Annotated in this window: 53 protein-coding genes, 1 tRNA gene and 1 pseudogene (2 of these 55 cut by a window edge); 24 read left to right on the top strand and 31 right to left on the bottom strand. The window is 73.4% G+C overall.

Annotated features, from left to right (window positions below; all coding sequences use genetic code 11):
- Positions 1 to 1,774 carry the 3' portion of an MDR family MFS transporter gene (locus QRT04_RS06470; protein WP_289454343.1) on the top strand. The gene continues 398 nt to the left of window position 1, outside the view, so only the last 1,774 of its 2,172 coding nucleotides appear in the window; its start codon lies beyond the left edge, outside the window; it ends in the stop codon at positions 1,772 to 1,774.
- Between the two features lie 10 nt (positions 1,775 to 1,784).
- On the opposite strand, the gene QRT04_RS06465 is transcribed toward QRT04_RS06470, so the two are convergent.
- Positions 1,785 to 2,621 carry an aldo/keto reductase gene (locus QRT04_RS06465; RefSeq protein WP_289454342.1) on the bottom strand — a complete coding sequence of 279 codons (837 nt, stop codon included), beginning with the start codon at positions 2,619 to 2,621 and terminating at the stop codon, positions 1,785 to 1,787.
- Positions 2,622 to 2,747: 126 nt separating this feature from the next.
- Between QRT04_RS06465 and QRT04_RS06460 the strand changes: the two genes are divergently transcribed.
- Genes QRT04_RS06460 through QRT04_RS06450 form a run of 3 tightly spaced genes read left to right on the top strand, consistent with a single transcriptional unit; the run spans position 2,748 to position 5,025 of the window.
- The gene (locus tag QRT04_RS06460) at positions 2,748 to 3,137 is read left to right on the top strand and encodes a GntR family transcriptional regulator (RefSeq protein ID WP_289454341.1); all 390 of its coding nucleotides are present in this window, start codon (positions 2,748 to 2,750) and stop codon (positions 3,135 to 3,137) included.
- Complete coding sequence (locus QRT04_RS06455) at positions 3,134 to 4,024, top strand: ABC transporter ATP-binding protein (protein WP_289454340.1); 891 nt, start codon at positions 3,134 to 3,136, stop codon at positions 4,022 to 4,024. Before QRT04_RS06460 ends, QRT04_RS06455 begins: the two co-directional genes overlap by 4 nt.
- Complete coding sequence (locus tag QRT04_RS06450; protein WP_289454339.1) at positions 4,021 to 5,025, top strand: ABC transporter permease subunit; 1,005 nt, start codon at positions 4,021 to 4,023, stop codon at positions 5,023 to 5,025. Before QRT04_RS06455 ends, QRT04_RS06450 begins: the two co-directional genes overlap by 4 nt.
- A 16-nt stretch (positions 5,026 to 5,041) precedes the next feature.
- On the opposite strand, the gene QRT04_RS06445 is transcribed toward QRT04_RS06450, so the two are convergent.
- The 6 genes from QRT04_RS06445 to QRT04_RS06420 form a co-directional block, all read right to left on the bottom strand.
- Positions 5,042 to 5,203, bottom strand: a complete 162-nt coding sequence (locus QRT04_RS06445) for a hypothetical protein (protein ID WP_289454338.1) — start codon at positions 5,201 to 5,203, stop codon at positions 5,042 to 5,044.
- Between the two features lie 58 nt (positions 5,204 to 5,261).
- Positions 5,262 to 5,720 carry an NAD(+)--rifampin ADP-ribosyltransferase gene (arr, locus tag QRT04_RS06440; RefSeq protein ID WP_289454337.1) on the bottom strand — a complete coding sequence of 153 codons (459 nt, stop codon included), beginning with the start codon at positions 5,718 to 5,720 and terminating at the stop codon, positions 5,262 to 5,264.
- Between the two features lie 64 nt (positions 5,721 to 5,784).
- A complete protein-coding gene (locus QRT04_RS06435) occupies positions 5,785 to 6,615 on the bottom strand; it encodes an excalibur calcium-binding domain-containing protein (protein ID WP_289454336.1) in 831 nt (276 codons plus the stop codon).
- A gap of 83 nt (positions 6,616 to 6,698) precedes the next feature.
- Positions 6,699 to 7,706 carry a nucleoside hydrolase gene (locus QRT04_RS06430; RefSeq protein WP_289454335.1) on the bottom strand — a complete coding sequence of 336 codons (1,008 nt, stop codon included), beginning with the start codon at positions 7,704 to 7,706 and terminating at the stop codon, positions 6,699 to 6,701.
- A gap of 91 nt (positions 7,707 to 7,797) precedes the next feature.
- On the bottom strand, positions 7,798 to 9,201 hold the full coding sequence (locus QRT04_RS06425; protein WP_289454334.1) for a pyridoxal phosphate-dependent decarboxylase family protein: 1,404 nt from the start codon (positions 9,199 to 9,201) through the stop codon (positions 7,798 to 7,800).
- A gap of 110 nt (positions 9,202 to 9,311) precedes the next feature.
- Positions 9,312 to 9,779 (bottom strand): winged helix-turn-helix transcriptional regulator, encoded by a 468-nt coding sequence (locus QRT04_RS06420; protein WP_289454333.1) that lies wholly within the window; start codon positions 9,777 to 9,779, stop codon positions 9,312 to 9,314.
- Positions 9,780 to 9,867: 88 nt separating this feature from the next.
- On the opposite strand from QRT04_RS06420, the gene QRT04_RS06415 reads away from it, so the two are divergent.
- Entirely contained in the window at positions 9,868 to 10,395 is a 528-nt protein-coding gene (locus QRT04_RS06415) for an SRPBCC family protein (RefSeq protein WP_289454332.1), read from the top strand.
- A 122-nt stretch (positions 10,396 to 10,517) separates the two neighbouring features.
- On the opposite strand, the gene QRT04_RS06410 is transcribed toward QRT04_RS06415, so the two are convergent.
- Both QRT04_RS06410 and QRT04_RS06405 read right to left on the bottom strand, forming a co-directional pair.
- Entirely contained in the window at positions 10,518 to 11,963 is a 1,446-nt protein-coding gene (locus tag QRT04_RS06410) for a non-reducing end alpha-L-arabinofuranosidase family hydrolase (RefSeq protein ID WP_289454331.1), read from the bottom strand.
- 17 nt (positions 11,964 to 11,980) lie between these two features.
- Positions 11,981 to 13,444, bottom strand: coding sequence for an endo-1,4-beta-xylanase (locus QRT04_RS06405; protein WP_289454330.1), 1,464 nt, complete (start codon positions 13,442 to 13,444; stop codon positions 11,981 to 11,983).
- A gap of 301 nt (positions 13,445 to 13,745) precedes the next feature.
- Between QRT04_RS06405 and QRT04_RS06400 the strand changes: the two genes are divergently transcribed.
- Complete coding sequence (locus tag QRT04_RS06400) at positions 13,746 to 14,129, top strand: VOC family protein (RefSeq protein WP_289454329.1); 384 nt, start codon at positions 13,746 to 13,748, stop codon at positions 14,127 to 14,129.
- 28 nt (positions 14,130 to 14,157) lie between these two features.
- Here the strand turns inward: QRT04_RS06400 and QRT04_RS06395 are convergent.
- Positions 14,158 to 14,230 (bottom strand) — tRNA-Lys (locus QRT04_RS06395).
- A gap of 382 nt (positions 14,231 to 14,612) precedes the next feature.
- Here QRT04_RS06395 and QRT04_RS06390 point away from each other — a divergent pair.
- The gene (locus QRT04_RS06390; protein ID WP_289454328.1) at positions 14,613 to 14,939 is read left to right on the top strand and encodes a hypothetical protein; all 327 of its coding nucleotides are present in this window, start codon (positions 14,613 to 14,615) and stop codon (positions 14,937 to 14,939) included.
- Positions 14,940 to 15,088: 149 nt separating this feature from the next.
- Positions 15,089 to 16,495, top strand: a complete 1,407-nt coding sequence (locus tag QRT04_RS06385) for an outer membrane protein assembly factor BamB family protein (protein WP_289454327.1) — start codon at positions 15,089 to 15,091, stop codon at positions 16,493 to 16,495.
- 82 nt (positions 16,496 to 16,577) lie between these two features.
- Here QRT04_RS06385 and QRT04_RS06380 read toward each other — a convergent pair whose 3' ends face one another.
- Both QRT04_RS06380 and QRT04_RS06375 read right to left on the bottom strand, forming a co-directional pair.
- Complete coding sequence (locus QRT04_RS06380; RefSeq protein WP_289454326.1) at positions 16,578 to 16,943, bottom strand: cupin domain-containing protein; 366 nt, start codon at positions 16,941 to 16,943, stop codon at positions 16,578 to 16,580.
- Between the two features lie 196 nt (positions 16,944 to 17,139).
- Positions 17,140 to 20,391, bottom strand: a complete 3,252-nt coding sequence (locus tag QRT04_RS06375; protein WP_289454325.1) for an ATP-binding protein — start codon at positions 20,389 to 20,391, stop codon at positions 17,140 to 17,142.
- Positions 20,392 to 20,715: 324 nt separating this feature from the next.
- Here QRT04_RS06375 and QRT04_RS06370 point away from each other — a divergent pair, with 324 nt between their 5' ends.
- Entirely contained in the window at positions 20,716 to 21,435 is a 720-nt protein-coding gene (locus tag QRT04_RS06370; protein ID WP_289454324.1) for an alpha/beta fold hydrolase, read from the top strand.
- Between the two features lie 215 nt (positions 21,436 to 21,650).
- Positions 21,651 to 22,025, top strand: coding sequence for a hypothetical protein (locus QRT04_RS06365; RefSeq protein WP_289454323.1), 375 nt, complete (start codon positions 21,651 to 21,653; stop codon positions 22,023 to 22,025).
- A gap of 23 nt (positions 22,026 to 22,048) precedes the next feature.
- Here the strand turns inward: QRT04_RS06365 and QRT04_RS06360 are convergent, their stop codons facing one another.
- Together QRT04_RS06360 and QRT04_RS06355 are read right to left on the bottom strand one after the other, a co-directional pair.
- Positions 22,049 to 22,477: a hypothetical protein gene (locus tag QRT04_RS06360; protein ID WP_289454322.1), complete on the bottom strand. Its 429-nt coding sequence runs from the start codon at positions 22,475 to 22,477 to the stop codon at positions 22,049 to 22,051.
- 65 nt (positions 22,478 to 22,542) lie between these two features.
- The gene (locus QRT04_RS06355; protein WP_289454321.1) at positions 22,543 to 22,938 is read right to left on the bottom strand and encodes a winged helix-turn-helix transcriptional regulator; all 396 of its coding nucleotides are present in this window, start codon (positions 22,936 to 22,938) and stop codon (positions 22,543 to 22,545) included.
- Positions 22,939 to 23,077: 139 nt separating this feature from the next.
- On the opposite strand from QRT04_RS06355, the gene QRT04_RS06350 reads away from it, so the two are divergent.
- Complete coding sequence (locus QRT04_RS06350) at positions 23,078 to 24,010, top strand: zinc-binding dehydrogenase (RefSeq protein ID WP_289454320.1); 933 nt, start codon at positions 23,078 to 23,080, stop codon at positions 24,008 to 24,010.
- 105 nt (positions 24,011 to 24,115) lie between these two features.
- On the opposite strand, the gene QRT04_RS06345 is transcribed toward QRT04_RS06350, so the two are convergent.
- From QRT04_RS06345 to QRT04_RS06335, 3 genes are read right to left on the bottom strand one after another with little or no spacing between them, the layout of a single operon-like run.
- Positions 24,116 to 26,581 carry a flotillin family protein gene (locus tag QRT04_RS06345; RefSeq protein WP_289454319.1) on the bottom strand — a complete coding sequence of 822 codons (2,466 nt, stop codon included), beginning with the start codon at positions 26,579 to 26,581 and terminating at the stop codon, positions 24,116 to 24,118.
- Positions 26,578 to 28,527 carry a caspase family protein gene (locus QRT04_RS06340; RefSeq protein WP_289454318.1) on the bottom strand — a complete coding sequence of 650 codons (1,950 nt, stop codon included), beginning with the start codon at positions 28,525 to 28,527 and terminating at the stop codon, positions 26,578 to 26,580. Before QRT04_RS06340 ends, QRT04_RS06345 begins: the two co-directional genes overlap by 4 nt.
- 15 nt (positions 28,528 to 28,542) lie before the next feature.
- On the bottom strand, positions 28,543 to 28,968 hold the full coding sequence (locus tag QRT04_RS06335; protein WP_289454317.1) for a hypothetical protein: 426 nt from the start codon (positions 28,966 to 28,968) through the stop codon (positions 28,543 to 28,545).
- Positions 28,969 to 29,177: 209 nt separating this feature from the next.
- On the opposite strand from QRT04_RS06335, the gene QRT04_RS06330 reads away from it, so the two are divergent.
- The 3 genes from QRT04_RS06330 (at position 29,178) to QRT04_RS06320 (ending at position 30,958) form a co-directional block, all read left to right on the top strand.
- The gene (locus tag QRT04_RS06330) at positions 29,178 to 29,651 is read left to right on the top strand and encodes a hypothetical protein (protein ID WP_289454316.1); all 474 of its coding nucleotides are present in this window, start codon (positions 29,178 to 29,180) and stop codon (positions 29,649 to 29,651) included.
- Positions 29,652 to 29,661: 10 nt separating this feature from the next.
- The gene (locus QRT04_RS06325; RefSeq protein ID WP_289454315.1) at positions 29,662 to 30,441 is read left to right on the top strand and encodes an alpha/beta fold hydrolase; all 780 of its coding nucleotides are present in this window, start codon (positions 29,662 to 29,664) and stop codon (positions 30,439 to 30,441) included.
- Positions 30,442 to 30,502: 61 nt separating this feature from the next.
- Positions 30,503 to 30,958, top strand: a complete 456-nt coding sequence (locus tag QRT04_RS06320; RefSeq protein WP_289454314.1) for a GatB/YqeY domain-containing protein — start codon at positions 30,503 to 30,505, stop codon at positions 30,956 to 30,958.
- A 17-nt stretch (positions 30,959 to 30,975) separates the two neighbouring features.
- Here the strand turns inward: QRT04_RS06320 and QRT04_RS06315 are convergent, their stop codons facing one another.
- From QRT04_RS06315 to QRT04_RS06305, 3 genes are all read right to left on the bottom strand, one after another.
- The gene (locus tag QRT04_RS06315; protein ID WP_289454313.1) at positions 30,976 to 31,716 is read right to left on the bottom strand and encodes a class I SAM-dependent DNA methyltransferase; all 741 of its coding nucleotides are present in this window, start codon (positions 31,714 to 31,716) and stop codon (positions 30,976 to 30,978) included.
- 42 nt (positions 31,717 to 31,758) lie between these two features.
- Positions 31,759 to 32,937 (bottom strand): MFS transporter, encoded by a 1,179-nt coding sequence (locus QRT04_RS06310; protein WP_289454312.1) that lies wholly within the window; start codon positions 32,935 to 32,937, stop codon positions 31,759 to 31,761.
- A gap of 83 nt (positions 32,938 to 33,020) precedes the next feature.
- A complete protein-coding gene (locus tag QRT04_RS06305; RefSeq protein WP_289454311.1) occupies positions 33,021 to 33,983 on the bottom strand; it encodes a prohibitin family protein in 963 nt (320 codons plus the stop codon).
- Positions 33,984 to 34,217: 234 nt separating this feature from the next.
- Here QRT04_RS06305 and QRT04_RS06300 point away from each other — a divergent pair, with 234 nt between their 5' ends.
- The 3 genes from QRT04_RS06300 (at position 34,218) to QRT04_RS06290 (ending at position 37,722) form a co-directional block, all read left to right on the top strand.
- Complete coding sequence (locus QRT04_RS06300) at positions 34,218 to 34,934, top strand: hypothetical protein (protein WP_289454310.1); 717 nt, start codon at positions 34,218 to 34,220, stop codon at positions 34,932 to 34,934.
- A gap of 68 nt (positions 34,935 to 35,002) precedes the next feature.
- Entirely contained in the window at positions 35,003 to 37,063 is a 2,061-nt protein-coding gene (locus QRT04_RS06295; RefSeq protein WP_289454309.1) for a sensor histidine kinase, read from the top strand.
- A complete protein-coding gene (locus tag QRT04_RS06290; RefSeq protein WP_289454308.1) occupies positions 37,060 to 37,722 on the top strand; it encodes a response regulator transcription factor in 663 nt (220 codons plus the stop codon). Before QRT04_RS06295 ends, QRT04_RS06290 begins: the two co-directional genes overlap by 4 nt.
- 9 nt (positions 37,723 to 37,731) lie before the next feature.
- Here QRT04_RS06290 and QRT04_RS06285 read toward each other — a convergent pair whose 3' ends face one another.
- From QRT04_RS06285 to QRT04_RS06250, 8 genes are all read right to left on the bottom strand, one after another.
- Positions 37,732 to 38,871, bottom strand: coding sequence for a TRAP transporter substrate-binding protein (locus QRT04_RS06285; protein WP_289454307.1), 1,140 nt, complete (start codon positions 38,869 to 38,871; stop codon positions 37,732 to 37,734).
- Positions 38,790 to 39,395 (bottom strand): VOC family protein, encoded by a 606-nt coding sequence (locus tag QRT04_RS17180; protein ID WP_326522453.1) that lies wholly within the window; start codon positions 39,393 to 39,395, stop codon positions 38,790 to 38,792. Before QRT04_RS17180 ends, QRT04_RS06285 begins: the two co-directional genes overlap by 82 nt.
- Positions 39,392 to 39,676: an ArsR/SmtB family transcription factor gene (locus QRT04_RS06275; protein ID WP_289454306.1), complete on the bottom strand. Its 285-nt coding sequence runs from the start codon at positions 39,674 to 39,676 to the stop codon at positions 39,392 to 39,394. Before QRT04_RS06275 ends, QRT04_RS17180 begins: the two co-directional genes overlap by 4 nt.
- Positions 39,677 to 39,725: 49 nt before the next feature.
- Positions 39,726 to 40,340 (bottom strand): GyrI-like domain-containing protein, encoded by a 615-nt coding sequence (locus tag QRT04_RS06270; RefSeq protein WP_289454305.1) that lies wholly within the window; start codon positions 40,338 to 40,340, stop codon positions 39,726 to 39,728.
- 31 nt (positions 40,341 to 40,371) lie between these two features.
- On the bottom strand, positions 40,372 to 40,824 hold the full coding sequence (locus QRT04_RS06265; RefSeq protein WP_289454304.1) for a hypothetical protein: 453 nt from the start codon (positions 40,822 to 40,824) through the stop codon (positions 40,372 to 40,374).
- Positions 40,821 to 41,360 carry a hypothetical protein gene (locus QRT04_RS06260; protein WP_289454303.1) on the bottom strand — a complete coding sequence of 180 codons (540 nt, stop codon included), beginning with the start codon at positions 41,358 to 41,360 and terminating at the stop codon, positions 40,821 to 40,823. The genes QRT04_RS06265 and QRT04_RS06260 overlap by 4 nt, the downstream gene beginning before the upstream one ends.
- Positions 41,361 to 41,435: 75 nt before the next feature.
- On the bottom strand, positions 41,436 to 41,942 hold the full coding sequence (locus QRT04_RS06255) for a hypothetical protein (protein WP_289454302.1): 507 nt from the start codon (positions 41,940 to 41,942) through the stop codon (positions 41,436 to 41,438).
- Entirely contained in the window at positions 41,939 to 42,517 is a 579-nt protein-coding gene (locus QRT04_RS06250; protein ID WP_289454301.1) for a hypothetical protein, read from the bottom strand. Before QRT04_RS06250 ends, QRT04_RS06255 begins: the two co-directional genes overlap by 4 nt.
- Positions 42,518 to 42,654: 137 nt before the next feature.
- Here QRT04_RS06250 and QRT04_RS06245 point away from each other — a divergent pair, with 137 nt between their 5' ends.
- Positions 42,655 to 43,542: a phenylalanine 4-monooxygenase gene (locus QRT04_RS06245; protein WP_289454300.1), complete on the top strand. Its 888-nt coding sequence runs from the start codon at positions 42,655 to 42,657 to the stop codon at positions 43,540 to 43,542.
- Between the two features lie 9 nt (positions 43,543 to 43,551).
- Here the strand turns inward: QRT04_RS06245 and QRT04_RS06240 are convergent, their stop codons facing one another.
- The gene (locus QRT04_RS06240) at positions 43,552 to 45,459 is read right to left on the bottom strand and encodes an FAD-binding monooxygenase (RefSeq protein WP_289454299.1); all 1,908 of its coding nucleotides are present in this window, start codon (positions 45,457 to 45,459) and stop codon (positions 43,552 to 43,554) included.
- A gap of 121 nt (positions 45,460 to 45,580) precedes the next feature.
- On the opposite strand from QRT04_RS06240, the gene QRT04_RS06235 reads away from it, so the two are divergent.
- The 4 genes and pseudogenes from QRT04_RS06235 to hpaD all read left to right on the top strand — a co-directional run bounded on the left by QRT04_RS06235 (position 45,581) and on the right by hpaD (position 50,822).
- Positions 45,581 to 47,242: a thiamine pyrophosphate-binding protein gene (locus QRT04_RS06235; protein WP_289454298.1), complete on the top strand. Its 1,662-nt coding sequence runs from the start codon at positions 45,581 to 45,583 to the stop codon at positions 47,240 to 47,242.
- Positions 47,235 to 48,017 (top strand): annotated as a pseudogene (locus tag QRT04_RS06230) (fumarylacetoacetate hydrolase family protein); the annotation flags it as partial. The gene QRT04_RS06235 and the pseudogene QRT04_RS06230, both read left to right, overlap by 8 nt.
- Before the next feature lie 47 nt (positions 48,018 to 48,064).
- Positions 48,065 to 49,624, top strand: coding sequence for a 5-carboxymethyl-2-hydroxymuconate semialdehyde dehydrogenase (hpaE, locus tag QRT04_RS06225; RefSeq protein ID WP_289454297.1), 1,560 nt, complete (start codon positions 48,065 to 48,067; stop codon positions 49,622 to 49,624).
- A gap of 94 nt (positions 49,625 to 49,718) precedes the next feature.
- Positions 49,719 to 50,822, top strand: coding sequence for a 3,4-dihydroxyphenylacetate 2,3-dioxygenase (hpaD, locus tag QRT04_RS06220; RefSeq protein ID WP_407653605.1), 1,104 nt, complete (start codon positions 49,719 to 49,721; stop codon positions 50,820 to 50,822).
- Positions 50,823 to 50,865: 43 nt separating this feature from the next.
- Here hpaD and QRT04_RS06215 read toward each other — a convergent pair whose 3' ends face one another.
- Positions 50,866 to 51,324 (bottom strand): hypothetical protein, encoded by a 459-nt coding sequence (locus QRT04_RS06215; RefSeq protein WP_289454295.1) that lies wholly within the window; start codon positions 51,322 to 51,324, stop codon positions 50,866 to 50,868.
- A gap of 206 nt (positions 51,325 to 51,530) precedes the next feature.
- Between QRT04_RS06215 and QRT04_RS06210 the strand changes: the two genes are divergently transcribed.
- Positions 51,531 to 53,372 (top strand): bifunctional metallophosphatase/5'-nucleotidase, encoded by a 1,842-nt coding sequence (locus tag QRT04_RS06210; protein WP_289454294.1) that lies wholly within the window; start codon positions 51,531 to 51,533, stop codon positions 53,370 to 53,372.
- Between the two features lie 56 nt (positions 53,373 to 53,428).
- Here QRT04_RS06210 and QRT04_RS06205 read toward each other — a convergent pair whose 3' ends face one another.
- On the bottom strand, positions 53,429 to 54,007 hold the full coding sequence (locus QRT04_RS06205) for a DoxX family protein (protein WP_289454293.1): 579 nt from the start codon (positions 54,005 to 54,007) through the stop codon (positions 53,429 to 53,431).
- Between the two features lie 234 nt (positions 54,008 to 54,241).
- On the opposite strand from QRT04_RS06205, the gene QRT04_RS06200 reads away from it, so the two are divergent.
- Positions 54,242 to 54,829, top strand: partial view of a phosphatase PAP2 family protein gene (locus tag QRT04_RS06200; RefSeq protein ID WP_289454292.1) — the 5' portion only. 147 nt of this gene lie beyond the right edge of the window; the window shows 588 of its 735 coding nt (coding positions 1–588); it begins with the start codon at positions 54,242 to 54,244; its stop codon lies beyond the right edge, outside the window.

Here is a 54,829-nt window from a genome sequence, read left to right as displayed (position 1 = left end):
GTTCGGGCGGAAGCCGCTCTTCCTCGCGTGCATCGTGATCTTCCTGGCCGGCTCCGCCCTCGCCGGGACGTCGCAGACGATGGCCCAGCTGATCGCGTGGCGCGCGCTGCAGGGCGTCGGCGGCGGCGGGCTCATGGTGCTGTCGCAGGCGATCATCGGCGACGTCGTGCCGCCGCGGGACCGCGGCCGCTACCAGGGCGCGTTCGGTGCGGTGTTCGGGCTGTCGAGCGTCGCCGGTCCGCTGCTCGGCGGGTTCTTCGTCGACCACCTCAGCTGGCGCTGGGTGTTCTACGTGAACCTGCCGATCGGCGCCGTCGCGCTCGTGGTGGTCGCCGCCGTGCTGCCCGCGACGCGGTCCGGGCGTTCGCCGCGCATCGACTACGCCGGCATCACGCTGCTCGCGACGATCGCGACCTGCATCGTGCTCGTCACGAGCCTCGGCGGGTCCACGTGGGAGTGGGGGTCCGCGCAGGTCATCGGGCTGTGCCTGCTGGCGGTCGGGGCGATCGTGGCGTTCGCTCTCGTCGAGGCGCGCGTGCCCGAGCCCGTCATGCCGCTGCGGCTGTTCCGCAACCGGGTGTTCGTCACGACGGCGATCGTCGGGTTCGTGGTCGGCTTCGCGATGTTCGGGTCGATCACGTACCTGCCGCTGTACCTGCAGCAGGTGCAGGGGGCGAGCCCCACGGGCTCCGGCCTGCAGATGATCCCGATGATGGTCGGACTGCTGCTGACGTCCATCGCGAGCGGGCAGATCATCAGCCGCACGGGTCGGTACAAGGTGTTCCCGATCGTCGGCTCGGCGGTCTTCACCGTCGGGCTCTACCTGCTGTCGCTGATGGGCCGCGACACCACGTCGCTCCAGGCGGGCCTCTCGATGTTCGTGCTGGGTCTCGGGCTCGGCATGGTCATGCAGGTGCTCGTCCTGGCGGTGCAGAACGCGGTCGAGTACCGCGACCTCGGCACCGGCACGAGCGGCGCGACGTTCTTCCGCACCATCGGCAGCTGCGTCGGCGTCGCGGTGTTCGGGTCGCTCTTCTCGTCGCACCTGACGAGTGCGCTGGCCGCGGCGCCGCCCGCCGGCGCGACCGGAGCGTGTGCGCCCGAGGCGCTCAGCGCGTCGTCCCAGGCGCTGGCGGCGTGCCCGCCCGCGGTCCAGGACTGGTTCCTCGACGGCTACTCGGACGCGATCCACACGATCTTCCTGTACGCGGTGCCGGTCGGGGCGCTCGCGTTCGTGCTCGCGTGGTTCATCCCCGAGGTGCGGCTGCGGACCGCCGCGGACCACCCCGGCGCGGGCACGGCGTACGCGCTGCCGAGCAGCCGCACGTCGTACGAGGAGCTGCGCCTGCTGCTGTGGCAGGAGGTCGGCCGCGAGGACCCGATGCGCGCCTACGGGGTGCTGACCCGGAACCTCGACACCGGGCTGACGCCGGGCCAGTGCTGGATGCTCAGCCGGGTGAGCGCCGAGCGCTCGCGGTCGGTCGACGCCATGACCGAGGCGTCGGCGCTGCCGCGCGAGCGGGTCGAGGCGGCCGCGGAGCACCTCGCGGAGCGCGGGCTCGTCGCCCTCGCACCCGGCGGCGTGGTGACCCCGACGGCCGCGGGCGACGAGGTCGCGCACGCCATGTGGGACAACGAGCGTCGGCTGCTGCGCGAGATCGTCGACCAGTGGCGGGGCGACGAGCCCGCGCTCGAGGAACTCGTCGAGGAGGTGTCGTCGAGGCTGTGGGCGGCCGACCCGCCGCGCCACAGCCTCGACGCGTCACCCGTCTGACGCCGGAGGGTCAGCGCGGCACGTACGCGAACGTGTCCGGGTCCGGCCCGGTGCGCTCGTCGCGGTTCAGCGCGTCGATCGAGGCCATGTCGGTCTCCGAGAGCTCGAAGTCGAACAGCGCGAAGTTCTCCTCGACGCGGCTGCGCGTCACCGACTTGGGGAACACGATGTCGCCGCGCTGCACGTGCCAGCGGAGCACCACCTGGGCGGGCGTGCGGTCGAGCGACTCCGCGACGCGCGCGATCACCGGGTCGTCGAGCACCTTGCCCTGCGCGATCGGCGACCACGCCTCGGTCGCGATGCCGTGCTCGGCGTCGAACGCGCGGATCTCGTCCTGCCGCAGGTAGGGGTGCACCTCGACCTGGTTGACGGCCGGGGTCACGGTCGTCTCGGCGGCGAGGCGGCGCAGGTGGGACGGCTGGAAGTTCGAGACGCCGACGGACCGCGCGCGGCCCGAGGCGTAGATCTCCTCCATCGTGCGCCAGCGGTCCACGTAGTCCGCGACGGTGGGCAGCGGCCAGTGGATCAGGAACAGGTCGACGTGATCGGAGCCGAGCGCCTCGAGCGTGCGGTCGAACGCGTCGAGCGCGCTCTGCCGGTCGAGGAAGCCGTTGTTGAGCTTGCTCGTGACGAAGACCTCGTCGCGGGCGAGTCCCGACTCGGCGAGGGCGTCGCCGACGCCCTTCTCGTTGCCGTACATCTGCGCCGTGTCGATGTGCCGGTAGCCCACCTCGAGCGCGGTGAGCGTGGCCTCCTTCGTCTCCGGCGGCGGGACCTGGAAGACGCCGAAGCCGAGCTGGGGGATCTCGACGCCGTTGTTCAGCGTGACGGTGGGGACGGTGGGCACGGTGCCTCCTCGGATCGATTCGGGATCGTGTCCCAGTCTCGGCCGCGCTCGCCGATCTCGCAGCAGGGGTTGACGCGGCGCGATCGGAGTATCAATCTACTAGTGACCTAGTGAAATGAGACTCCGATGATCGAGTTCCACCTCGACGCCCGCTCGGGCGTGAGTCCCTACCTCCAGCTCGTGCAGCAGGTGCGCCACGCGCTGCGCCTCGGGATCCTCGCCGTCGGCGACCAGCTCCCGACGGTCAAGGACGTGGTGGCGACCCTCGCGATCAACCCGAACACGGTCTCGAAGGCGTACCGCGAGCTCGAGTACGAGGGGCTGGTCGAGGCGCGGCAGGGCGTCGGCACGTTCGTCGTCCGCACCTTCGGGGAGTCCACCCTCGCCGCGCAGGGCCCGCTGCGCGACGAGCTCGCCGCCTGGCTCGACCGCGCCCGCGAGGCCGGCCTGGACGAGGAGGGCATCGAGGCGCTGTTTCGCGACACGGTCCGGGCCGCCGTCGGGAGGACGTCATGACGACCGCGATCCGGACTGACGCGCTGACCAAGCGCTACGGGCGGCGCACCGCGCTCGACGCGTGCACGCTCGACATCCCTGCGGGCCGCGTGGTCGGGCTCGTCGGACCCAACGGCGCCGGCAAGTCGACGCTGCTGCAGCTGCTCGCCGGGCTGCTCGAGCCGACGAGCGGGACCGCCACCGTGCTCGGCGGCCGGCCGTCGTCGGGCCCCGAGCAGCTCGCGCGCGTCGGGTTCGTCGCCCAGGACACGCCGACGTACTCCGGGCTGACGATCCGCGACCACCTGCGGCTCGGCGCGCACCTCAACGCCCGCTGGGACGCGGGCCTCGCAGAGGCGCGCGTCGCACGGCTCGGGCTCGACCCCGACCAGAAGGCCGGCCGCCTGTCCGGCGGTCAGCGCGCGCAGCTCGCCCTGACGCTCGCGATGGGCAAGCGTCCCGAGCTGCTGCTGCTCGACGAGCCGGTCGCCAGCCTCGACCCCCTCGCGCGCCGCGAGTTCCTCGGCGGCCTCATGGAGTTCGTGGCCGAGCAGGGCGCGACGGTCGTGCTGTCCTCGCACCTCGTCACCGACCTCGAGCGCGTGTGCGACCACCTCGTGCTGCTCGCCGCCTCGCACGTCCAGGTCAGCGGCGAGGTCGACGAGCTGCTCGCGACGCACCAGCGCGTGACGGGCCGCCGCCGCCCGCACGACGAGGCGCCCGCCGGGACGTCGGTCGTCCGGTCGGGCCACACGGACCGGCAGAGCACGTTCGTCGTCCGGTCGTCCGTCCCCGTGCTCGACCCCGAGTGGGCCGTCGAGCCGCTCGACCTCGAAGAGCTCGTCCTCGCCTACATGACGCAGGACGTCGTCGACGCGCACGACCTGACCGTGGAGGTGTCCCGATGACCTGGCTGACCTGGCGCCAGTTCCGCACGCAGGCGTGGATCACGCTCGGGATCCTCGTCGCGCTCGCCGTCGCGCTCGCCTTCGCGGGTGCGCACATCGCCTCGCTCTACCGCGCGTCCGGCCTCGCGACCTGCACCGGCGCCACCTGCTCCGACCTCACCGACGCGTTCCTCGCGCAGGCGCGGGCGGGGTTCACGGGTCCCGTGCGTGTGCTGGCGGTGGGCGTCGCCTACCTCGCGCCGGCGCTGATCGGCGCGTTCTGGGGCGCGCCGCTCGTCGGGCGTGAGCTCGAGACGGGCACGTTCCGGCTCGTGTGGACCCAGAGCGTGTCCCGCGCGCGCTGGCTCTCGGTCAAGCTCGCGCTGCTCGGCGCCGCGACCGCGCTCGCGGCCGGCGTCGTCGCGCTCGTCGTCACGTGGTCGTCGGCGCGCGTCGACGGCGTCTCCGGGCGCATGGAGCCGCTGATGTTCGGCTCGCGCGGCGTCGTGCCGGTCGCTGACGCGCTGCTCGCGTTCGCGGTCGGCGTGCTGGCGGGCATCCTGCTGCGGCGGACCGTGCCGGCCATGGCGGTGACCCTCGCAGCGGTGGCGGCCGTGCAGATGGCGATGCCCACCTGGATCCGCGCGCACCTGGTGACGCCGCTGAGCCGGAGCGTCCCGCTCGATCCCACCAAGGGCGCGGGCATCGGCCTGCAGAGCGACGGTCACATCCGCGTCTGGATCGAGCCGCACATCCCGGGCGCGTGGATCCTCGGCAGCACGACCACGCTGCCGTCCGGCAAGGCGTTCGACGGGATCGCCGACCCGACGTACTGCAGCCGGTCCCAGTCGCCGGAGAAGTGCCTCGACTGGGTCGCCGGCAAGAACCTGCACTCGGTCGTCACCTACCAGCCGGGGAGCCGGTTCTGGACGCTGCAGTGGATCGAGGCCGGGATCGTCGTCGCGCTCGCCGCGGTCGCCGTCGCGCTCTGCTTCTGGGCCCTCCGTCGCCGCGCCGCGTGACGGGCCGCCCGCGGTCCTAGGGGACGAGGCCGGCTGGAGCGGGTGGCGGCGGCCCCCACAGGAGCGCGAGCACCACGAGCGCCAGCACCGCTACGACGGCCCACAGGGCGACGTCGAGCGCGAGCCGGCGACCGACCTTCCGGCTCGACCAGTGGCTCCGCGGAGCGCCGCGGTTCACGAGGGCGACGCTAGGAACCGGCGCCGCAGCCGGTAAGTACACGTCCGGGTGAGGCGGCTCAGTCCTCGATCACGTCGAGGCCCTGCTCGCGCAGCTGCGCGAGGTGATCGAGCATGCTCTGCAGCACGGCGGGGTCGTGCCCGGGCCAGTCGTCGACCTCGCCGACGACGCGCAGCGGGTCGCGCGTGCGGTACGACTGCGTCGGGTTGCCCGGGAAGCGCTTGTCGGTGACGTTCGGGTCGTCCTCGAACGGGCCCAGTGGCGCGACGACGTACACGTGGCCCCGGCCCTCGCTCCCGGCGAGCGCGCTCGCGAGCTCCGCACCCCACGCAGCGGTCTCGACGAGAGCCGCGAAGTACAGGTGGTTCGAGACGCGACCGGCTTGGTAGTTGGAGCCACGACCCGGCACGAGCTCCTCGCCGACGCCCAGCGTGAACCGGGTGCCGTGGAAGAAGGGGCCCACGACGCTCGCGCAGGTCTCGTAGGTCACCGGCGTGCGGGGCGTGCTCTCGGTCATCGGCGTCCTCCCGTCGCCACCATCGTGCGGTGCGGGACGGGAGCGCGCGACCAGGTGGTCGGGACTACTCGCAGACGACGCCGTCATGGTCGCGGTCGATGTACCAGGCGTACTCCGGGTCCCGGCCCTGCACGTACGGGCCGTAGCCGGCGGCCGTCGCGGCGGTGCAGGTGGCGAACCGGGGGTCCAGCCGGGACGGCGGGGCCGTCGAGCTCGTGGCGGCGCGGACGATCGTCGCCTTCGCCGGCTTCGCGACGAGCCGCGAGCTGGTGGAGCAGCCCTTCAGGGTCGCGGTCGCGGCGGCCTTCTCGGCCTTGTCGACGTTCAGCGACCAGCGCCACTTCACCGCGACCCAGCTGCTGACGTAGGCGCAGCGGTACGCCTTGCTCGGCGGCAGCCACCGTGCCGGGTCGCGGTCGGACTTCGAGCGGTTCGACGCCGCCGAGACGGCCACGAGCGAGCTCGCGTAGCCGAGGTCGTTCGCGTACGCCTTGCGCGTGCTCGCGCTCCACGTCTTGGCGCCCGAGCCCCACGCCTCGGCGAGCGGCACCATGTGGTCGATGTCGAGCTTCGACGCGGCGGTGAACGTCTTGCGGTCGTACCCGGAGACCCACCGGCCGGTCTTGACGGTGCGGTGCGTGGACGACGTGAAGGTGACCGTGGAGCGGGACTCGGAGATGAGCACCTCGGCGCGCGTGTCCTGGCCGTCGTGGTTCGCGTCGACCCATCCGCCGAACTTCGTGCGGGCGTAGCCCGAGCTCGACTCGGCGCTCACCTTCAGCTGGTCGAGCAGCGTGAGGGCGGAGACACGCGAGGCGGCTTGGGACGGTGAGGCGACGAGGAGCGTGCCGGCCACGGACAGCGCGACGGCAGCGGCGACGGGACGAAGGCGCACGGGAGCTCCTGAAACTGGACAAGTGTCCAGCAAGTGTGCGTGCGTCCTCGGCGGAGGTCAGGGACCAACGACCCAAGGGGCCCTCAGCTGCGCGGGGCGGCCGCCTGCCACTCCGCGAGGTCGGCGAGCTTCGCGAACAGGTCCTCGAACATCAGCCGCGTCTCGATCCGCGTGTACACCCGGATCGCGGCGCCGTCGGGGTTCGGCACGTACCGGCCGACGGCGTCGAGTCGGGGCCGCGGCATCGTCACGAACGCGTTCGCGGCGTCGTCGCGGTCGAAGTACGACTGGAGCGCGGTGAGCAGCACGAGCGGCGAGTCGCCGAGCGCGTAGGTTTCGGCGAGCAGCTCTCCGTCGCGCCGGCGGGCCTCGACGAGGGCGGCGATCGCATCGTGCAGGAACGCGCCGACCGTGCCCTGTGACCCGACGCGCCGACGCAGCTCGGCGTCCGAGACGAGGCACTGCCGGTACCGGTCGCGCGGCACCTGCCACAGCGGCAGGGCGGAGTCGAACACGACCTGCGCGGCGACCGGGTCGATCGACTGGTTGTACTCGACAGCCGGCGCACCGTGCGGCGCCGCGGCGAGGCCGGGGTGCTCGGCGCCGCCGATCCACACGAGCGTCAGCCGGTCGGCGATCGCCGGCTGGATCAGCAGCGCCGACGCGATCGAGGTGAGCCCCGCGCCGCACGCGACGAACAGCGGCGTGTCGACGTCGTCGCGCATCGCCTCGGCGACGATCCGGCGCGCGCCGTCGGACGGCAGCGGGCTCGTCGCGTCCCGCATCGTCACGGCCGATCCCGTGACGAGCCGGCCGGCGGCCTCGACGCCCATGACGGCCAGCAGCTCGCGGGCGCGCGCGACGGCCGCGGCCGCCTGGTCGGTGCCCTCGTGCTGCGGCTCGGGCGCGGGGCGCGAGCCGATCACCGCGCGGACGTCGACCGACGGCGAGAGCACGTGGTGAGCCAGCTGGACGAGACCGTCGGGGTCGCCCGAGAAGTCGTTGTCGACGATGACGCGCAGGCGCGGCGCGGTCCGGCCGGCCCGCGCGGGGAGCCAGGGGAGCGGGTCGCCGAGCCGCCAGGTCGTCATCCGCCCATCGTGGCCCGAGCAGCGGGTGGGTGGCCGGAGCCGTGGCGGGCGCGGCGGTCCTCAGCCGTCCACGTGGGAGTCGGCGGCGTCGTCAGCCGCCCACGCCCACGTCGCGCGCCGCCCGGCCCACCGCGTCGACGGTCGCCTTGACCGCGGCCTGGTCGGTCGCCCAGTTGCTCACCGAGAACCGCACCACGTCCTGGCCCTGCCAGTGCGACGGGTACGCGTAGGCCTGGCCGTCGTCCCGCAGCCGTTCGGCGACCTGCACGGTCCGGTCGCCGAACGTCGCGCACACCTGCGTGAACACGACGTCGTTGACGACGCGTGCGCCCGGGATGTCGCGCAGCCCGTCGGCGAGCGCGGTCGCCCCGTCGCACAGCCGGTCGATCAGCGCCGCCACGCCGGATCGCCCGAGCCACGCGAGCACCGCCCACACCGGCACGCCCCGCGACCGCCGCGACATCTCGGGGACGGTCTCGTGCGGGTCGGCCGCCCCCTCGGCCGCGACGAGGTAGCTCGCCCGGACGCCGAGGGCGGTGTGCGCCGCGGCCGCGTCCGCGATCACCGCGACGCCGCAGTCGTACGGCACGTTGAGCGTCTTGTGCGCGTCGGTCGCCCACGAGTCCGCCGCCTCGTAGCCCTGGAGCAGGTGGTGCCGACGCGGCGAGGCTGCGGCCCACAGCCCGAACGCGCCGTCCACGTGCACCCACGCGCCGTGCTCGTGCGCGACCGCGATGGCCGCGCCCACGTCGTCGAAAGCCCCGGAGTGCACGTTCCCGGCCTGGAGCGCGACGATCGTCGGCCCGTCGCTCGCGTCGAGCGCGTCGGCGAGCGCGTCGACGTCGATGCGCCCCTGGTCGTCGGCCGGCACGAGCGCCGCGGCCCCGAGCCCGAGGTACCGCGCCGCGAGGTCGACCGACGTGTGCCGCTCGGCGCCCGCGATCCACCGGACGCGCGGGCCGCCGTGGAGCCCGTCGCGGTTGACGTCCCACCCGGCGCGCTGCAGGACGCGCTCGCGGGCGGCCGCGAGGCCGACGAGGTTCGCGGTCGTCGCGCCCGTGGTGAAGCCGACGCCCGCGTGCGCCGGCAGCCCGAGAACGTCCAGCAGCCAGGCGCTCGCCAGGTCCTCGACAGCGGTGGTGCTCGGGCTCGCGTAGCGCATGCCGCCGTTCTGGTCCCACGCGCCGGTGAGCCAGTCGGCCGCGAGGGCCACGGGGTACGTGCCGCCGATCACCCAGCCGTAGAACCGCGGCGACTGGCTGGTCAGCAGCCCGGGCCGCACCGCCCGCGCGAGCCGCTCGACCACCTCGACCGGGTCGGCGCCTCGCTCGGGCAGCTCGCGGCCGAGCGCGTCCTTGACGCTCGTCGCGTCGTCCAGCGGCGGGATCGGGTCCGAGGGCATCGCCTCGAGCCAGGCGGTCGCCTCGCGCTGCGCGAGGCTCAGGAGCTCCGCGTAGCCCGGGCTCGGGACGTCGTCGTCACCGTCCGGGTGCATCTTCCGGAGTGTTCTCCGCGCGCCGCCGGGGCGTCAACGCAGCGCGGGATGCGGGCCGCTGCGCCACGGCACGCACCCACCGTGGCGCAGCGGCCCGCGACGGCAACGGGTCAGCCGCGCCGTCCCCGTCGGTCCGCGAGGTACTCCGCGGGCATCCCGGGCCCGACGCGCGCGACCACGTCGTCGGCCGGGACAGGGCCGTGCAGGTCGCACGCCGCTCCGACGTGCACGGCGCCGCCGCACCCGGCGTGCGCGTACAGGATCGGCGGCTCGGCGTCCGTGGCCCACGCGTCGCCCCACTCCGTGAGCGCCATGAGTGCGACCGCGAGCGCGCGACCCTTCTCCGTCAGCACGTAGTCGGCGTCGTCGGCGCGCTCCATCACGCCGCTCGCGACGAACGACTCCAGCCGCGAGGCGAGCACGTTCGACGCGATGCCGAGGTTGTGCTGGAAGTCGGCGAAGCGCGTGACGCCCGCGAACAGCGCGTCACGGACGATGAGCAGGCTCCAGCGCTCGCCGACGAGCTCGAGCGACCGGGCGATCGAGCAGACCTGCGTGTCGTACGTCTTGCCGAGCATGCCGCCGACCTTACCCCTTGCGTGATGCAAGTCATGGTCGCTACCGTCGCTTGCATCACGCAAGTTGGCTACGAGCAGGGAGCGCGCCATGTCCGCCGACTTCACCACCACCATCACCGTCGACGCCTCGCCGCAGGCCGCGTACGACGCCGTCAACGACGTCAGCGGCTGGTGGGGCCGCATCACCGGCACCACGACGGCGGTCGGGGACGAGTTCGTCTACCTCGTGCCGGGCCTCCACTACAGCGGCCAGCGCGTCACCGCCCTCGAGCCGGGCCGTCTCGTCGAGTGGCTCGTCACCGGCGGCTACCTCGCGTTCGTCAGCGACAGGCAGGAGTGGGTCGGCACGACCATCCGGTTCGACATCGCGGCCGACGACGCGGGCACGCACGTCACGTTCACGCACGCCGGTCTCGACCCGGACGTCGAGTGCTACGACGCGTGCTCGAACGCGTGGAGCACCTACGTCCGCACGAGCCTGAAGGCGTTCATCGAGACCGGCGTCGGGACGCCGAACCTGTTCAAGGGCGACGAGGAGCTCGACGCCGCGGACCACGTCGGCCTGCGGGACCGCATCGAGGGGGCAGGGGCCGCCGCGCGGGCGGCAGTCGGCTGACGCGCCTGCGTCACGCCCGGGACGCGAGGAGCCCCCGACGGCGACGGCCGGGGGCTCCTCGTTTCGAGCGTCCTTCCTGTTCGGTCGCCGCGGCCGTGGTGCGGTCCGCGGCGGCCGACGTGTCAGTGCTGGAGCGTCAGCACGCCCGGCCGCCAGGGCAGCTGGTCGTACGAGCCGCCCGCGTTCGGCGACTTGCCCTGGTAGAGCAGCTGCAGGTTGCACGGGTCGATGGTCATCGTCTGGTCGGGGTTGTTCCGGACGAGGTCACCGTGGCTGATGTCGTTCGTCCAGCTCGCGCCGCTGTTCGCCTTGCCCGCGAACGGGTTGCTCTCGCTGGCCGCCTGCGGGGTCCACGACCCGCTCAGGCTCGACGCCGTGAACGAGCGGAAGTAGCGCCCGTTCGCACCCTGCGCCTCGACGATCATCAGGTACTGGTTCTGGCCCTGGACCTTGTACACCTGCACGGCCTCGAACAGGTTGTTCGTCGAGTCGCTCATGACGGTCGTGTAGGACGAGCCGAAGCTGCCCGGGAAGTTCCCGATCGGCATGCTCGCCCGGTAGATCTTCCCGTTGTCGCCGGCGAAGAAGAGGTACATGTTCTGGCCGTCACCGATCAGCGTCTGGTCGATCGGACCGGTGCTGGACCCCGAGATGCTCCCGGTGAACAGTGCCTGCGGGGACGACCACCCGTTGGGGTTCGTCGGGTCGCTGGACGTCCGGTAGATGAACGGCCACGCGCCCCACTGGTAGGCGAGCACCCAGATGTTCTTCGGCGCGAAGTAGAACAGCGTCGGTGCGACCGCCGCCTGGCTCATGCCGATCTGCTGTGCCGAGCCCATGTCGGACCAGTTGGTGAACGGGGCGAACGCCATCGACCCGTACGACGAGCCGTTCACGTCCGACGCGTAGACCAGGTGCTTGCCGTTGTAGACGACGTTCGTGAAGTCCTTGAGCGACACCCAGCCGTTCGCCGGCTGCGCGAGCGCCCCGGTCGACGACCACCGGTACGACGACGGCAGCGAGCACGTGCCGCCGGTGGGCGGCGGGGTCGTCGTGGGCGGAGGCGTGGTGCCGCCGCCGGACAGGCCCGTCCACTGCTGGTTCGTGCCGCCGTTGCACGTCCAGATCTGGATCGCGCTGCCGTTGGCGGTGGCCTTGTTGGCGACGTCGAGGCAGAGCCCCGACTCGACTCCGACGATCGAGCCGTTGGAGTTGATACGCCACTGCTGGTTGGCGCCGCCGCTGCAGGTCCAGATCTGGACCTTGGTGCCGGCGGCGGTGGCGTGGTTCGGCACGTCGAGGCACTTGTTGCCGTAGACCGTGAGCTGGTTGCTCGACGTCGAGGTCCACTGCTGGTTGGTGCCGTTCCAGCAGTCGTAGAGCTGCAGCGCGGCGCCGTCGCTCTGGCTCGCCCCGGCCACGTCGAGGCAGCGACCGGAGCCGACTCCCTTGATCTGGCCGGTGGACGCGGCCTGCGCGGGGTTCGCGAGGAGCGTGACCGCCAGGGCGACCAGTGCGGCGACGAGCGCCGCCAGCAGGCGTCTGCGGGTGGAACGTGTTCTGGGCATGACGAGCTCCTCTCGGGTCAGCTACGGGACCACTTCTGGTTGGTGCCGCCGTTGCAGGTCCAGATCTGCACGGCGCTGCCGTTGGCGGTGGCCTTGTTCGCGACGTCGAGGCACAGCCCCGACTCGACGCCCACGACCGAGCCGTCGGAGTTCAGGCGCCACTGCTGGTTCGCCCCGCCGCTGCAGGTCCAGATCTGGACCTTGGTGCCGGCCGCGGTGGCGTGGTTCGGCACGTCGAGGCACTTGTTGCCGTAGACCGTCAGCTGGTTGCTCGACGTCGAGGTCCACTGCTGGTTGGTGCCGTTCCAGCAGTCGTACAGCTGCAGGGCCGCGCCGTCGGACTGGCTCGCGCCGACCACGTCGAGGCACCGGTTCGAGCCCAGGCCGCGCAGCGGTCCGGTCGAGCCGGTGCCACCGGTCGGCGGAGGCGTGGTCGCCGGGGGCGTCGTCGGCACGGGCGTGCCGCCGCCGAGGGCGGAGAGCACCGCGTCGTACGCCGACTTCTTGCTGCCGTTCGAGCTGAACAGCAGCGGGTTCTCGCTGCTGCGCCACGAGTCGCTGTCCCGGATGCCCCACACGGTGATGCCGGTGCAGCGCGACACGTTCATGCACGCGCGGACCGTGTTGGAGTAGTTGGTGCTCGACGCCTGCGCGATGTCGAGCTCCGTGAGCTGCACGTCGACGCCGAGCGCGGCGAAGTTCGACAGCGTGGTCTGGAACGTCGACGGCGGGCCGCCCGTGCCGAAGTGCGACTGGAACCCGACGCAGTCGATCGGCACGCCGCGGGACTTGAAGTCCCGGACCATCGAGTAGACGCCCTGCGTCTTCGCGGCGTTCCAGTCCTCGATGTTGTAGTCGTTGTAGCAGAGCTTCGCCGACGGGTCGGCGTTGCGCGCGGTGCGGAACGCCTCCTCGATGAAGCCGTTGCCGAGGACGTTCTGGAAGACGGAGCTGCGGTGCTGCGTCGACCCGTCGGCGAACGCCTCGTTCACGACGTCCCAGGCGTAGATCTTGCCCTTGAAGTGCGACATCACCTGCGTGATGTGGTTGTCCATGACGCTGCGCAGGGTGTTCGCGTCGTTGATCGACGAGACCCAGCTGGGCAGCTGGTTGTGCCACACCAGCGTGTGGCCGCGCATGCGCTGCCCGTGCGACTGGGCGTGCGACACGATCTGGTCGGCCGAACCGAAGCTGAACGAGTTGCGCGACGGCTCCGTGGCGTCCCACTTCATCTCGTTCTCGGGCGTGATCGCGTTGAACTCGCGGTCGAGGATCGACACGTACGTGCTGTCGCCGAGCCGGCCGGCCGCGACGGCCGTGCCGAAGTAGCGGCCGGACGTGGCGGCCTGCGCACCGAGCGTGCTCGCGGCCTGCGCCGGGCCGGCCAGCAGGGTTGCGGTCGCGGTGGCGGCGAGCGTCGCGGCGGCGACGATGCCGACCGCCGACGTGGCGCGCCTGCGCCGGGGGGTGAGTGATCTCATGGCGTTCCTTCGAGTGGCTGGGGCTGGTGTGCCGGACGGCTGGACCCGCCCCGCGGACGCCGGCGATGCGCGGGGTGAGCCAGGCGGATCGCCCCGATGGGGACGCTCCTCGTCGAACCGACCACGGCGTCGGTGCGGCGCTGTTAGCGCTAACAAGTCGTGCCGTTCACACCCCGGAATGTGTGGGGATGTGGCCGCGAACGTATGGGACCGGTGTGACGCGGGCAACGCGTACGGGGGCGTGTGAATCGATACACATCGCCCTCCCGCCGGCCCGGATCGTGCCGGTATGGTCGCCGCCATGCATCGCAGCCGCCTGGTCGGGATCCTCTTCGACACGCCCGCGGAGCACGCGGAGGGCGAGGTCGGGTTCTGGGCCGGTGCGCTCGGCACCTCGACGTACTCGCCTCCGGACGAGACCCAGTTCACCGCCCTCGTCGGCGCGGTTCCCGACTTCTTCACCGTCGTCCAGGCGGTCGGCGACGACGCGCCGCGGTACCACGTCGACATCGAGACCGACGACCTCGCCGCCGAGGTGGCGCGGCTGACGGCGCTCGGTGCCGTGTCGGTCGGGCGGTGGAAGGACGCGTTCACGATGCGCTCGCCCGGTGGGCACCTGCTCTGCGTCGTGCCGGTGCACAGCGACCCGCAGACGTTCGCGCGGGTGGCGCGGGTCTGGGAGTGACCGGACGCCGCGGTCTCGTCGTGCTCGGTGGGCCCCGTGGGGATCGAACCCACAACCCGCGGATTAAAAGTCCGCTGCTCTGCCAGTTGAGCTAGAGGCCCGACGGATGGGGACAATAACCGGGAGAATCCTCGGGACAACTCCCGTGTGATTCGCGCCGGCCGTTGGCCCTCGATCGCGGTGTCGAGGCTACGGCACGACGCGCGAACGTCGAGTAGCAGGCCCTTCTGCCCCGAGCCCAGTCCGCTCTGGCTCGGCAAGCTCCGGCCTCTTCCTCATGGTCGTACGAAGGGCCGGATCGACCCGCGCGACGCCCGGGCGCGGCCGCGCCGCCAGGTCCTCGGAGCCACGTTCCGCGACACACCGGGCGACGCGCGGAGCGTGCTGGGAATCAGCGGGTTCCGACCCCTAATGTTCCGTCCCGCGCCCGCCGATTCGGTGGGGCGAACACCCCAACCCCCCTGCTCCCGAAGGGACACCGCCATGGCTGGCGATTCCAAGACGTCCTCCCGCGCACGCGTGAGCACGAGCTCCTCGAACTCCGCTCAGGGCGTGGGCGTCACCACGTTCCTCATCCCCGCCGGCCAGGGTGCCAACGCGTACGTGCGCGATGCCGCCACGGGCAAGAACCCGAACCTGCGCACCGCGTCGCAGGCGTTCGTCGACGCGATCGCGGCGAACTCCGCGGCCGGTCACGCGAAGCGGATCCGCGCCGAGCTCGAGTCGTTCGCGACCGCGTACCCGACGCACGGCTGGGATGCCACGCTCGCGCGCCTGGAGGCTGCCGGCGCCCTGGACGGGAACGCCTGAGTCGACGCCCCGGCAGAACGACCCCCGGCACCCGCCGGGGGTCGTTCTGCGTCCGGTCCCGGGTGCGTCGAGGCACCTGACGTTCGTGCGCGCGTGGTCCGAGGTCAGAATCGACCACCGCCGATACGTCGCGCGGGCATACTCCGGTGATGGTCTCGATGCGCGAGGTCGAGCTCATCGAGGACGACGAGCCGCACACCACAGGAACTGCGGCCGTACCAGCGGCGCCGCTCCGCGCGGGCCGAGCCCGTCTGAGCCGTCGTTGGCTCCTGGTGCCCGTCGCAGGGCTCGCCGTGCTCGTGGCGCTCCAGCAGGGGCTAGCGTCCGTCGAGCGGCATCGCGAGCACCGTTTCGACGGCTTGCCGGGCTTCGTCACGCCCGTGCATCCGCCGCTACGTGCACTGTGGGAGTCCGACCCGAACCTCCAGATGGACCCGCGACCGGTGGGTCGGGCCGTCCTTGCGGTCGAGAGCGTCGACGTCTTGGCGGTGCGTCTGGTCGACGTCACCACCGGCAAGACGCTGTGGCGCACGCTGCTCACGAATGCCGGCACGATCGCTCGGTGCAGCCCGGAGAACCACACGAGCGGCGCGACACCGACGCGGGTCGTGTGCGTGGTATCCGACTATCCCGAGGGCGGCGGGTCCGTTCCTGGCGAGGTCACCGTGCTGGACGGCGCGACGGGGGATCGAGTGGCCACCTGGCAGGTGTCGGGTGCGACGTCGTTCGATGCCGCCGACGGTCTTGTGGTGTTCGCGAGCGACGAGGGAAAGGGCCGGGGCGAGGCTCACGCCCACCATCTGCTCGACGGGACGCCCGCCTGGACGACCCCCATCGGCGGGAGCCGTGACGACTCCAACCCGTTCGGGGCGGTGTTCATCGCTGCCGGAGAGGTCGTCGTCGTGGACTCGACGGCCAGCCTTCGCCGGCTCAACCTGCTCGACGGGACGGAGCTTGCACCGGCGCAGTCGCTGATGTCCCTGCAACCTGAGCTTGCTGGCCGGGCGGCGCACGTCACCACCGTGTCCGCCGGCGGTCGAGCCACGACGACCGTCATCGCTGGTCCCGGACGCGACGTCGACGTTGCGGGTACGGACCGCAGCCTCGTCGCGGACGACGGCTCGCTGCCCGGAGTCGCGTTCACGCAGGACGAGAACCTCGCCGCGTACGACGCGCGCACGGGGAAGCTGCGTTGGCAGGCTCCGTATCCGACGCTCGAGGTTCTCGTGCGTGACCACGTCGTGTACGCGTCGTTCGTCACCGGAGTGGTCGCGCTGGATGGGCGCACCGGTCGGCTCCTGTGGCGCACCGACGTGGGCCGTGAGGTGTCCCAGCTGCTGACCGACGGTGTTCACGTGCTCGTGCACGTCTCCGGCGGCGATGGCGAGTCTGAGGGCGACAGTCCGCGACCTGCGACCGGAAAGGTCGTCGCGCTCGGTCCGGGCGACGGAAAGGTCGAGTGGTCAAGCGCGCTGCCGCACGGCGACGACGGCTACCTGGTGTGTACCGACGGCGTGCTCCTGAGCCTGGGTGAGCGGCTGGCACGCATCGGGTAAACGCCTCCGTCCGACACGGGCTCACCGAACGCAGCCACGGGAGCGGCCGTGGGCGGCGCAGCGGGCGAGCGGAAGGCGCCGCTCAGGGCAGCTCGCGCAGGGGCTCCGTCCGGTCGCCGCCGGCGTCGCCGGTGTTAACGGTTCCGCGGGGCTCGACGAGGACGATCGAGACTTCGTCGTCCGCGCGCGGGCAGTGCTCGACGCCCCGGGGGACGACGAACACGTCCGAGGGGCCGAGGACGACGTCGCGGTCGCGGAGCTGGATCGTCAGCGTGCCCTCCACCACGAGGAACAGCTCGTCGGTGTCGGGGTGCGAGTGCCACACGAACTCGCCGTGCAGCTTGGCGACCTTGACGTCGTAGTCGTTGACGCTCGTCAGACGGTGCGGCTGCCAGTGGTGTGCGACGGCGTCGAGCGCCGTCCTGATGTTGCGGACGTCGTCAGTCACCTCCGGCACGCTAGCCGCTCGGCCCGTACCCGGGCCAGGACGGGCGCGTGGGGTCTCGGTCGGCGCGGGCGATCGAGCGCCGAGGTCCGCGTGCCGGTCGGCCGGACGCGCGTCCACCGGGGTGCCGGATCCCCTCGCGGCCGCCAGGTTCAGCCCGTGCTTCCCCGTGCGCCCGGACCGCCGCTCAGACCCGCTCTCAGCCGAGTCGTCCCGCCGTCGCGAGGTCAGCCAGCAACAGGTCGGCACGCCGCGCGAAGAGGTGCGCACCGCGCCGGCGGGAGAGGGCGGCGGCCGACCGGGCCAGGCTCGCAGCAGCGGCGGGATCGGCCGCCGCTCGAGCCAGGTACGCCCTCACCAGGACCACCAGACCCTCGCCGGTCCGCTGCTCATGACGTTCGAGGCACGCGTCGGCGTGATCGAGGGCGGCCGCCGCCGCGTCCAGGTCGCCGGCGGCGATCCGCATCTCGGCGACCAGAGCCCACCACGTGGAGACGCACGAGCGGGTCGGGTTCGACAGATTCGTGCGCACCAGCTCTTCCGCCGCGTCGGAGGCCGAAGCGGGGGCAACGCCGCGCATCGCCAACGCCCAGTGCCTCGCCAGTCTCAGGTAGGTGCCGAGGAAGTCGAAGGAGAAGTGCGGGTCGACCGAGATCCCGCTCTCGGCCGAGGTGAGCGCCCACTCCGGGTCACCGACGACCGCAGCCGTCCGGGCGGCCATCGCGGTCGCCACCGTGAGCGCGTAGGGGTCGTCGCCGGCCGTCTGCTTCAGGCGGTCCAGGATCTCGTGGGCCTGCGCGGTGTCGCCGTGGTAGGCCGAGATCTCCGCGAAGGTTCCCGCGGTGAGGAGCTGCAACGCGTCGTGGACCGGGTCGAGGTCCGGCGCACGGTCCTCCGGTCGGACCGTGATCCTCATCGCGCTCATGCGTCGGTACGACTCGCCGATGGCGCCCAGGTGCCACTGATGGATCCCCCACGCGGCCTCGCCGTACGCGCGGACGAGGGGATCGGACGCGCCGGCACCCTGCTCGAGCAGCCGTCGTGCCAGCGGGCCGCTGCTCCGCAGCTCGAGCCCCTGGGCGTGCGCCGTCCACCGGGAGAAGAGGAACCCGGCCGCTTCGCGCTCGCGGCCGAGATCCCGCGCGACCTGCTCGGCTCTCTCCAGCAGCCGCACCGACGCCGTCCCGTACATCGAGCGCATCCCGACGACGGCGATCAGCTGCGAGAGCGCATCGAGCTCCTGCTCGAGGAGAGACGATCGACGCGCCATTTCGACCGCCGACGCGAGGTGTCGCTCGGCGGCGTCCAACGCCGTCTTCGACCTGGCGCGCGCACCGGCACGCACCAGCGCCGCGACCGTGCGACTCGGATCTGCGACCGGCCCTGACGCCCACAGGTGATGAGCGACGCGCTCCGCGGCCGACTCGTCGCTGAGTCCGACCTCCTCGATGGCGTTCGCGATGCGGCCGTGGAGCGTCCCGGCGCGACCGCGCGGCAGCGCCTCCGAGATGGCCTCGCGAACGAGGTCGTGGGTGAACACGTACGAGAACGGGTCAGCGGCGACCGGTCCCATCAGACCGAGCGCGCGTGCGGGTTCCAGCCGTTCGAGACAGGTCGAGATGTCCAGCGAGGCCGCGCGGGCGAGCAGCTCGAGCTCGACCGTGCGCCCCACCAGCGACGCGAGCCCGAGCAGGTCCTGCGACTCGCGGTCGAGCGTGGCCATTCGGTCGCGCACCACGTCGCGGACCGTCACGGGCACTCCGCCGGTGAGCACGGTCTCCTGGGTGACCGTGCCGCCGGCCATCAGCCATCTCGCCAGCTCCCGGACGAAGAAGGGGTTGCCCGAGGTACGCGCGTGCACCAGTCTCGCCGCCTCGGCCGTGGGCGAGACACCGGTCTCCGCGCCGATCAGCTCGGCCACACCCGCTGGGTCGAGAGGTCCGACACGGACTCTCCGGTGGCCGGCGGCGCGGCTCGCCGCGGCGAGAGCGCGGGACAGCTCCAGGCTCGGGGTCGGGCCGAGGCTGCGGAAGGCTCCGACCACCGCCGTCCGCGGCGGCAGACGGCCGATCACGTCGGCGAGCAGCTGCAAGGAGCTCGGATCGGCCCAGTGCAGGTCGTCGAAGACGACGACCACCGGCCGCGCGGCGGCGGACTCCGCGATCAACGCCACCAGCTCCTCCAGGAGCCGGAACCGGGCCTTGCTGTCCGGGATCGGAGGCGGCGTCGAGGGGTCGCCCTTCGAGCCGAGGAGGTAGCCCAGGTCGCGCGACGACCACTCGGTCCGGCGCTCGGCCGACATCGCTCCGACGAGGCCCGCTGCCGCCTCGACCCACGGCCACATCGTGGGCGCTCCTTCACCGGCGAGACCGTGCCCCCAGACCACGAGAGCGTCCTCGCCCCGAGCATGGTCGGCGGTCGCCTTCAGGAGGCAGCTCTTCCCCACTCCGGGCTCGCCTTCGAGCAGGAGAACGGCCGACCCGTCAGTGAGCGCCGGCGCGATGGCCCGCTGCAGCACGGCGAGCTCCTCGTCCCGGCCGACCAGGCGGTCCGCGGACGGGGCGGCGGGCGAGTCCTGCTCGGTAGCCCGGGAGGGTTCGTTCCGGGCCGCGTGCGGGACGCGCGCAGACAGCGCCGGCGACCGGACGACCTGCAGGTGCGCCTCCTGCAGCGCAGGTCCCGCATCGATCCCCAGGTCGTCGATCAGCCGCCTGCGCACCCTGTCGAACACCGCCAGGGCCTCCGCCTGGTGGCCCGCACGCCCGAGCGACGTCATCAGGCTGGCCTGCACCGGCTCGTGCAGCGGCGCCATCCTGGCGGCGAGGTGCAGCGCCGGGAGCACGCGGTCCGGTCTTCCCACCGACAGGGCGACCTCGGTCGCGTCCACGCAGGTCTGCAGGTACTCGTCGTCCAGGCTGGCGAAGATCGGCGCCGTGGCCATCGTGTGCGTCAGCCCGTCCCCCGCCGGTCCGCTCCAGAGGGTGAGCGCGTCGAGGTACTGGGCGAACGAACCGAGGGCGTCACCGTGCGAACGTGCGGTCCGGGCGCCGTCGACGAGCTGCCGGAACCGCGCCAGGTCGAGAACCTCGGGCGGCGCGGCGCACAGGTAGCCGGCGTTGTGGCCCACCAGGTAGGCGCCGGTCTCGCGGGCGGCGAGGTGCGGCTCGAGGACGCGGCGCAGCAGGCCGACGTACTTGTGAATGACGTTGAGGGCACTGGCGGGCGCTTCGTCGCCCCAGATCGCGTCGATCAGCTCGTTGACCGAGGTCGGCCGCCCCGCGCGCGCCAGCAGCAGGGCCAGGAGGTAGGCCTGCTGGTGCGGTCCGGGGTCGAGCTCGGCGCTGCCGCGCCAGAGGCGCAGCGGACCGAGGAGCTGGATGCGGAGCGCCCCGACGGGCGCGGGTACGCGTCCCCGACGGTGGGAGCTCTGGAGACCGGGCGTTGCTGCCATGTCGACAACCCCTCGCGGGTCCTGACGGACGAGCCCGTGACGCGGGTGGGGATGGTTCGCTGGTGCGGCGGATGCAGCACTCTAGGCGCTCGTCGCGAGCAGCCACCAGGGGGCTGTCGCACTGGTCGCGCGGTCGTGCTCACGGGCGCCGACACGTACCAGCGGCGCGCGTGGGCAACGTGGAGGGCGCCGATGCACTCATCGGTCACTCGTTCTCCACGGCCACTCCCTAGGTTCACGAACGAGGAGCTCGGAAACCCGTCGGCTCCCTTCCCGAGGCAGGGGGCCGAAACGCACCCTGCCGGCGCCGTCGAAGGAGTGAACATGTCAAGCAGGCCCACGGTCGTCATGGTCCACGGCGCGTTCGCGGACGGGGGCAGCTTCGGCCCCGTCACGAGTGCGTTGCTCGACGACGGCGTCCAGGTGGTGGTCGCCGCGGGGCCGAATCGCGGCCTCGTCACCGACGCCGCCTACATCGCCTCGGTCGTCCGCCGGATCGACGGGCCGGTGCTCCTCGTCGCACACTCCTACGGAGGAGCGGTCATCACCGTCGCGGGGGTCGAGGAGAACGTCGTCGGTCTCGTCTACCTCGCCGGCTACGCACTGGACCAGGGCGAGACCATCGCAGAGCTCCAAGGACGGTTCCCGGACTCGCCGCTCGTCGAGGCGCTGGTCTTCGCTCCGTTCGCCCTCGACGGGACCGGCGAGGCCGGCATCGACGTGTCGGTCGACGTGGCCCGGTTCCCGGAGATCTTCGCCCCGGACGTGGACCCCGCCGTGAGCCGCCTCCTGGCGGTGTCGCAACGTCCGCTGGCCCAGGTGGCGTTCGGAGAGCCGGCCGGCGTCGCCGCGTGGAAGTCGAAGCCTGCCTGGGGCGTCGTCTCGTCGTCAGACCACGTGATCAATCCTGACGTCATCCGCTTCGGGTACGAGCGCGCGCACATGAAGGTCACCGAGGTCGACTCCTCACACCTGGTGATGTTCGCGCACCCGGCGGAGGTGGTGGGCGTCATCCGCGAGGCGCTGGCCACGACGACGAGCTGACATCCTGTGGCGCGTGAGGCTCGGGCCGGCCCGCCTCGCTCCACGCGTGCCACCACCGGTTTCCGGTCGCGCGCGCCGGCCCGCGCGATGACGCGATGGCGCACCCCGCGTGCTCACAAGCCCCTCCGGCAGGCTCGCCTCGACGTGGCGCCTCGGTGGGCGGTGCCGATGACCGGCCTTGCCTCGTGGCTCCCAGTCCGAGGACCGTGGGCCAGATGTCGGTGGACACCAACGTGAGCGAGAGCGCCCGGGCGACCGTGCTCCTGCTCGGCCGGACCGAGATCGTCGTGGAAGACGCTGAGCGTCACCTCGACATGAGCGACGTGCGGCTGCTCGGTGGGACCGGGCTCACGGACGTCCGACGCGCCTTCTCGACGGAACCACGCGTCGACCACGTCATCATGGGCGCCGGGCTCGATCTGCAGACCCGGCTCGAAATCGTCCGCGAGGTCTTCGAGCGCAGCGACGTGACGACCGTCCACCTGAAGGACAGGGCCACGGGACCCGAGGGGTTCCTCCCCTTCGTCCGCGCGGTGCTCCGCGGGCTCCGCGACTTCCCGGAGGAGCGCGACGCGACGGCCGGGGGATAGCGGTCGGTGTGCGCTCGCCGCCGTCAGCGGTAGAACACGCGCCCCTGGGCACCGGACGACACCGACCACACCTCGGCGATGCGGCCGCGCTCCACGCGGAGCGCGTCGACACCGCTTCGCGACGTGGGCGTGCCGCCGGTCGGCGTGTGCGTCACGAGGTACGGGCGCGCCACCAAGCCGGTGACGCCTCCGTCGTCCGGGGCCACGTCGACCACGGGCGTCCCCTCCGCCGCGAACTCCAGCGTGCCGCCGCGGCCTGCGTGCCATGCGTCGACGAGCGCCACCAGCTGCGCGGGCGTGCGGACGTCGTCGAACGGCTCGCTCCCGGCCTGCGCGTACCGCAGCGTGAGGTCGGGTGCGAGCAGCTCGTCGGGACTCACCGGCTCCCGGTTCCACAGCGCGGTCCACCGGTCGAACACCTCGGCACCCGCGCGACGTGCGTCGTCGTCCATCGCTGCCCCCTTCGTCGGCAGCCCCCAGCCTCCTCCCGAGCACCGACACGCGAGCCGCCCTCGCGTCAGGCGCGGGTGTCGTAGTCCTCGCGCGCGGCGTCGACCTGGTCCATGTGCGCCTCGGCCCAGACCTTGACCGCATCGACGACGGACGTGAGCGACTGCCCGAGCGGCGTGAGCTCGTAGTCGACGCGCACCGGAACGGACGGCGTGATGGTGCGCTCGACGATCCCGTCGCGCTCGAGGGCCCGCAGCGTCTGCGTGAGCATCTTCTGGCTCACGCCGCGGATGCGCCGTCGCAGTTCGCCGTGCCGCAGGGGCCCCGCGGCGAGCGCGACGAGGACCAGGCAGACCCACTTGTCGGACAGCTCGTCGAGAAGCTGGCGGGTCGGGCAGTTGGGGTCGAACGCGTCGTACACGCCGGAAGCGCTCGGCGCGGGAGCGGTCGCAGTGGTGGTCATACGGGCCCTCCAGCCGGCACCGGTGCGATGCCTGGGAACCGACAGTAGCGCTTGGGCACCAAAAGGTACCTACTTCCCAACAGGAACCATCCTGATCAGGATGGGGGCCGTCACCCGGATCACCCCGAAGGAGAGTCCCATGACCGTCCTCACCATCCCCGCCTGGGGCGTCGCCGAGCTCGTCGAGCGGGAACCGGAGCGCCCGGGACTCGGTCAGGTCCGCGTGCGCGTCGAGGCGGCGCCCGTCCACCCCGCCGACGTCTGGGTCCACGACGGCACGCTCGCCGCGCTGCTCCCGGACGCGCCGTCGTACACCCCGGGCTGGGGCGTCGCCGGCGTGGTCGAGGAGGTCGGGCCCGACGTGGTCGACCTCGCTCCGGGCGACCCGGTGCTCGGCCTGTCCGACTGGTTCGACACCTTCGTCGGCACGCATGCGTCGAGCGTGGTCCTGCCGGCGCGCGCCGTCGGTCGCCGGCCGGGCGGTCTGGCCGCGGCGCAGGCTGCCGCGCTCTCGCTCAACGCGCTGACCGCTCGACAGGCGCTCGATCTCCTGGACCTGCCGACGGGGGCGACCCTCGGCGTCACCGGGGCGGCGGGCGGCGTCGGCGGGTTCGCGCTCGAGCTCGCTCGGCTGCGCGGTCTCGAGGTCGTCGGCGTCGCGCGGGAGACCGACCGAGGGTTCGTCGAGGGCGCGGGCGGCCGCCTCGCCATGCGGCCCGACGATGACGACGCGGACCTCGCCGAGGCGCTCCGCGCGGCGGCCGGCGGCGGGGCGCTCGACGCCGTGCTCGACACGGCCGTGCTCGGCGCCCCCGCGCTGGACGCGGTGCGCGACGGCGGCGTCTTCGTCGCGGTCACGGGGCCCGGCACGCCGGCCTCCGAGCGCGAGATCCGGGTCGACACCGTGCACGTCGTCGGTGACGGGTCGCAGCTCGCGGAGCTGGCACTCCTCGCGACCGACGGTGCGATCACTGCGCGCGTGGCGGCGATGTTCCCGCTGGCCGAGGCGGCGGACGCGTACCGCACGGTCGCGCAGGGCGGCCTGCGTGGGGCGGTCGTGCTGATCCCCTGAGCGTCGCGGCGGCCGGCCCCACCCGCACCGGGCCGGGCCGGCCGGCCGCACCAGATCGGCCGCCCGGACCCCTCGTGGCGGCTCGCCGGCGCGCGAGGCCCGTCCTCAGGCCCGGGCCGCGAGGTAGGCGACCCAGGCCGCCTCGGCCGACGCCGCGCCGGGAAGGTAGGGCAGCGTGGGCAGCTCGTCCCCGGGAGACGGGTCGCCGTCGACGTGGCGGAGCAGGTGCCGGACCAGTCGGAGCAGCTCCGCGTCCTCGCACTGCGCCTCCTGCGACTCCAGCTCCGCCGTGAGCGCCGGCGCATGCTCGACGTCCCGCGCGAGTGCGGCCGTGAGCTCCGTCAGCTGGCGCAGGACGGTGCGCGTGCTCTCGTCGTCCTGGGCGCGCTCGAGGAGGGGCAGCGCGGCCTCGCTCTCCTGGTAGAGGTGCGAGGGGCGGCGCGCGCGACGGACCGACGCCGCGTACCGGTCGGCCCCCGCCGCGCCGTCGGACAGCACGACCTCGATCGCGGCGAGCCTGGACTCGGCGGCGGGGCGCGGGTCGCCGTCGTCGGCCGCGGCGGCGAGCTCACGGGCGCGCTCGCGGTCGACGAGCAGCGCGTACCAGGCGGCGTCCAGCTGGTTGCCGCTGCTCAGCGCCTCCTCCACGAGGTCGCGCAGCTCGCCGGACGCCTCGGCGGGCGAGGCCGCGAGGGCGAGCGACAGCGTCCGGATCTCGTGGGACCACCACTCCTCGAGGTCCATGCGTGGCAGGAGGGCCGCTGCGTCCTGCGGCAGGCCGCGCATCAGCAGGTCGTAGCCCAGGATGGCCGCCGCCCAGCCGGCTCCGGCAACGCCGGGCGCCGTCTTCTCCACCCAGTCACGCAGGTCGTCGGGAAGCACTCCCTGCCAGTTCGCCTCGGTGACGACGCACGTCTGGATCACCCAGTCGTCGTCGGGCCGCAGGTCGAGCCCTCGGCGCGCGGACCACGCGGCCGGGCGACGCAGGTCGGCGTCGGTCAGCGCCCAGGCCAGGTGCGCCCACCGGTACGACGAGGTGGTGTCGAGCATCGCGGCGAGCAGCAGGTGCGGCAGCGGACGCCAGCGGTGGCCGGCGCCCAGGGGCTGCTCGAGTGCGAGCAGGGCGTCGGACCGCGACAGCAGCAGACCCCACAGGAGGCACGCCCGGCCCGCGGTGTCGGGCCCGTGCCGTCCCTCGAGCTCGCCCAGGAGGCCGAGCCCCTCCGCGACGAGGTCACGGCCGCGCTCGGTCTGCCCGTCGAACGACGAGCCCCACAGCGCCTCCGCCAGGTCGAGGCCTGACTCGAGGTCGGGCGCCGGCTCGCGGGCGCGCGCGGCGCGCAGGCACCGGACGGCTGCCGGCATGTCGTTCGCGCGGCGGTAGTCGGCGGCGGCCTCACGCAGCAGCTCCGTCGAGCGCTGCTCGTCGTCGACGGCGCCGGCCCAGAGCTCGCGCAGCCGCCCGTCCTGCGCGTACGTCGTGAGCGTGGTCGCCCGGTAGCGCTCGGCCCAGCCGCGGAGCTCGTCCGGGCGGCCCCGTGCGGCGGCGACCTCCGCCCGGAAGTACGTGTACCGGTCGTCGTCGCGCGCCCTGGCCTGGACGCGCCACCACGGGAGCTCGTCGAGCTGGGGGCCGGTGCGGGACACCGCGGTGGTCAGGAGCTCGCGGCCCAGCTCGAGCTCCTCGCCGCCCTCCAGCATCACCTGGGCGCGCAGCAGGAGTGGCTCACCCGCGGAGGGATCGTGCCGGGCGGTCCGGGTCGCCGCCGTGCGCGCCGCCGTGAACGTGGCCGACGCGTCCACCTCCTGCGCCGCCTCCCGCAGCAGGGCGATCACCGCCACGGTGCCGACGTCCCCCGAGCCGGGCCACGCCTCCGCGACGCGCCGCGCCTCCTCCAGCTCGCCGCGCGCGTAGTGCAGCAGTGCGGTGGCGAGAACCACCGATGCCTCGCGCTCGAGGTGCCGGACCTCGCCGAGCTTCGCGTCGGCCGCCTCGACGTCGCCCGCGGCGAGGTCGGCCAGGACGCCCGCGACGACGCTCACCGCGCGCAGCTCGGTGTCCGCCGACGCGACCGAGTCGCGCTGCCGGCTCACCTCACCCGCGGCAGCGACGTTGCCGCGTGCGAGGGCGAGCCGCGCGGCGAGCTGGACCACCGCGTCCGGCTGGCGCTGGTCGTGCGCGGCGGCCCAGAGCCCCGAGCGCAGTGCGGGCGGGAGACCTTCGACGAGCGCCCCGTCGCTCGAGCTCTCGAGCAGCTGGACGACCTGCTCGGCCATCGTCGTCGCCGGCCCGGCGGGGGCCACCAGCACCGCCTGCACGAGCCGGTCCACCTCGGCCTGGGCCGCGCCGCGCAGGTGCGCGATCTCCGCGAGCTCCGCGAGCACCTCCCACTCGGCCGGGGCGCCGGAGGGGTGGCCGTCGTGCTGCCCGTCGCTCGCGCTCGCGACGTCGAGCGCACGGTGCAGCTGCTTCTCCGCCTCGCCGATCTCTCGCTCCGTCGCGCCCGGCCCGACGAGGGCGCGCGCGAGCTCGACGCGCGCCCGCGCGACGGTCGCCTCGCGCTCGCTCATCGGGGCTCCGCCTTCCCGGGGCCGCCGATGCCGGCGAACTTCGGCAGCGACCGCTCGGCGTGCACCGAGGCCCGCGCCTGCGACGCCGGCGAGAGGAAGAACCCGGGGACGCCGAACGTCGGCTGCAGCTCGGCCGGGATGTACCGCAGCACCCGGTCGCGGGCGAACCACACGCTGCGCACCAGGTCCTTGCCGCTCGCGAGCGCCGCCAGCAGGAGCCCGATGAACGTCTTCAGCTCGTGCGGGTCGCTGTCGTCGACGTAGGCCTCGAGCCCCGGCGTGTGGCAGATGAAGACGACCGGGACGCCGAGCTCGGCGTTGAGCACGGAGGCCACCATCGGCGCCGCACGGATGGCGTCCAGGCCGGCCTCGGCGGCGACCGACGCGAGCACCACGGCGCGCAGCCCTCGTGCCCGGCGGAGCTCGTCGGCGAGCGACTCCGCCGTCCGCCAGTCCGTCTCGGGGCCGCCGCCGAACCCGAGCTTGGCGGTCGGCGGGTGGTCGTCGACGCGCAGCAGCGGCGCGCAGACGACGAGGCAGTCGGGCTTCTGGTCGACGGCTTCGAGAAGCTGCGCCCAGGTGGCCGGCCGGTCGTCGGGCGTCGCCAGCGTGCGGATCTTCGGCATCGCGACGAGCTCCGCGCCGAGCCGCTTCGGCATGCGCGCGTACCGGGGCGCGACGCTGCTCACCACGGCCACGTCCACGATGTCCGGCTCCCGGGCCGCGAGCCGCTGCGGGGGGCCGGAGCGGGACACGACCAGCCGCCGCTGCGCCAGACCGGCGTGCTCCACGCCCAGCTCGGCAGGGACGTTGAGGAACTCCCACGGGAACTCGGACAGCTGCGCCCACGGCGGCTCGAACGTGAGGTTGAGCTGCACGACCACCTCGTCGTCGGCCTCCGCCAGGAGGCGCTGGACGGCCCGCGGCAGCGCGGCCTCGAACAGGTTCGCCCCGGCCGTCTCGAGGGCTCCGCGGGCCCGCCGCTGCCACGAGGGCTCGCCGTAGTCCTTGGCGCGCATCACGGCGTCGGCGAGCTCGCACAGCCGACGAATCGCGGCCAGCCGCGTGCCGTCGAGCGCGGTGACGTCCCGCTCGTCCGTCGTGATCCGGCCGTTCTCGTCACGGTCCCACGAGGCGACCACGGTCGAGCGCTTGAGCGTGAGGTCGACCGGCACGACGCGAAGGTCGTCCGGCCAGCCGCGGACCTCGATCTGGCCGTCCTCGCGCGCCGCACCGGGCCGCCGCGCCAGGCCGATGCGGCCCTGCGCGTCCAGGTTGCGATGCGGCCGGGGCTGCAGCCGCGGCACGAAGCCGTCGAGCGCGGCGTAGACGTCCTCCGCCGTGAGGATGCCGTCGCTGCCCGGGAGCGACGGGTCGACGAGCACCGTCGCGAGAGCCTTGGTGAACGCGCTCGGGCCGTCCTGCTCGCCCTCGTCCGGGACGACCTGGTTGCCGCCGCTCGCCAGCACGACCGTGCCGGTGCCGAACGTGGCCAGGACGTCGTCGTCCACGATGTCGCCGCGGAACTGCCCCGAGTAGCAGCAGTCGAGCACGATGACCTTCGAGCTCGCCCGCGCCTCCTCCAGCCAGCTGCGCAGCATGTCCGCGGGCAGGGCGCGGTTGAGGCGCCGCTCGTACGGGACGTCGACGCCCAGCAGCCCGAGCTGCTGGCTGGCGCCGAGCCGCTCGCCGTGCCCGGAGTAGTAGATGAGCAGGAGGTCGCCGGGCCTGCTGGCCGCGATCGTCTCCGACAGCGCGTCCGAGAGCGCGTCCGCCGTGAGGTTCTCCCGGACGTCGATCTCCCCGTCCTTGAACATGCCGAGCGTCGGGTGGGTCAGGGCCTCCTTCAGGTGGGCCACGTCGTGGCGGGGGCCGCGCAACGCCGCCATCCCCCCGTCGGGGTGGCCGTAGTCCCAGTTGCCGATCAGCAGTGCCCGGGCGCCCATGAGCTCTCCCGCTCCCTACGCGCCGGGCGACCGATCGGCCTGACCGGCCTGACCGGCCTGCGGGCCGAACGCGGCGGCGACCTGGCCCAGCTCGGCGGCTCCCAGCCCGTCCGACTCGACGAGCACCTCCCGCACGACCGCGCCGTGCTCGGTGACGGTCGCCTTGACCGACCGCCGGCCCGGCCGCGCGGCGATCCACGCCTTGACGACCTCGACGGCCGCGGTGATCACGCCGGCGCTGCCCAGGTCGACGAGCACCTGAGCGAGCTCGATGCCCCGCGTGCCGTCGGCCTGCGTCGGCTCCTGCGTCTCGTCGGGGAGCTCGCGGGCCAGGAGACGGTGGAGCTCGGCGAGGTCGGCGCGCCAACGATCGTCGTCGGCCGTCCCCCACTCGTCGGTGCCGGGGGAGACGTGCAGGACCAGCTCTGTGTCGTGGGACATGACCCACCCCCTCGCACCAGTGTGGAGCAGCCGGGCCACCTCCAGATACATCTCGCCGAACCATCACAGAGCGGGATGATCCGGGCCTGTCCACCGGCCGCTGCGAACGGACGGCGACGCTGCATCTCGGCGGCTCGTTCACCCGCAGCGGGCGTTGCCGGGCGTGCGAGCGGCGAGGAAGGTGGGCGCCACATCCGAGGGAGGGCAACGTGGTGGACAGCTCGCTCCGGGGTCGGTGGCTGAACCGCCCCTGGCACACGGACTGGGTGGTGTGGGTCGCCGCGGGTGTCGGCGTCGCCGGGATGGCGGGCGCGGTCGCGCAGCAAGGCGGGACGGCGGTCGCCGACCGGGTCGTCGCGGGCGTCTTCGACGTGCTCGTCGCCGTGCCGCTCGCGGTCGCGTGCGGTGCCGGGCTCGCGCTGGCGCGGGCGGTGCTCCGCGTGCTGCTGCGAGTCAGGCCCGGGCGCGAGCGCGTGCTGACCCTCACCGTCCGGCTGAAGGAGCTGGGCGGCTCGGTGACGTACACGCGCCATCCGGACGGGGTCGTCACGGCGGGGGTGCGCGGCATCCCGCTGCGCCGGCGGCTCGAGGCGCTCGCGGCCGCGCATGCGCACGCGGAGCGTCACGGTCTGCTCGAGCCGACGTCGGTCGACGAGGACGCGAACCGACCCGGCGGCCAGTAGAGGCCGGCGCATGGAACTGCGGGCGGGGCGCACCACGGTGCACTTCGCCGAGCATGGAGACGGCGCGCCGGTGATCGTGCTGCACGGTGCCGGGGTCGACCACCGCGAGGTGGAGGCGTGCTTCGAGCCGAGCTTCGACACCGCCGGCGGATGGCGGCGGATCTACCCGGACCTCCCGGGCATGGGCCGCACGGCCGCACCCGACTCGATCCGGAGCGCGGACGACGTGCTCGAGACGCTGATCGACTTCGCGCGCGCGGTCACGGATGGCCAGCCGTACGTCCTGATGGGCCACTCGGCCGGTGCCTACTACGCGCGCGCCATGGCGGCGACCGAGCCTGCGCAGGTTCGCGGTCTCGCCCTCGTCTGCCCGCTGCTCCCGGCTCCTGGTGCGGTTCCCGAGCATCAGGTCGTCGAGGGCTCGGGCGACCTCGGCGACGTGAGCTTCCGGAGGTACTTCGTCGTCCAGACGCCGGAGATGCTCGAGCGTCACGAGCGGTTCGTCGCACCGGGAGCGGCTCTCGCCGACTGGTCGGCGTCGGCGCGGATCGGCGAGCGGTGGCAGCTCGCGGCGCGCGACGAGAGCCCGTACGACGGCCCGACGCTGATCGTGGCCGGCCGGCTCGACTCGACCGTCGGGTACGAGGCCGCGGCGGACCTGCTGGGCCGGTACGCGCACGCGTCGCTGGCCGTCCTGGACGGTGCGGGCCACGCGCTCCCGCACGAGCAGCCGGACGTCGTGCGTGCGCTCGTGCTCGACTGGCTCGCACGGGTCGAGCGCGCGGGCTGACCCGCGCGGCGGTCCGGCGGGCGCGTCGTCGGCTGCCCCGACGTGCGGCACGCTGGGAACCATGAGCGAGACGATGACGAAGCTGGAGACCGACCTCACCACCGCGATGAAGGCGCGCGACAGCGTCCGGGTCGGCACGCTGCGGCAGGCCATCGCTGCCGTGCGCGGCGAGGCGAAGTCCGGCCCGGTGGAGCGCGATCTCACCGAGGACGACGTGCAGAAGGTGCTCGCGCGCGAGGTCAAGAAGCGGCGCGAGAGCGCGCAGATCTACACCGACGCCGGTGCGGACGAGCGTGCGCAGACCGAGACCGCCGAGGCGGACCTGATCGGCTCGTACCTGCCGGCGCAGCTCTCGGACGACGAGCTCGCGGCGCTGGTCCGGGAAGGCATCGAGCACGTCGGTGCGACGACCGTGCGCGACATGGGTGCGGTGATGAAGTACGTGACCGGCAAGGCAGGCACCGCGGCCGACGGGCGCAAGGTCTCGCAGCTGGTCAAGGCGGCCCTCTCGGGCTGACGACGACCGCCCGCGCGCTACGTCGGCGTCTCCGCCTTGACCCAGACCGACACGTGGCTGCGGCTCTCGGCGGTGAACGGTGAGCGGTCCCAGCCCGCCCAGCGGTCGCTCAGCCGCAGGCCGGAGATGCGTGCCATCAGGTCCAGCTCCGCCGGCCACACGTACCGGAACGGGATCGCGCCCACGTGCACGCCGTCGTCGCGGACGGTCCAGTGGTGGGACACGAGCCCCTGGTTGACCACGTCGTACTCGTCGAAGCCGAGGTGGCCGTCGCTGACGTCGAAGGGGCGGAACCGCTCGCCCTGCGGCAGCCGCTGCAGCTCGGGGACCATGACCTCCACGACGAACGCGCCGCCCGGCTCGAGATGGGCGGCTGCGGTCTCGAAGCACGCGACCTGCTCGCCCTGGTCGGTGAGGTTCATGAGCGTGTTGAACACGAGGTACACGAGGCGGAACGTGCCGGCCACCCGGACGTGCGCCATATCGCCGACGGTGACGCCGATGTCGGCCGCGCCCGGCTTCGACCGCAGCCGCGCGAGCATCGCCTCGGACAGGTCGACGCCGTGCACCGGCACGCCGCGCGCGTGCAGCGGGACGGCGACGCGACCCGTGCCGATCGCCAGCTCGAGCGCGGCGCCGTCGCCCGCCAGCTCCGCGAGCAGGTCGACCGTGTGCGTCAGCTCCGCGGGGTCGGACTTCGCGCCCAGGTGGTCGTCGTAGGTCGCGGCGACGGACTCGCCGAAGTAGTCGTGCGGCATCCGGCCATGCTGGCGTCGGTCGCGCCGCCTGTCGCGCCGAGGTCAGACCTCGGGTGCGGTGGCCACGCTGGTCGCGCGCGACGCGGCGGTCACGGTGGAGGCGCCGGGGAAGACCGCCGCCGTGGCCGCGAGCAGGGGAGCGACGAGCGCGATCGCCGGCGCCAGACCGACGACGCCCGCCGCGAGGCCGATCGCAGCAGGTCCGGCAAGCACGCCGCCGTAGACGAACGGCGAGAGCCGCGCGGCGGACTGACCGCTCGGGTCCTGGCGACCTGTCTCGGCGTACGCGATCGGCACGAGCGTCGCGCCGCCGAGGCCGAGCAGCGCGAAGCCGGCGATGGCGGCCCGCGGGTCAGGGACGAGCGCGGCGGCGCCCAGACCCGCTGCTCCGACGACCGCCCCGACCCGGAACAGCCGTGCATCACCCCACGCGGCGCGGCCTCTGTCCCCGACCAGCCGCACGGCGGTCTGCGCCGCGGTGAACGCCGTCGCCGCCGTCGCGCCGAGCGCGAGCGACGCCCCGCGCACCTCGTGCAGCAGGACGGCGCTCCACCCGAGCGCCGCGCCCTCGGCGACCATCAGCACGGTGCCCACGAGCCCGACGCGCAGCAGCGCGGGCGTCCACGCGGGCGCGGGTGTCCCGGCCGCGGAGCCGTGCGACGAGGTGTCGGCGACCAGCCGTCGCCCCGCGACGATCCCGATCGGGACGGTGACCATAGCCGCGGCGCTGAGGTGGGCGGCCGTCGGGACGCGCGCGCCCAGCGTGGCGGCGCCGGCGAGCATCGCCACGGTGGTGCCGACGCTCCACGCGGCGTGGCACCCGCTGAGGATCGGCCGTCCGAGGCGCTGCTCGGTCGCGACCGCCGTCGCGTTCATCGAGGCGTCGAGCGCGCCGTTCGCCGCCGCCACGAGCGCGATCGCCGCGACATAGGCCGCCGTGCTGGGTACCGCGCCCAGGACGACCACCGTGAGTGGCAGCGCCACGACGGCGACGCGCGCGACGGCCGCCGAGCCGAGCCGCCGCAACAGCGGAGCGATGGCGCGCATCGTCGCGATCGCGACGACGCCGAACAGCACGCTGAGCAGCCCGAAGGCCGTGTCGCCCAGGCCGTGCTGGACCTTGAGGGAGGGCGCCCGGACGAGGAACCCCCCGAACGAGAGGCCGCTGACGAGGAAGAGTGCCGTCGTGGACCAGCGCGGGCTGCGAAGAACGGTCGACATGCCTCGATGACGGTCGAGGTGCTCGGATCACGACATGCGGCAGCGAACCGCACGGGACGTCGCCGGCGACGGCGTCCGAGCCGCTACTTCGCCCCGGAGGTGGTGGCGGGGGCGGGGGCCGTCAGCGCGCCGGGGCCGACGCCGACCATCGGCGTGGACCCCTGCGGCACCACGTAGACCGTCGAGGCCTTGGTGAGCGCGTCGATGTAGCGCTGCTGCAGGACCTGCGGCGTCAGCGACTTGGAGAGCACGGCGTTCGCGTCGGCGGTGCCCTGGGCCTCGATCTTCTTGGTCGCCGCCTCGACGGCCGCCTGCTGCTGCTCGGCCTCGGCCTTCTCGACCGCGATGCGGGCGGCCTGGGCGTCGTCGAACCGCTGCTTGACGTCGTCGCTGTACCGGATCTCCTGCAGCGTGACGCGGTCGACGACCAGGCCGTTCTCCGCCCAGCGGTCCTCGAGTGCCTGCTGGATGTCGGCCTCGAGCTTGGCGCGGTTGTTGTAGACCTCGATCGTCGAGTAGCCCGCCGGGATGTTCCGCGCGATCGACCGGACGTCGTTCGTCACGACCTTCGAGACGAACGACTCCTGCGTCTTGAACTCCTTGTAGATCTCGAGCACCGCCTCGCCGCGGATCGAGTAGCGCACGACGACGTCGAGGTTGCCCGTGACGCCGTCCTTGTCCTGGAACGTGATCTGCTCGCCGGTCGCCGAGCCACCGGAGTGGTCGCCCTGCTTGCCGTCGCCGATGTACGTGACCGTGTTGTTGCGGATGTCGTAGTTGATCGCCGACACCCACGGCGCCTTCCAGTGCGCACCCTGCGTCGTCGTCTGGCCGACCAGCTGGCCCGTGAACGAGCGGAGCACCCGCGCCTCGCCCGCGTCCTGCGAGTAGTACGACGCCGCGACGAGCACGCTCGCCGCGAGCACGAGCAGCGCGGTCCCCGCACCGCGGACGTACCACCGGTTCTGGCCGGTGGCCTTGCGGCCGCCGACGAGCACGCCGACACCGGCGACGAGCAGCAGGACGATCAGGACGACAGAACCCACGGCGGATCCCTCTCAGGTGGTCGTTGGGACGCCCGGGGCTCGGAGCAGGTCAGACGTCAGACGGCGTGCATCTTGCACCACCGCGACCGCGATGCCGGTGGTGGCGCGCCCGACCCTCCGCGTGGTTCGGGACACGGCACGGGACGACGACTGCCGCGTTGTCCCTGTCGGCCGGGACAACCGGCCCGGCACCGTCAGGTCGTCGAACCGGACAGCCCTGAGAGGACACCCACGATGACCAGCATCACCACCACCAACCCCGCGCGTTCCGACGTCCACGACGAGACCGCACCCCCGCCCCGCCGGGCGCCCCGCGTGTGGGCGGCCGCCGGTGCGGCGTCCGGCCTCGCCGGTATCGCGACCATCGCGCTGTCGTCCGCCGTCGACGTCGTGTACCGCCCCGAGCACGGCGGCAGCACCGACGGCGTCGCCGCGGCGCTCGTCGACAAGGCGCCCGTGATGCTCGCGTTCCACAGCGTCACCGTGATCGGCGCGCTGCCCATGATCGTGTTCGCCGCGGGTCTGCACCGCCGGCTGCGCGCGGCGATGACGGACAGCCTCGTGCCGCTCGTCGCCGCGGCCGGGCTCGTCGGCACGGCCGTCGTCTCGATCCTCGGGAGCGCGCTCGACACCGAGTTCATGGTGCCGCTGCTGCAGGGCGACGTCGTCGACGACGCGAGCGCCGCGATGTACAACCACTGGATCGGCACGGTGCCGTGGCTGTGGACGCTCGCGGGCCTGGCGGGCGTCGGCCTGTTCGCCGCCTCGCGCCGCGGCGTGGTGGCCCGGTGGCTCGGCCTCGTCGGCCTCGTGCTCGGCGGACTGACGCTCGTGCTGGGAATCTCGCCGATGGAGTACATGGCGGGCGTCACCGGTGCGGTCTGGCTCGTCGTCACCGGCCTCGGGCTCACGTTCGGCGACCGCCGGTACCGCGCGCTCGCGCAGCGGTGACGATCTCACCCGGCGCGTGTGGTGCCGGTCCGTCCCGACTCGCGGCGGATCGGCACCACAATGTGCGCGTGACGAGCGAGCACGCGCGACGCCTGGCGCGGACGGCCGGCGTCGTCATGGCGGCCGCCGCCGTCGTCGCGCTCGCGGCCTCGGCCGCGCTGGACCTCCAGGCGCTGGCAGGCGGTCCCGGTCAGAGCCTGGCCGGCGGCCCCGGTTGGCCGTACGCGGCGCTCGGCGTGGCGCTCACGGTGCTGGCAGTGGTCGTGCTCCGCCACGACCCCCGGCAGCGGACCGGTGGCGCGCTGGCCGCGCTCGGTCTCTTCTGGTCGCTCGACGCGCTGAGTCAGTCCTACGTCGGGTTCTCGGTACGGCCGGACGACGCGCTTCTGGGTGCGGACGCCGCCCTGTGGGTGCTCAACCGGGCGGGCGCGTTCCTGCCCGCTGCGGTCGCGGTGCTCCTCATGATCTTCCCGACGGGACGGTTCCTCCCCGGTGGGTGGGGCCGCGCGTGCCGCGTCGCGCTCGGGGCGATGCTGGCCGCCGGCGTCGGCGTGCTCGTCAGCCCGATGGGGGCCGGAGCCGCCGCGGTGCCGCTGCCCGACGACGTCCACCTCGACGCGTGGACGCTGCCGATCGACGCCACGGCCGCGGCGCGCGTCGCGCCCGTCGGCCTCGCCGTGCAGGCCGCCGGCTTCCTCGTCGCCATGGCCTCGGTGGTCGTGCGGTACCGGCGGAGCAGCGGCGTCGAGCGCGACCGGCTGCGGTGGCTCGCGTGGTCGGTGCTGGTGATGGCGGTCCTGCTGCCGCTGACCCTCGTGTCGGACCTCGCAGCGGTGCAGAGCGCGATGCTGCTGGTCGTCGTGCTCGTACCGGCGACCGCGATGACGGTCGGCATCGTCCGGCCGGGTCTCGTGCCGGTGGACGACCTCCTGGCGCGCACGGCCGTGTACGGCGCGCTCTCGCTCGTCATCGTCGTGGCCGACCTCGCGGTGCTCGCGGGGCTGACCGGGCTGCTCGGGGACGCGCTCGATCAGCGGCAGGTGGTGCTCGTCGTGCTCGTGCTCACCGCGCTCCTGTATGGGCCGCTGCGCCTCCAGCTCGGCCGGCTGGTCCGCCGCGTGATGCTCGGGCGTCGGGCCGACCCGTACGGCGCGATCGCGGGCCTGGCGTCGACCCTCGAGACCACCGACGACGCCGCGGACCAGCTCGCCGCCGTGACGCGGTCCGTCGCGGACGTCTTCGGCATCTCCTTCGTCAGCGTCGAGGTCGACCGGCCGGCGGGCGAGCGGCTCGTCGCCGGGTACGGCTCGCGCCCGGCGCAGACGCGGACCCTCCCGATCACCTACCGGGATGCGCCCATCGGTCGGCTCGTGCTGCCGGCCCGCGGGCTGCGCAGCCGGCTCTCCCGGCGTGACGAGGAGCTGCTCGGCGACCTCGTCCGGCAGGCAGCGACCGCGGCGCGGGCCAGCCGCATGGCCGACGAGCTGCAGCTCGGCCGCGAACGGATGGTGCTGGCCCGCGAGGAGGAGCGCCGCCGGATCCGCCGCGACCTGCACGACGGGCTCGGGCCCGCGCTGGCGGGCGTGGCGTTCCGGCTCGAGTCGGCGCGGCTGCTCGCCGAGCGCGATCCGGCCGCAGCACGGCTCCAGCTCGAGGCGGCGACGTCCGACGTCCGCGACGTCGTCGCCGACGTGCGCCGGCTCGCGCACGACCTGCGACCGCCGGTGCTCGACGATCGCGGGCTGGTCGGCGCGCTCGCCCAGCTCACGGAGCAGCAGCCGTACACGGCCGAGCTGCATGCCGACGGGCTGCCCGCGCTGCCGGCCGCGGTCGAGGTCGCCGCCTACCGCATCGCCGCGGAGGCGCTGACGAACGCGACCCGCCACGCTGCGGCCCGCCGGTGCGTGGTCCGGCTCGGCACGGAGGACGGCGGGCTCGTGGTGGAGGTAGCGGACGACGGCCGAGGGATCGACCCGGACCGGCAGGTCGGCGTCGGTCTGCTGTCGGTGCGCGAGCGCGCCGAGGAGCTCGGCGGTCGCACCGAGATCACGTGCCCGCCAGGCGGCGGCACCCACGTCCGCGCTTGGCTTCCCCTGCGGTCCGCCGTCGCCGAGGAGGTACTGCGGTGAGCGCACCAATCCGCGTCGTCGTGGTCGACGACCACCAGATCGTGCGCGACGGGCTCGTCGCGCTGCTCGGGGCGCTCGACGGGATGGACGTCGTCGGCACAGCGAGCGACGGCGTCGAGGCGCTGCGGGTCGTTGCCGACTCGGCCCCGGACGTCGTGGTGATGGACATCCAGATGCCGAGGCTCGACGGCATCGAGGCCACCCGGCAGCTCGTCGCGCAGCACCCGGACGTCCACGTCGTCATGCTCACCATGAACGAGGAGGACGAGACGGTCCTCTCGGCCATCCGCGCCGGTGCGTCGGGGTACCTGCTCAAGGGCTCCGGCGCGGACGAGGTGCGCACGGCCGTGCGGGCCGCGCACACGGGCGGGATGGTTTTCGGCGCGAGCCTGGCGGGCCGGGTGGCCGCACTGTTCGCCGGCGCGTCCACCGACGGCCCCGACCGGTCCGCCCCGACTCTCCCGGGCCTGAGCGCCCGCGAGCAGCAGGTGCTCGAGCTGCTCGCCCTCGGCCGGTCCAACGACGCGATCGCGCGCGAGCTCTACCTGTCGAACAAGACGGTCCGCAACGTCGTCTCCGGGATCTACGCCAAGCTGCACGCGGCCGGCCGGGCGGAGGCGATCATCAAGGCGCGTGATGCCGGGTTCGGCCGCGGCTGACCTGGTCCGTCAGCCGCCGTGCGTGGACGACGGCGTCCCCGTGCCGGCGCACCCCAACGAGCCGTCCTCGACGGCGCCCTGCCCCGCTGCCGACCGGACGCGCTCCAGCGCCTGCTCGTTGCCGGTCTCCCGACCGATGGCGTCCACGACCGGCGCGAACCGTTGCCTGAACTCCGCGAGCTGCGCCGCCGTCGAGGTGACGAACACGCTGGACGCACGGCAGCCCATCTCCACCGCGTCGCGGTCGAGGTCGGCGAGCTCCGGCGTACGCGCCACGGTGTCCGCGACCGCACCCGCGATCCACGCCTTTTCCTCGTCCGACAGCGCGAGCTGCGGCGAGGCGATGACGACCGAGATGCGGGCCCACAGCGGAACGTTGACCACGGCCTGCTGGACCTGCTCGGTGTGCGTCGACTGGTACAGCAGTGAGTTGTCCTGGGCCTTGAGCCTCCCGGCCTCGAACGCCTCGTCACGGTCCCCGAAGCCCAGGTTCTGCGCCGTCACCCCGAGAGCGGCCAGCGACTGGGTGCCGACGACCGACTCGAAGCTGTAGAACGGCAGGCCCGCCCATCTGGCGGGATCGGTGAGCGTCACGCCTGTCGAGAGCGGGAAGCGGATCGAACCAGGTACCACGCCCAGGCCCGTCACGCCGACCGGCTCCAACGACGCCAGCATCCCTCGCGTGACGTCCTCGTCCGCGAGGGCGTCTTTCATGCCCTGGTACGACCCGATGACCATGGGCGCGATCAACGGGTCGAACGCGCTCGTGCCCGCCTTGTGGAGCGCTCGGACGCCGACCCACCCGAGGTCGACGGCGCCGGACGCGACGTCGTGGATCGCCTGCTGCTCGATGTCCGGCCCGTCGCCGCAGCAGTCGAACGCGAAGTTTGCCTCCAAGAGGCCGCCCGAACGCTGCGCCAAGGCGTCCGCGAACCACGACGTCGTGGGGTCGAGCGTGTAGTCGCTGTCGACGTGCACGACGCGCAGGTGGTGGACCGAGTGCGCCGCCGACGACGGGGTCGGCTCGGCCGTCCCGGTCGATCCGAAGCACCCGGACAGCAGGGCGATCAGACCGACCGCCGACGCCGCCGTCCGTGCCCGCACGCCTGCGGCCGTCGACCGGGGTCGACGGCTCGTTGCTGCTTCCATGGCGACCTCCCCCGTCTCGCGGCGCGAGCAGGTGGGCCGCCGGAGGTCCGACCTCGCCGACGAGGAGAGTGTCCCGCCACGAGATGCCCGGCGAACCAGGGGTTTTCCCCTGTCTCTCCCGGTCGGGCGGGGTCCGCGGCCTTCGTCGCGATCAGCTGGACGAGGTTCCCGCACGTGTCGTCGAGCACCGCCACCACCGCCGGCCCGATGTCCGTCGGCGGCTGCGTGAACGTCACGCCGAGCGCGGTGAGCCGCTCGTACTCGGCGTCGACGTCGTCGACCGCGAACTGGGCCAGCGGGATGCCGTCCGCCACGAGCGCGTCCCGGTACGGCGTGACCGCGGGGTGCCCGGCGGGCTCCAGCAGGAGCTCCGGCCCGTCGGGCGCGTCGCGCGAGACGACCGTCAGCCAGAAGTCGTCGCCCAGCGGGATGTCGTGGTGCTTCGTGAAGCCCAGGACGTCGGTGTAGAACGCCAGGGCGGCGCGCTGGTCGTCGACGTAGATGCTCGTCAGCTCGATCCTCATGGGTGCGCCTCTCCGGTCGTGGGCCAACGCTCCGCGATGGCCGCCAGCGGTGTCGGGTCGAAGTGGTGGAGCTTGGTGCGGCCGCGCCGCTCGGTGTGGACGAGGCCGGCCTCCTCCAGCACGGCGAGGTGCTGGGAGATCGCCTGGCGGGACGAGCCGACCCCGTGGCGCATGGTGAGCGTGGTGCAGAGCTCGAACAGCGTCTGGCCGTCCCGGGCGGCGAGCTCGTCGAGCACCAGGCGTCGGGTCGCGTCGTCCAGGGCGTGGAAGACGTCGGTCACGGCTCGATGATAGGCAAGTGCGAACTTGCCTATCAAGCCCTGGCGCGGGTCAGTCGGCCCGCATCACCGGCTGTCGGAGGATCGTCCGGAGCCGCTCGGGGGCGACGCGGCGCGGGTTGCTCAGGTAGATCTCGTGGTGCTTGCCCAGCAGGCGCATGCCCTGGTCGGCGATCCAGGCGTGCATCGCCGCGAGCACAGGTGCCTCGTCGTCGTACGAGCCGACGTGGAGCGTCTGCACGCTCAGCCCCTCGTCGTACCGCTCGAACCGCACGGGTGGGAGCGACGCCGGACCGCGCTTGCGCGCGACGTCCGCCCGTGCGAGATCGACGTGGCCGGCGGTGAGCCAGCCGGGGACGAGGTTCAGCAGCGTCCAGTCCCACCGCGACTTGTCGCGGGCGCGGGCGAACGCGTCCATCTGCTCGGACCACCACAGCCCCTCGAGCGGCATGACGACGTAGTCGCGGCCGAGCTCGGTCTTGCTGAGGAACTTCAGCGCGTACGCGAGCGGGTAGAGCGCCGCGAGCGCATCGGCGTACGCGGACGACGTGTTCGGGTCGCCGTGCCCGTCGACCATCAGGAACTGCGCGGGCGCCACTGTCACGACCTCGAACCGGCCGCGCGGCGCGGTGTAGGTCGGGACCTCCTTCTTCAGGTCGGCCTTCACACGCCCACCTTGGCAGCCCCGTCGGACACGATCAGCGCGTGCGCTTCACCGTGCCGACCTTGTGCAGCACCGGAGCGACGTCGTGGTTGCCGCCGTAGCGCAGTGCGAGCGTCCCGGTGCTCAGGATGCGCCGCGTGTGGATCGTCGCCACCCAGTGCCCGTGGGACTTCCGCAGCGTCGCCGAGCCGACCTTGTAGTACCCCGCGTAGAGGGCGACCCGCCCGCTCGCCGGGAGCTTCGCGGAGACGGACACATGCACGGTGGCGTAGCCGCGGTACGCGACACCCGACGCGGTGGTCCGCACCGTCGGGGCGACGCGGCGGACCCCGATCGACTGCGTCGTGGTCGACGGAAGCGTGATCGCGGTGCCCGAGTAGGCCATCGTGACGGCGTGGGCGCCCGGACGGATCGATGCCGGCAGCCGGACCCACGCCCGGCCCGTGCTGTCCACGGTCGCGGTGGCCGACCAGCCGGCGACGGTCACCCGGAGCCCCCGCCGACCACCGGCAGCGTGTCGCCCGAGAGCGGACCGCTCTGGACCTGCAGTCCGAGCCGGCCCTGGTACGCGACCTGCGAGTCGAGCACCTCCGACCAGCTCCACGCCCGAGCCCGCAGCTCGAGCGCGGTGGTACCCGCCGGAACGCGTCGCAGGGGGAGCGGGTCTTGCCCGACCGAGCGCCAGCTACCGGACACGTCGTAACAGCCGCCGGGGACGACGCGGAGCACGAACCGCCCGTCGCTCCCGACGTCGGTGAACGCGAAATGGCCCAGTGGGTCCGGCTCACCCGTCGTGCACGACACCTCCGAGGCGCCGACCCACGCACTCGGCACAAGCCCGCCCGTGTCGTCCCGGACGAAGCCAGTCGGCGCGCCGGAGTCGTCGAGGAACGTGCCGGCGATGATCGTCCAGGCCGGGTCGTCCGCCGTCGCGGGCGGCGCCACCACCGTCGCGGCGCTCAGCGCGACCGCAGCCGCCAGGGTCGTCGCCGCGCCGCGCCGCCGCCGACCGGCTCCCACCATGGGCCGTCCCTTCCCCGAGTCTCGTCCGAGGGTAGGGACCGGACGTGCCGCGCCGCAGGCGTTCGACGTGCGATTTCACTCCGACGGCCCCGGGATCGGCGCGAGCTCCAACCCCCCTGGTAGACCGGGCCGCCGGGCGGCGATGGCGAGGACCGCGACGAAGCACGCGACGACGGCGACGACGTCGGTCGCGTCCGGCTGGACCGCGACCGCCAGGGGTGACTGCGCGCCACCGACGAGGGCGTCCGCCGGGAAGCGCAAGACGCCCATCACGCCCGCGTACAGCGAGCGCGCAGGCGTAGAGAGCTTGATCGCCGCGAAGGCCGCCCCCGTGACCGCGGCGACCACGGCAGCGGCACGCCGCGTGGGTGGCCGCGCGGTCACGACCTCGCGGACCGCCAGCAGGAGGAACGGGAAGAACGCGAGCCCTGCGACGTCCGAGAGCTTGCCGGTCACCCAGCCGGGTGCCGCCTGCTTGAGCAGGTGGTCGTTGACGAGGAGCACCGCGAGGCTGACGAGCGCGACGGGGTGCAGGAGGAGGTCGCCGCGCACCGCGCGGCGGGCGTCCGCGGCGCGGTTCACGGCCGCTGCTCCCGCGGGCCCTGCGCGTCGAGCGACAGCTCGGGCCGCGAGACGCCACCGAGCTCCCCGAGGTGCAGCCGGACCGGCGCCTCGACGTCGACAGGCAGCATGAACGACGCCTCGGAGCGGGCCGGCAGGGTGTAGCCGCTGTCCGCGTACGCCGGACCCGCACCGCGCGTGAAGACCGAGACCGGCGACCAGGTGCGACCATGCCCGTCCGTCACGGTCATGGCGCTGAGCCACGCCTGCGGCACGGCGCCGGTCGACTCGCCCGCCATCTCGAGCCGCACCATGACGGGCACCTTCTCCGTCTCGGCGCGGACGCACGTGGAGAAGTGGACCGTGGTCCGTTCGACGTCGAACCCGACGGCGCGGAAGGTCGACGGGGTCGCATCACGCGACCAGCCCTCGAGCGAGCTGGGCGGCCGGAAGAACTCGCTCGCTGCGCCCTCGGGAAAGTCGGGGCACCGCGGCGCCGAGCTCGTCGCGAGCGTCGCACCCCCACCGAGCACCATCACGAGGGCGACGGCGGCGCTGCGCCACCGGGTGCTCCACGACTGCGTCCGCATCGACATGGCCGCACCGTAGGAGGTCGACGACCCCCGCCACCTGCGATGTTGCCGTTCCGTCATCGCCCTGACGCCACTTCGATGCCGCGGCCGTCCGTACCGAGGTGGTGCGGCGCGCACGCGGCAGGCGTAGAACGGAGGGCATGTTCGAGGAGGGTCAGCTCTACGCCCCCGTCACCGCGGACGAGGCAGGCAAGGTCACCGTGCACCTGGCGCCCGACCACCCGGGCGCGAACGACCAGGGGTACCGCCGACGGCGCGAGGAGATCGCGGGCCCGGCGCTGGTCTGGCAGCCGGGTGACCCCGTGCCGCGCGTCGAGTACACCGACGGCGAGAACGAGATCTGGCGCATCGTGTGCCGCGAGCTCGCGCCGAAGCACGAGCGGCTCGCGATTCGCGGCTACCTCGACGGCAAGGAGGCGCTCAACCTGCCGACGGACCACGTGCCGCAGCTCGACGAGGTCAGCGCGGGGCTCGGTCCCTTGAGCGGCTTCCGGCTGCACCCGGCGGCGGGGCTCGTGCCGCTCGACGTGTTCTACGGCTCGCTCGCCGACGGGGTGTTCCACTCGACGCAGTACCTGAGGCACGCGTCGCAGCCGCTCTACACGCCGGAGCCGGACATCATCCACGAGGTGGTGGGGCACTGCAATCTGCTCGCGAACCCGGCGATCGCCGAGGTCAAGCGGCGTGCCGGAGAGGCCGCGCGGCGCTCCGAGACGCCCGAGGGGCTGCAGTACGTGGCCGACGTGTTCTGGTTCACCATCGAGTTCGGGGTCATGTACGAGCACGGCGAGCTGCGCGCGTACGGCGCCGGGTTGCTCTCGTCGTACGGCGAGATCGAGGAGTTCCGCGACGCGGACATCCGGCCGGTCGACTTCCACCAGATGGCGACGCTCGCGTACGACATCAGCCACTACCAGCCGATCCTCTTCGCGTGCGACGGCATGGGGGAGCTGACCGACCGCGTCGCGGGGTTCTTCGCCGAGTTCGACGACGACACGCCGGCGCGGCTCGCGCACGACGCGGCGTAGGCGGTCGCGTCAGCCGACCGGCTCCCGGACCCGCACCAGCAGGTGCTGCCGGAAGAAGGCCGCGAGCTCGTGGGTGCCGTCGAGCGGGAACACGCCCGCGACGTACTGGTCGGGCCGCACGACGACGACGCACCCGCCCCGGTCGATGCCGCGCCGCTCGAAGATGTCGTCGGCCGGGTCGGTCGCGAACGCCTTCTCGTAGTCGACGAGCGCGAACGGGCCGGTGCGCGGCAGGAACAGCGGGGGCACGGCGCCCAGGTCGAGCGCGTCGCTGCGCTGCTGGTAGACGACCTTGACGTCGAGCAGGCTGTCGCGGTCGTCGCCCTCGGGCGTGTGCGCGAGCACGGGCGAGTCGGGCGAGGTCGCCATCCAGTCGGCCCACGCGGACAGCGTCGACTGCTCGCCCGCCGCCGGCCGGTCGGCGAACGCGTACACGCGCCAGCGGCCGTCGGCCCGGTGCTGGTGGCCGAGCTGCAGCGGGCTCCCGTCGGCGACTCGCACCACCGGGGCCGACTTGAACCGCTTGCCGATCGGGAACCCCGCGGCCAGGTCCTGGTGCACCGGCTCGGCGACGAGCATGGACGGCGGGTACTGCGTCATGAACCCGAAGAGGAACTCCGTGGTCCGCACGTAGAACTCGGTGAGCTCGGCCGGGTCCGCGAGCTCGTCCGGCTTCTTCGCCATGAGCGCCGACCACTCGCGGTCGAAGTCGATGAGGTCCTGCGCGATCACCTGCCGCTCGCGCGAGTACGTCGCGAGCAGCGACTCGGGGCTGCGGCCCGTCAGCACGTAGCCGAGCTTCCAGGCCAGGTTGAACCCGTCCTGCATCGACACGTTCATGCCCTGGCCGGCCTTGGCGCTGTGCGTATGGCACGCGTCGCCCTCGATGAAGACGCGGGGCGTGCGGATGCCGACCTGGTCGAGCGGCACGTCGTCGAACCGGTCGGTGAGCCGGTGCGCGACCTCGTAGACGCTGTGCCAGGCGACGTCCCGGACGTCGAGCGAGTACGGGTGCAGGATCGCGTTCGCGCGGGCGATGATCGCCTCGATCGTCGTGCCGCGGAGCGTCGCGTGGTTCTCGGGGAGCACCTCCCCGAGATCGACGTACATGCGGAACAGGTGGCCGCCCTCGCGCGGGATGAGCAGGATGCTCCCGCCCGAGCCGGACTGGATCGCGCACTTGGTGCGGATGTCGGGGAAGTCGGTCACGGCCAGCACGTCCATGACGCCCCACGCGTGGAGCGCGCTCTGGCCCACCGCGGTGCAGCCGATCGACTCACGCACCCGGCTGTGCGCGCCGTCCGCGCCGACCACGTACCGCGCGCGGACGGCCTTCTCCGCCCCGGCGTCGTCGCCCGCCGTCCGCACGAGGTGCACGGTGACGGGGTGGTCGCCGTGGTCGTCGACCGTCAGGTCGCGGAAGTCCCAGCCGTAGTCGGGGCGCATCCGCGTCGGCGCGTTCGCCATGAACTCGGCGAAGTAGTCGAGCACGCGGGCCTGGTTCACCATCAGGTGCGGCAGCTCGCTGATGCCCGTCGGGTCGTCGAGCGTGCGCTCGCCGCGCACGATGCGCGACGGGTCGGCCGGGTCGGGGTGCCAGAAGCAGACCTGCGTGACGCGGTAGGCCTCCTCGGCGATCCGCCCCGCGAAGCCGAACGCCTGGAACGTCTCGACGCTGCGCGGCTGGATGCCGTCCGCCTGGCCGACCGCGAGCCGGCCCGGGCGCCGGTCGACGACGCGCGTCACGACGTCGGGGAACTGCGAGAGCTGCGCCGCGGTGATCATGCCCGCCGGCCCGGTGCCGACGACGAGGACGTCGACCTCGTCGGGGAGCTCGTCGGGCCGGTCGATCCCGACGCCGGCGGCGGGCTGGACCCGGGGATCGCCCGAGACGTACCCGTGGTGGTGGAACTGCATGACACCCCTCCGACTGCTCTGTCGAAGCCATGGCGAGGGGCGGCGCAGCTGGGTCGAACGCGTCGACCTCTCTCGAGCGGATCGTATACGGCGGGCATAGGCTGCCGCCGGAGGTGCCAGGATGACCTCGGTCTCCGCCCACGCAGCAACGACGCTCGCCGGGCACGTCGACCACGTGTTCGGCGTGATGGGCAACGGCAACGCGTACTTCCTCGACGCCCTGGCGCGGCAGACCACCGCGACGTTCACGCCGGTGCGTCACGAGGCGGGCGCGGTCGCCGCGGCGGACGCGTTCCACCGCGCGTCCGGACGCCTCGCGGCCGCCACGGCGACGTACGGCGCCGGCTTCACGAACACGCTCACCGCGCTCGCCGAGGCGGTGCAGGCGCACGTGCCGCTCGTGCTCGTGGTGGGCGACGAGCCGACGTCGGGCCCGCGGCCGTGGGACGTCGACCAGATCGCGATGGCGTCGGCCGTCGGCGCGCGGACGTACACCGTGGGGCGCACCGACGCTGCGGCGACGACGCTCATCGCCGTCGAGCACGCGCTGACCTACCGGGTGCCCGCGGTGCTGGCGATCCCGTACGACGTCGCGACCGTCGACGCCGGCCCGGTGCCCGCCGTCCCCGAGCCGCGGCTGCCCGGGCCGCTCGCGCCGCGCGGGCCGTTCGCGGAGGCGAGCGTGCGCGACCTCGCGGCGGCGCTCGGCGCGGCGCGGCGGCCCCTGCTGGTCGCCGGGCGCGGTGCGTGGCTCGCCGGCGCGGGCGCCACGCTCGGTGCGATCGCCGACGCGACCGGCGCGCTGACCGTGACGACCGCGCTCGGCCGCGGCCTGTTCCCGCGCCCCGAGTTCGACCTCGGCGTGGCGGGCGGTTTCGGCGCGCAGGGAGCGATGGAGGTGGTGCGCGAGGCCGACGTCGCGGTCGTCGTCGGTGCGTCGCTCAACCAGTTCACGATGCGGTTCGGCGACCTCTTCGCCCCCGGCACGCGCGTGTTCCAGGTCGACGTCGCACCCGCGGCGACCCACCCGCACGTCGGCGGTTTCGTGCGCGGTGACGCCGCCACCGTCGCCGACGCCGTGCTGGCGGAGCTGCGCGCGCGGGACGGCGCACCGCCGAGCGGGTGGCGCGACGCGGTCGACGTCACCGCCGCGCGGCGGTACGAGCCGGGCACGGGGATCGCTCCCGACGGGCGCCTCGACCCCCGTTCGGCGGCCGCGCGCATCGCCGAGCTGCTGCCGGCGGACCGCGTCGTCGTCTCCGACGGCGGCCACTTCATCGCCTGGGCGAACATGTACTGGCCGGTCGCGTCGCCCGACCGGATGATCATGCTCGGCACCGCCTTCCAGGCGATCGGCCTCGGGTTTCCGAGCGTGCTCGGGGCGGCGCTCGCCCGGCCCGACGCGACCGTCGTGCTCAGCACGGGGGACGGCGGCGGCCTGATGGCGCTGGCTGACCTCGAGTCGGCGGTGCGCGTCGCGCGCGGGCGCGGGCTCGCCGTCGTGTGGAACGACGCCGCGTACGGCGCCGAGATCCACGTCTACGGGCGCCAGGGGCTCGTGCGCGAGCCGATGCTCATCCCCGACGTCGACTTCGCGGGCCTCGCGACGGCCGTCGGCGCGCGCGGCGTCACGGTCCGCACGCTCGACGACCTCGACGCGCTCGCGGACTGGGCCGCGCGCCCGGCGCCGGAGCGGCCGTTCCTGCTGCTCGACCTGCGGGTCTCGCCCGACGTCGTCGCGCCGTACCAGGAGGAGATCGTCCGTGCGAGCAGCCATGGCTGACGACACCAGCACCGAGCCGGACCCGCGGTTCGCGGCGCTGCCGAGCCGTCCCGGCAAGGTCGTCGCGGTCCACCTCAGCTACGCGTCGCGCGCCGACCAGCGGGGCCGACGCCCCGCGCAGCCGTCGTACTTCTTCAAGCCGTCGAGCTCGGTCGCGGCGTCGGGCGGCACCGTCGAGCGGCCCGCGGGCACCGAGCTGCTCGCGTTCGAGGGCGAGATCGCGCTCGTCATCGGCACCGCGGCCCGCCGGGTGAGGCTCGACGACGCCTGGGCGCACGTCGGCTGGGTGACGGCCGCCGACGACCTCGGGCTCTACGACCTGCGCGCGCTCGACCGCGGCTCGAACGTGCGGTCCAAGGGCGGTGACGGGTTCACGCCGCTCGGACCTGCGCTCATCGACGCCCGCGCCGTCGAGCCGCACGCGATCCGGGTGCGCGCGTGGGTCGACGGCGAGCTGCGGCAGGACGGCACGACCGCGGACCTGCTGTTCCCGCTCGCGCAGCTCGTGGCCGACCTGTCGCAGCACCTGACGCTCGAGCCGGGCGACGTGCTCCTGACCGGCACGCCGGCCGGCTCGTCGGTCGTCGTCCCGGGCCAGGTCGTCGAGGTGGAGGTGGACGCACCGCTTGCCCCGGGGGCGCCCACGTCCGGGCGGCTCGTCACGACCGTGGTCCAGGGCCGGCACGCCTTCGACCCGGCGCTCGGCTCGCTGCCCACGGTCGACGACACGCAGCGCGCCGAGGCCTGGGGCTCGCGCGAAGCGGCGCGACTCGCGCCGGACGTCGCCCCCGAGGAGCGAGAGGTGAGGACCGAGAGGTGAGCATGAGCGAGACGCCTGCCGAGCGAACCGGCCACCCGCGGCCGCCCGACCTGCCCGAGCGCATCCAGCACCACATCGACGGCCGAGCGGTCGACTCGGTCGACGGCGGCACGTTCGAGGTCCTCGACCCGGTGACGAACGAGCCGTACGTGCACGCCGCCGCCGGCGCCACGGCGGACGTCGACCGGGCCGTCGCCGCCGCGCGCCGGGCGTTCGACGACGGCCCGTGGCCGCGCCTCCTGCCGCGCGAGCGCTCGCGCGTGCTCCACCGCGTCGCGGACCTCGTCGAGGCCAGCGACTCCCGGCTCGCCGAGCTCGAGACGTTCGACACCGGCCTTCCGATCACGCAGGCGCTCGGGCAGGCGCGCCGCGCGGCCGAGAACTTCCGCTTCTTCGCCGACCTGGTCGTGGCGCAGGCCGACGACGCGTTCAAGGTGCCGGGCCGTCAGCTCAACTACGTCAACCGCAAGCCGATCGGCGTCGCCGGTCTGATCACGCCGTGGAACACCCCGTTCATGCTCGAGTCCTGGAAGCTCGCGCCGGCCCTCGCGACGGGCAACACCGTGGTGCTCAAGCCGGCCGAGTTCACGCCGCTGTCGGCGTCCCTGTGGGCGGGGATCCTCGACGAGGCCGGCGTCCCGACCGGCGTCTTCAACCTGGTGAACGGGCTCGGCGAGGACGCGGGCGACGCCTTGGTGCGGCACCCGCACGTGCCGCTGATCTCGTTCACGGGGGAGAGCCGCACGGGCCAGCTGATCTTCGCCAACGCCGCGCCGCACCTGAAGGGCCTCTCGATGGAGCTCGGCGGCAAGTCGCCGGCCGTCGTGTTCGCCGACGCCGACCTGGCGGCCGCCATCGACGCCACGATCTTCGGGGTGTTCTCGCTCAACGGGGAGCGCTGCACGGCGGGCAGCCGGATCCTCGTCGAGCGGCCCGTCTATGACGAGTTCGTCGACCGCTACGCCGCCCAGGCACGGCGCGTGGTCGTCGGGCCGCCGCACGACCCGCGGACCGAGGTGGGCGCGCTCGTCCACCCCGAGCACTACGCGAAGGTCATGCGGTACATCGAGATCGGCCGGTCGGAGGGGCGCCTCGTGGCCGGCGGCGGCCGACCGGACGGCTTCCCGACGGGCAGCTACGTCGCGCCGACCGTGTTCGCGGACGTGCCCCCCGAGGCGCGGATCTTCCAGGAGGAGATCTTCGGGCCGGTCGTCGCCATCACGCCGTTCGACACCGAGGAGGAGGCCCTCGCGCTCGCCAACGGCGTGCGGTACGGGCTCGCCGCGTACGTGTGGACCAACGACCTGCGGCGCGCGCACACGTTCGCGCAGGCGGTCGACGCGGGGATGGTCTGGCTGAACAGCAACAACGTGCGCGACCTGCGCACCCCGTTCGGCGGCGTCAAGGCGTCGGGCCTCGGCCACGAGGGCGGGTACCGCTCGATCGACTTCTACACGCACCAGCAGGCCGTGCACATCACGCTCGGCGGCGCGCACAACCCGACGTTCGGCCGGGCGGACCCGCACGAGCCGACCGACCTCGACGACCCGGACCCACGATGAGCGCCGACCACCGTCCGGCAGCGAGGAGGCTGACGTGAGCGCGACCCCCCTCACCCCCGACGGCACCGAGCCGCGCGTCACGGCGCAGGACCCGATCCGCGCCGCCGACCCGCTGCCCACGCCGTCCGCGCCGCCGCCCGACGTGCTGCGAGCGGCCTCGGTCGAGCTGGTCGTCACGGACCTCGCGGCGTCGCGGCACTTCTACGTCGACGTGCTGGGCCTCGTCGTGACGGCGGAGGACGTGCGGACCGTCCACCTGCGCACGTTCGACGAGTTCATCCACCACAACCTGGTCCTCCGGCAGGGCCCGGTCGCCGCCGCCGCGGCGCTCTCGTTCCGCGTGCGCACCCCGGCGGACCTCGACCGTGCCGTCGCGTTCTACGACGAGCTCGGGTGCCGCGTCGACCGCCGGCGCGAGGGCTTCACCGCGGGCGTCGGCGACTCCGTTCGGGTCCAGGACCCGCTCGGTTTCCCGTACGAGTTCTTCCACGACGTCGAGCACGTCGATCGGCTGTCGTGGCGCTACGACCTGCAGCCCCCCGGCCCGCTCATGCGCCTCGACCACGTCAACCAGGTGACGCCCGACGTGCCGCGCGGCGTCCGGTACCTCGAGGACCTGGGGTTCCGCGTCACCGAGGACATCCAGGACGAGGGGGGCACCACGTACGCCGCGTGGCTGCGCCGCAAGCCGACGGTGCACGACGTCGCGCTGACGGGCGGCAACGGGCCACGGCTGCACCACGTCGCGTTCGCGACCCACGAGAAGCACGACGTGCTCGCGATCTGCGACCGGCTCGGCGCGCTGCGCCTGTCCGACCGGATCGAGCGCGGACCGGGCCGGCACGGCGTCTCGAACGCGTTCTACCTGTACCTCCGCGACCCCGACGGCCACCGCGTCGAGATCTACACGCAGGACTACTACACCGGCGACCCCGACAACCCGGTGGTCACGTGGGACGTGCACGACAACCAGCGCCGCGACTGGTGGGGCAACCCCGTGGTGCCGTCCTGGTACACGGAGGCGTCGCTCGTGCTCGACCTCGACGGGAACCCGCAGCCGGTGCTCGAGCGCACCGAGGCGCGCGAGCTCGAGGTGACGATCGGCGCCGACGGGTTCTCGTACACGCGGCCGGGCGACGCGGCCGACGAGCTGCCGAGCTGGAAGCAGGGCGAGTACAAGCTGGGCCACCAGGTCTGACTCCCGCGGGCGCCCGGCACGAGGGCGGTCGCGGCGGGACGGCTCACGAGCCCGCCAGCGACGAGACGGCCGCGTCCACCGCCGCGACCTCGTCGTCGATCCGGCCGCCGCGCTGCGCCGCCCGGGCGAGGTCGTCGACCGCCTGCGTGACGTCGGTGAAGCAGCCGCTCGCGGCGGGCTGCTCGGCGAGGACGGTCTGCCAGTACATCGCGAACGACGTGGCCGCCGCGGCGACCGCGGCCGAGTCGGGGCTCTGGTGCTGCGCGCCGGTCACCTGCGACCACTGCGTCGCGGTGTCCCGCGCGACGGACGAGCGCGCCGCCTGGCAGGCCGCGGTGCCGGGGGACGACAGGTCGCCTGCGGTCCGCTCCGGGCGGGCCGCCGGCGCGGACGTCGCCGCGGGCGGAGCCGGCGTCCCGGAATCGCCACCGCCCGACGAGCAGCCCGTCAGGACGACGAGCGCGATCGCAGCCGTGATCGCGAGCCTGCTGCGGTGTCGCATGGCCGCCTCCGGGGTGCGGCGGGGCGCGCCTCGGGCCGCGCCTCCTTCCTTGGACGCTAGCAGCGTCGTCGGAGCAGGGCGCCCCGCTGCGGGCGCCCGACGTTCGCCCGCTCGTCGCCCGTCCGGAATGCCCGTGTCACCCGATCTGGGTACCGTGCGCGGCGGTGCACAACCGGTGCACAGCCGAACCACAGGAGGACTCGGGCATGAGCAACAGCTCCCCCCACCGCCGCTGGCTGCGAGCGGGGGTCGTCACCACGGCCGCCGCGCTCGCGGTCACGCTCGCATCGCCGGCCACCGCCGGGGCCGGGCACGGCGCCGACAAGGGACCGCGCAGCTACACCCTGACGGTCATGGGCACGACCGACCTGCACGGCAACGCCGAGAACTGGGACTACTTCAAGAACGCCGAGTACGACGACAGCGCGCACAACGACGTGGGCCTCGCCAAGATCTCGACGCTCGTCGACCAGGTCCGCGCCGACCGCGGTGAGCGCAACACGCTGCTCCTCGACGCGGGCGACACGATCCAGGGCACGTCGCTCGCGTACTACTTCGCGAAGGTCGAGCCGATCTCGAAGACCGTCGAGCACCCGATGGCGGCCGCGATGAACGCGATCGGCTACGACGCCGCCGCGCTCGGCAACCACGAGTTCAACTACGGCATCCCGCTGCTGCGCACCTTCCAGAAGCAGCTCGACTTCCCGCTCCTCGGCGCGAACGCGATCGACGAGGCCACCGGTCGGCCGGCCTTCGCGCCGTACGTGATCAAGACGGTCAAGCCCCCGCAGGGGCCGCCGATCCACGTCGGCATCCTCGGCCTGACGAACCCCGGCATCGCGATCTGGGACAAGGCCAACGTCCAGGGCAAGATGCGCTTCGACGGCCTCGTCGAGCAGGCGCGGCGGTACGTGCCCGAGATGCGCGCGCGCGGCGCCGATGTGGTGATCGTCTCCGCGCACTCGGGCGCCGACACCTCGTCGTCGTACGGCGACGCCCTCCCGTTCCCCGAGAACGCCGCGTCGCTCGTCGCGCAGCAGGTACCGGGCATCGACGCGATCCTCGTCGGCCACGCGCACCAGGAGATCGCGCAGCGCGTGGTGACGAACCAGGCCACCGGCAAGCCCGTCGTGCTGTCGGAGCCGCTGCGCTGGGGCATGCGGCTGTCGGTGTTCGACGTGAACCTCTCGTTCGCGCGCGGGCGCTGGTCGGTGCAGGGCGTCAGCTCGAAGCTGCTCAATGCGAACACGGTCCCCGAGGACCCGAGGATCGTGAAGCTCCTGGCCGACGACCAGGCGAAGGTCGTGGAGTACGTCGACGGCGTGATCGGCACGTCGAAGGAGCCGATGTCCGCCGCGACGGCGCGCTACGAGGACACCGCGGCGCTCGACTTCATCAACCACGTGCAGGCCGAGTCCGTGAAGGCGGACCTGACGGGTGCCGACGCGCAGCTGCCGGTGCTCTCGATCGCGGCGCCGTTCAACCGCGACGCGGCGATCCCGGCCGGACAGGTCTCGGTGCGTGACGTCGCCGGGCTGTACATCTACGACAACACGCTGCTGGCCATCCGGCTCAGCGGCGCGCAGGTCAAGGCGTACCTCGAGAAGTCGGCGGAGTACTTCAAGCCCGTCGCGGGGCCGGGCACGTATGCGTCGTCGGACCTCACCAACGCGGTGACGTCGACGGCGCCGACCGGGACGCCCGACTACAACTACGACGTCATGGCGGGGCTCGACCAGCCGCTCACCTACGACATCGACCTCACGAAGCCGGTCGGCAGCCGCATCGTCGGCCTCGCCTACGGAGGCGCCCCGGTGGCCGACGACCAGCAGTTCGTCGTCGCCATCAACAACTACCGGCAGTCCGGCGGCGGCAACTTCCCCGGGGTCGCGACGGCCCCCGTGCTGGTCAACCGCCAGCAGGAGATCCGTCAGCTGCTGATCGACTGGGTGACCGCGCACCAGGTGATCGACCCGGCGCTGTTCGCGGCGTCGAACCCGGACTGGCGGCTCACGGCCGCCGGCCAGGCGCTGGCCGTCACGCCCTGACGCACGTGCGAGCGCCCGGCCCGGCGGTCAGCCGGCGCCGGGCGCTCGCACGACGGTCAGTCCTGCGGCAGCCGCAGACGCGCGCCGAGCGCCGCCGCGCCGATCACCGCGCCGGCGGCCGCGAGCACGAGGTCCTTGAGCACGTACTGCGCCGTCAGCGTCGGGCCGCCCGCGGGGAACAGCTCGTGGAAGAAGAGCACGAGCGGCGACATGATGCCGACCAGCGCCATCGCGAGCAGCACGAGCCCGGACCGCAGGAACCGGCCCGTGACCAGGGTGAGCCCGATGACGGTCTCCATGATCGCGGTCGCGAGCAGCGCCGGGCCGGGGCCCACGTGGTGGAGGGTCAGTGCGCCGATCGTGCGCTGCACGAGCTCCTGCGCGGGGCTGACGCCGGGGAAGAACTTGAGGATCCCGAAGCCGAGGAACACGAGGCCCAGCGCGACGCGCAGCGCGGTGATCGAGTGCCGCGTCAGCACGTGGGCCAGCTGGTCGACGGCGGCGGCGCCGCGGTCGGCGAGCGTCCGCGGCGCCGTGGGGGCGGGCGTCGGGTACTCGACGGGGAGGGTGTTGTCCGAGAGCTCGGGCGTCGTGGCCGTGCTCCGCGCGGCGGGGCGCAGGGCGGTCGAGGACATGGTGGTGCCTTTCGAGGTCGGGCCCGCGTCGGGCCGTCGGGGTGCCGGTCGGTCCGGCTCCGTCGCTACCGGTCGGTAACGCACGCCGGTCCAGGAGGCGGCCACGTCGATGTCCGATACGCACCTTTTGGTCGCGGGTCCAGTTTCACCCGGTGCCCCGGGTCGTGGGGGGCGGAGCGGGTGACCTTGTGTCCACGACGCGCCGGACCGTCGGCCCTGTGGCACCTTGGCCCGATGAGTCGCCCGGTGCTGCGTCGTCCCGACGCCTCCCCGCGCGGTCTGGCGCGGCCACCGCTGACCCCGAGCCGCCTGCGGCGCCTCGGCGGGGCGGTGCTGACCGGTGTCGCGACCGGTGCCGCCGTCGTCGTGATCGCCGTGCTCGTGCGGGGCCGGTGGACGCCGCTCGCGTCGCTCGACCAGCACGCCGTCGCCGCGGGCAGCACGTTCGCGGCGGCGCACCCCGCGCTGCTGCGCGCGCTCGTCGACTGGCAGTGGGTGTTCCTGCCGACGCACGTGGTCGGGCTCGGCGTGGTCGGGGCGCTCGTCTTCTGGTGGCGGACGGGGCAGGCGACGCGCGCGTGGTGGGCGATCGCCACGATGCTCGCGGCCTGGGGGCTGTCGAACGTCGTCAAGGAGCTCGCGCGACGCGCGCGGCCGGTGATCGAGCAGCCCGTCGAGACGGCGCGCGGCTACTCGTTCCCGTCGGGGCACGCCGCCAACACGGCCGCTGTCACCACGACGCTCGTCGTCATGGTGTGGCCGCTGCTGCGCTCGCGGGCGTCCAAGGTGGCGGCCGTCGCCGGTGCGGTGGTGCTGACCAGC

Source organism: Cellulomonas alba (genome assembly GCF_030362835.1).
Lineage (GTDB): Bacteria > Actinomycetota > Actinomycetes > Actinomycetales > Cellulomonadaceae > Cellulomonas > Cellulomonas alba.
This window is presented reverse-complemented; position numbering and strand designations above follow the sequence as displayed.

What these genes read in the sequence shown, in the direction of transcription:
- QRT04_RS06460 (WP_289454341.1), top strand. Translation starts at nt 2,748, where the DNA reads ATGATCGAGTTCCACCTCGACGCCCGCTCGGGCGTGAGTCCCTACCTC.
- QRT04_RS06455 (WP_289454340.1), top strand. Translation starts at nt 3,134, where the DNA reads ATGACGACCGCGATCCGGACTGACGCGCTGACCAAGCGCTACGGGCGG.
- QRT04_RS06450 (WP_289454339.1), top strand. Translation starts at nt 4,021, where the DNA reads ATGACCTGGCTGACCTGGCGCCAGTTCCGCACGCAGGCGTGGATCACG.
- arr (WP_289454337.1), bottom strand. Translation starts at nt 5,720, where the DNA reads ATGACCGAGAGCACGCCCCGCACGCCGGTGACCTACGAGACCTGCGCG.
- QRT04_RS06430 (WP_289454335.1), bottom strand. Translation starts at nt 7,706, where the DNA reads ATGACGACCTGGCGGCTCGGCGACCCGCTCCCCTGGCTCCCCGCGCGG.
- QRT04_RS06425 (WP_289454334.1), bottom strand. Translation starts at nt 9,201, where the DNA reads ATGCACCCGGACGGTGACGACGACGTCCCGAGCCCGGGCTACGCGGAG.
- QRT04_RS06420 (WP_289454333.1), bottom strand. Translation starts at nt 9,779, where the DNA reads ATGCTCGGCAAGACGTACGACACGCAGGTCTGCTCGATCGCCCGGTCG.
- QRT04_RS06415 (WP_289454332.1), top strand. Translation starts at nt 9,868, where the DNA reads ATGTCCGCCGACTTCACCACCACCATCACCGTCGACGCCTCGCCGCAG.
- QRT04_RS06410 (WP_289454331.1), bottom strand. Translation starts at nt 11,963, where the DNA reads ATGCCCAGAACACGTTCCACCCGCAGACGCCTGCTGGCGGCGCTCGTC.
- QRT04_RS06405 (WP_289454330.1), bottom strand. Translation starts at nt 13,444, where the DNA reads ATGAGATCACTCACCCCCCGGCGCAGGCGCGCCACGTCGGCGGTCGGC.
- QRT04_RS06400 (WP_289454329.1), top strand. Translation starts at nt 13,746, where the DNA reads ATGCATCGCAGCCGCCTGGTCGGGATCCTCTTCGACACGCCCGCGGAG.
- QRT04_RS06390 (WP_289454328.1), top strand. Translation starts at nt 14,613, where the DNA reads ATGGCTGGCGATTCCAAGACGTCCTCCCGCGCACGCGTGAGCACGAGC.
- QRT04_RS06385 (WP_289454327.1), top strand. Translation starts at nt 15,089, where the DNA reads ATGGTCTCGATGCGCGAGGTCGAGCTCATCGAGGACGACGAGCCGCAC.
- QRT04_RS06375 (WP_289454325.1), bottom strand. Translation starts at nt 20,391, where the DNA reads ATGGCAGCAACGCCCGGTCTCCAGAGCTCCCACCGTCGGGGACGCGTA.
- QRT04_RS06370 (WP_289454324.1), top strand. Translation starts at nt 20,716, where the DNA reads ATGTCAAGCAGGCCCACGGTCGTCATGGTCCACGGCGCGTTCGCGGAC.
- QRT04_RS06365 (WP_289454323.1), top strand. Translation starts at nt 21,651, where the DNA reads ATGTCGGTGGACACCAACGTGAGCGAGAGCGCCCGGGCGACCGTGCTC.
- QRT04_RS06360 (WP_289454322.1), bottom strand. Translation starts at nt 22,477, where the DNA reads ATGGACGACGACGCACGTCGCGCGGGTGCCGAGGTGTTCGACCGGTGG.
- QRT04_RS06355 (WP_289454321.1), bottom strand. Translation starts at nt 22,938, where the DNA reads ATGACCACCACTGCGACCGCTCCCGCGCCGAGCGCTTCCGGCGTGTAC.
- QRT04_RS06350 (WP_289454320.1), top strand. Translation starts at nt 23,078, where the DNA reads ATGACCGTCCTCACCATCCCCGCCTGGGGCGTCGCCGAGCTCGTCGAG.
- QRT04_RS06345 (WP_289454319.1), bottom strand. Translation starts at nt 26,581, where the DNA reads ATGAGCGAGCGCGAGGCGACCGTCGCGCGGGCGCGCGTCGAGCTCGCG.
- QRT04_RS06340 (WP_289454318.1), bottom strand. Translation starts at nt 28,527, where the DNA reads ATGGGCGCCCGGGCACTGCTGATCGGCAACTGGGACTACGGCCACCCC.
- QRT04_RS06335 (WP_289454317.1), bottom strand. Translation starts at nt 28,968, where the DNA reads ATGTCCCACGACACAGAGCTGGTCCTGCACGTCTCCCCCGGCACCGAC.
- QRT04_RS06325 (WP_289454315.1), top strand. Translation starts at nt 29,662, where the DNA reads ATGGAACTGCGGGCGGGGCGCACCACGGTGCACTTCGCCGAGCATGGA.
- QRT04_RS06320 (WP_289454314.1), top strand. Translation starts at nt 30,503, where the DNA reads ATGAGCGAGACGATGACGAAGCTGGAGACCGACCTCACCACCGCGATG.
- QRT04_RS06315 (WP_289454313.1), bottom strand. Translation starts at nt 31,716, where the DNA reads ATGCCGCACGACTACTTCGGCGAGTCCGTCGCCGCGACCTACGACGAC.
- QRT04_RS06310 (WP_289454312.1), bottom strand. Translation starts at nt 32,937, where the DNA reads ATGTCGACCGTTCTTCGCAGCCCGCGCTGGTCCACGACGGCACTCTTC.
- QRT04_RS06300 (WP_289454310.1), top strand. Translation starts at nt 34,218, where the DNA reads ATGACCAGCATCACCACCACCAACCCCGCGCGTTCCGACGTCCACGAC.
- QRT04_RS06285 (WP_289454307.1), bottom strand. Translation starts at nt 38,871, where the DNA reads ATGGAAGCAGCAACGAGCCGTCGACCCCGGTCGACGGCCGCAGGCGTG.
- QRT04_RS17180 (WP_326522453.1), bottom strand. Translation starts at nt 39,395, where the DNA reads ATGAGGATCGAGCTGACGAGCATCTACGTCGACGACCAGCGCGCCGCC.
- QRT04_RS06260 (WP_289454303.1), bottom strand. Translation starts at nt 41,360, where the DNA reads ATGGTGGGAGCCGGTCGGCGGCGGCGCGGCGCGGCGACGACCCTGGCG.
- QRT04_RS06250 (WP_289454301.1), bottom strand. Translation starts at nt 42,517, where the DNA reads ATGTCGATGCGGACGCAGTCGTGGAGCACCCGGTGGCGCAGCGCCGCC.
- QRT04_RS06245 (WP_289454300.1), top strand. Translation starts at nt 42,655, where the DNA reads ATGTTCGAGGAGGGTCAGCTCTACGCCCCCGTCACCGCGGACGAGGCA.
- QRT04_RS06240 (WP_289454299.1), bottom strand. Translation starts at nt 45,459, where the DNA reads ATGCAGTTCCACCACCACGGGTACGTCTCGGGCGATCCCCGGGTCCAG.
- QRT04_RS06235 (WP_289454298.1), top strand. Translation starts at nt 45,581, where the DNA reads ATGACCTCGGTCTCCGCCCACGCAGCAACGACGCTCGCCGGGCACGTC.
- hpaE (WP_289454297.1), top strand. Translation starts at nt 48,065, where the DNA reads ATGAGCGAGACGCCTGCCGAGCGAACCGGCCACCCGCGGCCGCCCGAC.
- QRT04_RS06215 (WP_289454295.1), bottom strand. Translation starts at nt 51,324, where the DNA reads ATGCGACACCGCAGCAGGCTCGCGATCACGGCTGCGATCGCGCTCGTC.
- QRT04_RS06210 (WP_289454294.1), top strand. Translation starts at nt 51,531, where the DNA reads ATGAGCAACAGCTCCCCCCACCGCCGCTGGCTGCGAGCGGGGGTCGTC.
- QRT04_RS06205 (WP_289454293.1), bottom strand. Translation starts at nt 54,007, where the DNA reads ATGTCCTCGACCGCCCTGCGCCCCGCCGCGCGGAGCACGGCCACGACG.